This is a genomic window from Alteraurantiacibacter buctensis (assembly GCF_009827655.1).
GTDB lineage: Bacteria > Pseudomonadota > Alphaproteobacteria > Sphingomonadales > Sphingomonadaceae > Alteraurantiacibacter > Alteraurantiacibacter buctensis.
Genome location: NZ_WTYV01000004.1, coordinates 1 through 57,671, shown reverse-complemented (window position 1 = coordinate 57,671; position 57,671 = coordinate 1). Strand labels below are relative to the sequence as shown.

48 protein-coding genes and 6 pseudogenes (1 of these 54 running past the window's edge) are annotated in these 57,671 nt (G+C 61.3%); 32 read left to right on the top strand and 22 right to left on the bottom strand.

Annotated elements, in window-relative coordinates:
- Positions 1-190, top strand: the 3' end of a protein-coding gene (locus GRI99_RS10775; protein WP_160772056.1) for a hypothetical protein. It extends 1,730 nt beyond the left edge of the window; the window shows 190 of its 1,920 coding nt (coding positions 1,731-1,920); its start codon lies off the left edge, out of view; it ends in the stop codon at positions 188-190.
- Between the two features lie 57 nt (positions 191-247).
- On the opposite strand, the gene GRI99_RS10770 is transcribed toward GRI99_RS10775, so the two are convergent.
- Genes GRI99_RS10770 through GRI99_RS10760 form a run of 3 tightly spaced genes read right to left on the bottom strand, consistent with a single transcriptional unit; the run spans position 248 to position 2,921 of the window.
- Positions 248-1,129 carry an NAD(P)H-hydrate dehydratase gene (locus GRI99_RS10770; protein ID WP_337192904.1) on the bottom strand — a complete coding sequence of 294 codons (882 nt, stop codon included), beginning with the start codon at positions 1,127-1,129 and terminating at the stop codon, positions 248-250.
- Complete coding sequence (locus tag GRI99_RS10765; protein ID WP_237438297.1) at positions 1,122-1,916, bottom strand: histidine phosphatase family protein; 795 nt, start codon at positions 1,914-1,916, stop codon at positions 1,122-1,124. Before GRI99_RS10765 ends, GRI99_RS10770 begins: the two co-directional genes overlap by 8 nt.
- A gap of 48 nt (positions 1,917-1,964) precedes the next feature.
- Positions 1,965-2,921, bottom strand: coding sequence for an NAD(P)/FAD-dependent oxidoreductase (locus GRI99_RS10760; RefSeq protein ID WP_337192918.1), 957 nt, complete (start codon positions 2,919-2,921; stop codon positions 1,965-1,967).
- Positions 2,922-3,060: 139 nt separating this feature from the next.
- On the opposite strand from GRI99_RS10760, the gene GRI99_RS18730 reads away from it, so the two are divergent.
- From GRI99_RS18730 to GRI99_RS10745, 4 genes are read left to right on the top strand one after another with little or no spacing between them, the layout of a single operon-like run.
- Positions 3,061-3,228, top strand: a complete 168-nt coding sequence (locus tag GRI99_RS18730) for a hypothetical protein (protein ID WP_237438295.1) — start codon at positions 3,061-3,063, stop codon at positions 3,226-3,228.
- 46 nt (positions 3,229-3,274) lie between these two features.
- Entirely contained in the window at positions 3,275-3,922 is a 648-nt protein-coding gene (locus GRI99_RS10755) for a PRC-barrel domain-containing protein (RefSeq protein WP_237438294.1), read from the top strand.
- Positions 3,909-6,086: a catalase gene (locus GRI99_RS10750; RefSeq protein ID WP_160772055.1), complete on the top strand. Its 2,178-nt coding sequence runs from the start codon at positions 3,909-3,911 to the stop codon at positions 6,084-6,086. Before GRI99_RS10755 ends, GRI99_RS10750 begins: the two co-directional genes overlap by 14 nt.
- Before the next feature lie 5 nt (positions 6,087-6,091).
- Positions 6,092-9,268, top strand: a complete 3,177-nt coding sequence (locus GRI99_RS10745; RefSeq protein WP_160772054.1) for a helicase-related protein — start codon at positions 6,092-6,094, stop codon at positions 9,266-9,268.
- Here the strand turns inward: GRI99_RS10745 and GRI99_RS10740 are convergent.
- Together GRI99_RS10740 and GRI99_RS10735 are read right to left on the bottom strand one after the other, a co-directional pair.
- Positions 9,265-9,816, bottom strand: coding sequence for an alpha-ketoglutarate-dependent dioxygenase AlkB (locus GRI99_RS10740; RefSeq protein WP_160772053.1), 552 nt, complete (start codon positions 9,814-9,816; stop codon positions 9,265-9,267). The two genes, GRI99_RS10745 and GRI99_RS10740, sit on opposite strands and share 4 nt — an antisense overlap.
- A gap of 12 nt (positions 9,817-9,828) precedes the next feature.
- Entirely contained in the window at positions 9,829-10,353 is a 525-nt protein-coding gene (locus GRI99_RS10735; RefSeq protein WP_160772052.1) for a hemerythrin domain-containing protein, read from the bottom strand.
- A gap of 233 nt (positions 10,354-10,586) precedes the next feature.
- Here GRI99_RS10735 and GRI99_RS10730 point away from each other — a divergent pair, with 233 nt between their 5' ends.
- From GRI99_RS10730 to GRI99_RS10720, 3 genes and pseudogenes are all read left to right on the top strand, one after another.
- Positions 10,587-11,093 carry a PAS domain-containing protein gene (locus GRI99_RS10730; RefSeq protein ID WP_202393055.1) on the top strand — a complete coding sequence of 169 codons (507 nt, stop codon included), beginning with the start codon at positions 10,587-10,589 and terminating at the stop codon, positions 11,091-11,093.
- Between the two features lie 60 nt (positions 11,094-11,153).
- A pseudogene (locus GRI99_RS10725) lies at positions 11,154-11,765 on the top strand (zinc-binding dehydrogenase); the annotation flags it as partial.
- Positions 11,766-11,978: 213 nt separating this feature from the next.
- Positions 11,979-14,639 (top strand): excinuclease ABC subunit UvrA, encoded by a 2,661-nt coding sequence (locus tag GRI99_RS10720; protein WP_202393054.1) that lies wholly within the window; start codon positions 11,979-11,981, stop codon positions 14,637-14,639.
- 424 nt (positions 14,640-15,063) lie between these two features.
- On the opposite strand, the pseudogene GRI99_RS10715 reads toward GRI99_RS10720, so the two are convergent.
- Positions 15,064-15,174 (bottom strand): annotated as a pseudogene (locus tag GRI99_RS10715) (transposase); the annotation flags it as partial.
- A gap of 300 nt (positions 15,175-15,474) precedes the next feature.
- Between GRI99_RS10715 and GRI99_RS10710 the strand changes: the two are divergent.
- Both GRI99_RS10710 and GRI99_RS10705 read left to right on the top strand, forming a co-directional pair.
- Positions 15,475-15,810 (top strand): annotated as a pseudogene (locus GRI99_RS10710) (transposase); the annotation flags it as partial.
- A 75-nt stretch (positions 15,811-15,885) separates the two neighbouring features.
- Entirely contained in the window at positions 15,886-17,061 is a 1,176-nt protein-coding gene (locus GRI99_RS10705; protein WP_160772286.1) for a zinc-dependent alcohol dehydrogenase, read from the top strand.
- Positions 17,062-17,105: 44 nt separating this feature from the next.
- Here GRI99_RS10705 and GRI99_RS18725 read toward each other — a convergent pair.
- Positions 17,106-17,207 (bottom strand): annotated as a pseudogene (locus tag GRI99_RS18725) (integrase catalytic subunit); the annotation flags it as partial.
- Positions 17,208-17,258: 51 nt separating this feature from the next.
- On the opposite strand from GRI99_RS18725, the pseudogene GRI99_RS10700 reads away from it, so the two are divergent.
- Positions 17,259-17,743, top strand: a pseudogene (locus tag GRI99_RS10700) (IS5 family transposase); the annotation flags it as partial.
- Positions 17,744-17,775: 32 nt separating this feature from the next.
- Here the strand turns inward: GRI99_RS10700 and GRI99_RS10695 are convergent.
- The 3 genes from GRI99_RS10695 to GRI99_RS10680 form a co-directional block, all read right to left on the bottom strand.
- Positions 17,776-18,707 (bottom strand): IS630 family transposase gene (locus GRI99_RS10695; protein WP_439098433.1). Its coding sequence is split into 2 segments (ribosomal slippage): positions 17,776-18,374 and positions 18,374-18,707, totalling 933 coding nucleotides; the frame shifts between segments, so codons are not numbered across the junction.
- Positions 18,708-19,000: 293 nt separating this feature from the next.
- On the bottom strand, positions 19,001-19,240 hold the full coding sequence (locus tag GRI99_RS10685; protein ID WP_202393053.1) for an AlpA family transcriptional regulator: 240 nt from the start codon (positions 19,238-19,240) through the stop codon (positions 19,001-19,003).
- A 46-nt stretch (positions 19,241-19,286) separates the two neighbouring features.
- Entirely contained in the window at positions 19,287-19,748 is a 462-nt protein-coding gene (locus GRI99_RS10680) for a transcriptional regulator (protein WP_160772050.1), read from the bottom strand.
- Between the two features lie 351 nt (positions 19,749-20,099).
- Here GRI99_RS10680 and GRI99_RS10675 point away from each other — a divergent pair, with 351 nt between their 5' ends.
- The 14 genes and pseudogenes from GRI99_RS10675 to GRI99_RS10610 all read left to right on the top strand — a co-directional run bounded on the left by GRI99_RS10675 (position 20,100) and on the right by GRI99_RS10610 (position 35,889).
- Positions 20,100-20,429: a TrbC/VirB2 family protein gene (locus tag GRI99_RS10675; RefSeq protein WP_160772049.1), complete on the top strand. Its 330-nt coding sequence runs from the start codon at positions 20,100-20,102 to the stop codon at positions 20,427-20,429.
- Between the two features lie 27 nt (positions 20,430-20,456).
- Positions 20,457-20,744, top strand: a complete 288-nt coding sequence (traL, locus tag GRI99_RS10670) for a type IV conjugative transfer system protein TraL (protein ID WP_020819170.1) — start codon at positions 20,457-20,459, stop codon at positions 20,742-20,744.
- Between the two features lie 10 nt (positions 20,745-20,754).
- Positions 20,755-21,327: a type IV conjugative transfer system protein TraE gene (locus tag GRI99_RS10665; RefSeq protein WP_160772048.1), complete on the top strand. Its 573-nt coding sequence runs from the start codon at positions 20,755-20,757 to the stop codon at positions 21,325-21,327.
- Complete coding sequence (locus tag GRI99_RS10660; RefSeq protein WP_160772047.1) at positions 21,327-22,085, top strand: type-F conjugative transfer system secretin TraK; 759 nt, start codon at positions 21,327-21,329, stop codon at positions 22,083-22,085. The genes GRI99_RS10665 and GRI99_RS10660 overlap by 1 nt, the downstream gene beginning before the upstream one ends.
- On the top strand, positions 22,078-23,418 hold the full coding sequence (locus tag GRI99_RS10655) for a TrbI/VirB10 family protein (protein WP_160772046.1): 1,341 nt from the start codon (positions 22,078-22,080) through the stop codon (positions 23,416-23,418). Before GRI99_RS10660 ends, GRI99_RS10655 begins: the two co-directional genes overlap by 8 nt.
- Positions 23,415-24,317, top strand: a complete 903-nt coding sequence (locus GRI99_RS10650) for a DsbC family protein (protein WP_160772045.1) — start codon at positions 23,415-23,417, stop codon at positions 24,315-24,317. Before GRI99_RS10655 ends, GRI99_RS10650 begins: the two co-directional genes overlap by 4 nt.
- 4 nt (positions 24,318-24,321) lie before the next feature.
- Positions 24,322-25,131 carry a TraV family lipoprotein gene (locus tag GRI99_RS10645; protein WP_160772044.1) on the top strand — a complete coding sequence of 270 codons (810 nt, stop codon included), beginning with the start codon at positions 24,322-24,324 and terminating at the stop codon, positions 25,129-25,131.
- The gene (gene traC, locus GRI99_RS10640; RefSeq protein WP_160772043.1) at positions 25,131-27,674 is read left to right on the top strand and encodes a type IV secretion system protein TraC; all 2,544 of its coding nucleotides are present in this window, start codon (positions 25,131-25,133) and stop codon (positions 27,672-27,674) included. The genes GRI99_RS10645 and traC overlap by 1 nt, the downstream gene beginning before the upstream one ends.
- 124 nt (positions 27,675-27,798) lie before the next feature.
- A pseudogene (locus GRI99_RS10635) lies at positions 27,799-28,398 on the top strand (TraU family protein); the annotation flags it as partial.
- Positions 28,395-29,159 (top strand): type-F conjugative transfer system pilin assembly protein TrbC, encoded by a 765-nt coding sequence (gene trbC / locus GRI99_RS10630; protein WP_160772042.1) that lies wholly within the window; start codon positions 28,395-28,397, stop codon positions 29,157-29,159. The pseudogene GRI99_RS10635 and the gene trbC, both read left to right, overlap by 4 nt.
- On the top strand, positions 29,156-30,883 hold the full coding sequence (locus tag GRI99_RS10625) for a conjugal transfer protein TraN (RefSeq protein ID WP_160772041.1): 1,728 nt from the start codon (positions 29,156-29,158) through the stop codon (positions 30,881-30,883). The genes trbC and GRI99_RS10625 overlap by 4 nt, the downstream gene beginning before the upstream one ends.
- Positions 30,864-31,715 (top strand): conjugal transfer protein TraF, encoded by an 852-nt coding sequence (locus GRI99_RS10620; RefSeq protein WP_160772040.1) that lies wholly within the window; start codon positions 30,864-30,866, stop codon positions 31,713-31,715. The genes GRI99_RS10625 and GRI99_RS10620 overlap by 20 nt, the downstream gene beginning before the upstream one ends.
- A 1-nt stretch (position 31,716) precedes the next feature.
- Entirely contained in the window at positions 31,717-33,153 is a 1,437-nt protein-coding gene (locus GRI99_RS10615) for a conjugal transfer protein TraH (RefSeq protein ID WP_160772039.1), read from the top strand.
- A gap of 33 nt (positions 33,154-33,186) precedes the next feature.
- Positions 33,187-35,889 (top strand): conjugal transfer protein TraG N-terminal domain-containing protein, encoded by a 2,703-nt coding sequence (locus GRI99_RS10610; protein WP_160772038.1) that lies wholly within the window; start codon positions 33,187-33,189, stop codon positions 35,887-35,889.
- Positions 35,890-36,220: 331 nt separating this feature from the next.
- Here the strand turns inward: GRI99_RS10610 and GRI99_RS10605 are convergent, their stop codons facing one another.
- The 5 genes from GRI99_RS10605 to GRI99_RS10585 are packed head-to-tail and all read right to left on the bottom strand — an operon-like array spanning position 36,221 to position 42,566.
- Positions 36,221-37,504, bottom strand: coding sequence for a 5-methylcytosine restriction system specificity protein McrC (locus tag GRI99_RS10605; RefSeq protein ID WP_237438293.1), 1,284 nt, complete (start codon positions 37,502-37,504; stop codon positions 36,221-36,223).
- A 24-nt stretch (positions 37,505-37,528) separates the two neighbouring features.
- The gene (locus GRI99_RS10600; RefSeq protein ID WP_237438292.1) at positions 37,529-38,683 is read right to left on the bottom strand and encodes an AAA family ATPase; all 1,155 of its coding nucleotides are present in this window, start codon (positions 38,681-38,683) and stop codon (positions 37,529-37,531) included.
- Positions 38,655-39,251 (bottom strand): hypothetical protein, encoded by a 597-nt coding sequence (locus tag GRI99_RS10595; protein ID WP_160772036.1) that lies wholly within the window; start codon positions 39,249-39,251, stop codon positions 38,655-38,657. Before GRI99_RS10595 ends, GRI99_RS10600 begins: the two co-directional genes overlap by 29 nt.
- On the bottom strand, positions 39,244-41,475 hold the full coding sequence (locus tag GRI99_RS10590; RefSeq protein WP_160772035.1) for an Eco57I restriction-modification methylase domain-containing protein: 2,232 nt from the start codon (positions 41,473-41,475) through the stop codon (positions 39,244-39,246). Before GRI99_RS10590 ends, GRI99_RS10595 begins: the two co-directional genes overlap by 8 nt.
- Positions 41,472-42,566: a DNA adenine methylase gene (locus tag GRI99_RS10585; RefSeq protein ID WP_160772034.1), complete on the bottom strand. Its 1,095-nt coding sequence runs from the start codon at positions 42,564-42,566 to the stop codon at positions 41,472-41,474. Before GRI99_RS10585 ends, GRI99_RS10590 begins: the two co-directional genes overlap by 4 nt.
- Positions 42,567-43,292: 726 nt before the next feature.
- Between GRI99_RS10585 and GRI99_RS10580 the strand changes: the two genes are divergently transcribed.
- Genes GRI99_RS10580 through GRI99_RS18710 form a run of 4 tightly spaced genes read left to right on the top strand, consistent with a single transcriptional unit; the run spans position 43,293 to position 44,871 of the window.
- Entirely contained in the window at positions 43,293-43,934 is a 642-nt protein-coding gene (locus GRI99_RS10580; RefSeq protein ID WP_096614344.1) for a S24 family peptidase, read from the top strand.
- Positions 43,935-43,946: 12 nt separating this feature from the next.
- Complete coding sequence (locus GRI99_RS10575) at positions 43,947-44,372, top strand: thermonuclease family protein (RefSeq protein ID WP_337192917.1); 426 nt, start codon at positions 43,947-43,949, stop codon at positions 44,370-44,372.
- Positions 44,369-44,674: a DUF5818 domain-containing protein gene (locus GRI99_RS10570; RefSeq protein ID WP_160772032.1), complete on the top strand. Its 306-nt coding sequence runs from the start codon at positions 44,369-44,371 to the stop codon at positions 44,672-44,674. Before GRI99_RS10575 ends, GRI99_RS10570 begins: the two co-directional genes overlap by 4 nt.
- Complete coding sequence (locus GRI99_RS18710; RefSeq protein WP_147161124.1) at positions 44,674-44,871, top strand: DUF6961 family protein; 198 nt, start codon at positions 44,674-44,676, stop codon at positions 44,869-44,871. The genes GRI99_RS10570 and GRI99_RS18710 overlap by 1 nt, the downstream gene beginning before the upstream one ends.
- Positions 44,872-44,894: 23 nt before the next feature.
- On the opposite strand, the gene GRI99_RS10560 is transcribed toward GRI99_RS18710, so the two are convergent.
- The 4 genes from GRI99_RS10560 to GRI99_RS10545 all read right to left on the bottom strand — a co-directional run bounded on the left by GRI99_RS10560 (position 44,895) and on the right by GRI99_RS10545 (position 51,365).
- Entirely contained in the window at positions 44,895-45,134 is a 240-nt protein-coding gene (locus GRI99_RS10560) for a hypothetical protein (RefSeq protein ID WP_160772031.1), read from the bottom strand.
- 70 nt (positions 45,135-45,204) lie between these two features.
- Entirely contained in the window at positions 45,205-48,132 is a 2,928-nt protein-coding gene (mobF, locus tag GRI99_RS10555) for a MobF family relaxase (protein ID WP_160772030.1), read from the bottom strand.
- A 37-nt stretch (positions 48,133-48,169) separates the two neighbouring features.
- Positions 48,170-50,395 (bottom strand): type IV secretion system DNA-binding domain-containing protein, encoded by a 2,226-nt coding sequence (locus GRI99_RS18705; RefSeq protein WP_160772029.1) that lies wholly within the window; start codon positions 50,393-50,395, stop codon positions 48,170-48,172.
- A 40-nt stretch (positions 50,396-50,435) separates the two neighbouring features.
- Positions 50,436-51,365, bottom strand: coding sequence for a DUF7146 domain-containing protein (locus GRI99_RS10545; protein WP_160772028.1), 930 nt, complete (start codon positions 51,363-51,365; stop codon positions 50,436-50,438).
- Between the two features lie 124 nt (positions 51,366-51,489).
- On the opposite strand from GRI99_RS10545, the gene GRI99_RS10540 reads away from it, so the two are divergent.
- The gene (locus tag GRI99_RS10540; RefSeq protein WP_160772027.1) at positions 51,490-52,146 is read left to right on the top strand and encodes a lytic transglycosylase domain-containing protein; all 657 of its coding nucleotides are present in this window, start codon (positions 51,490-51,492) and stop codon (positions 52,144-52,146) included.
- 87 nt (positions 52,147-52,233) lie between these two features.
- Here GRI99_RS10540 and GRI99_RS10535 read toward each other — a convergent pair whose 3' ends face one another.
- Together GRI99_RS10535 and GRI99_RS10530 are read right to left on the bottom strand one after the other, a co-directional pair.
- On the bottom strand, positions 52,234-53,505 hold the full coding sequence (locus GRI99_RS10535; protein ID WP_067112283.1) for a tyrosine-type recombinase/integrase: 1,272 nt from the start codon (positions 53,503-53,505) through the stop codon (positions 52,234-52,236).
- A 278-nt stretch (positions 53,506-53,783) separates the two neighbouring features.
- Complete coding sequence (locus GRI99_RS10530) at positions 53,784-54,377, bottom strand: hypothetical protein (protein WP_160772026.1); 594 nt, start codon at positions 54,375-54,377, stop codon at positions 53,784-53,786.
- Positions 54,378-54,601: 224 nt separating this feature from the next.
- Here GRI99_RS10530 and GRI99_RS10525 point away from each other — a divergent pair, with 224 nt between their 5' ends.
- A complete protein-coding gene (locus GRI99_RS10525; protein WP_160772025.1) occupies positions 54,602-55,543 on the top strand; it encodes a GAF domain-containing protein in 942 nt (313 codons plus the stop codon).
- 43 nt (positions 55,544-55,586) lie between these two features.
- The gene (locus GRI99_RS10520; protein ID WP_160772024.1) at positions 55,587-55,790 is read left to right on the top strand and encodes a hypothetical protein; all 204 of its coding nucleotides are present in this window, start codon (positions 55,587-55,589) and stop codon (positions 55,788-55,790) included.
- A 7-nt stretch (positions 55,791-55,797) separates the two neighbouring features.
- Here the strand turns inward: GRI99_RS10520 and GRI99_RS10515 are convergent, their stop codons facing one another.
- Positions 55,798-57,594 (bottom strand): type 2 periplasmic-binding domain-containing protein, encoded by a 1,797-nt coding sequence (locus GRI99_RS10515; protein ID WP_160772023.1) that lies wholly within the window; start codon positions 57,592-57,594, stop codon positions 55,798-55,800.
- Between the last annotated feature and the right edge of the window lie 77 nt (positions 57,595-57,671).

Genomic DNA, 57,671 nt, shown 5'->3' with positions numbered 1-57,671 from the left:
GCCTCGTTCGATCATCCTCCATCTGTCCGGCGGTGAGACGTGCGAGGCATTGCTCGCCATCATACCCGACGGTTCCGCCCGCCAGCGCATACAGGTTCATTCGGGTGCTACCGAACTGGTTGGCCGCTCACAGGCAGGCAGGCGTGAATTCCTGGTTCCGGCGCGAGGCTCCCTGCGCGTGACCTGGTAGGAGATGACAATTGCCTGCTGCACAGGCATTTTAGGCTGCGAATTACGGTCCGCACTCCTACAGAGCGCGCATGAGGCCCGGAAGGTGGGCAAGCAATTCGCGGGCAAGGAAGCCGATCGGTCCGATCTGCTCCGCGCAGCGTCGTCCTGCTTCTCCATGCAGCCAAACTGCCCACAGCGTAGCTTCGAGCTGGGGCGTTCCCCGGGCGCAAAGGCCTGCCACAATTCCTGCAAGGACATCGCCTGAGCCGCCGGTGGCAAGCCCGACCCCACCTCCGGCATAAGCGAACACGTCTGCGCCGGGTTCGGCAATAAGACTTGTGGAACCTTTGAGGACACAGACGGCGCCGAACCGATCACTGGCCTCCTTGACGGCCGCAATGCGATCTTTCTCGATGTCAGCCGCTGCGCAGCCCAGAATGGCCGCCAGTTCGCCGATGTGCGGCGTCAAGACCGCCGGGCGCGGAAGTGCACTTAAACGGTCCGTATGATCGGAAAGGTTCATGAGCACCGCTGCATCGAGAATCATTTGCGCTTCACACAGGGTCAGCAAGTGGCCGGTCAGTCCTGAGGCCGCTTTGGCGTCGGACATTGCCGGGCCAGCCACGACGGCGTCGCACCGTCCTACCAGGTCGCTTAGCGCGCCTGCACTCGTCAAGGCAATTTCGCCGGTATCTGTCTCAGGTAACGAGAACACCGCGATTTCCGGCATGGCGACCCCGAGCGCGAGCGCCGCGCTTTCAATTGTGGCAACTTGGATCTTTCCCGCCCCTGCGCGGAGCGCAGCCTCGACGGTCAGCTGGATACCGCCTGGGACCGTTGCACATCCGCCAATCGCCAGAACCCGTCCACGACTGTTTTTGTCGGCCGCGATATCGGGCACGGGCAGCGGGTGCGCCCGCAACCAGTCGCTATCCAGCGAGAGGACCTTGCTAGCCACGTGCAGCTACCATTTGGTCGCGCGCGGATGTGATCGGCGTTGCCTGCTCAGTCAGCGGAGCGGTGACATTGTAACGAACAAGAACCAGTTTGCCGTCGCGGCCCTGCTCCGGGTCAAGCCGATATTCGGTAATCGCGCAATTGGCGACGTCGCCCTCCTTGTCGATGGCAAGAACTTGCGCTTCCGACAGGTTTTCCAGAACATAGCGAAGACACAAGACCACGACCTGATGAGCGACAATCAGCACCCGCCGCCCGCCATGATGGAGCGAAACAGTGTCCATCAGCGCGCGCAGCCGAAAGATGACATCGATCCAGGATTCGCCGCCGGGAGGACGATGATAGAATTTGCCCAGCAATTGGCGGAACGCCGCCTGCTCTGGCTGCAGCTGCCCCACCCCCGCCGTCGTCAAGCCGTCGAGGATGCCGAATTCCTTCTCGCGAAGCCGCTCGTCAATACAGATCGGTTCATCGCGGTTGCACCCTCCCGCAGCCCGGAACAGTTCGGCGGTCTCGACCGCGCGGATATAGGGCGAAGAGAGCAATACGTCCGGCATGTCGCTTGGATGGAACGCGGCGAACCAATTACCAAGCGCAGTCGCCTGTTCGCGCCCCAGATCGGATAGCGGCACATCCACATCGCGGTGAGTGAGCGTTATGGACGCCAATCCTTCGGCATGAGCGAGATCGCGTGCGACGTTGCCGGCGCTTTGTCCGTGGCGGACGATCCATAAAGTCGAGGGCCAGCGCAACGTCATGTGATGTGCACTGCCGTCGCTGGTTCGCATAACGAGGGGTAATTGCCTGGATACGGCAGCGTCGCTTTGATTACGCGGCTATTCATCGCCGTCCCCCCTACCATGGTCAAGCACTGCTTCTGCCGTATCTCCGTCGCGCTCGCGTAACCAGTTATGCGCCTTGGTTGCGGCAACCGCTCCGTGTCCCATCGCAACGCTGATCTGATCAAGCCCGTCCACCACATCGCCGGCGCAGAACAAGCCCGGCACATCCGTGCCAAACGGCGCTGTTGCGGCAACCTTGCCCAATTTGTCGAGAGGAAGGCCTAGTTGAGCGGCGAGACGGCTCCGCGGGCGACAACCGAGCGCGGGATATAACACGTCGAATGCAAGAGGATTGTTATTGCTACCAAAGTGAAGGACCATCTCGTTCGTTGTCGGTTCATACCGTGACACCGACTCTGTGATGAGACTGATGCCAGCCCGTTCGAGATTGCCTAGCTCCGCATCAGTCAGTTCGACATCACGGCGCGGAAGGAGCGTCACATCTCTCGAATAGCCTGACAAAACCAGAGCCTCCGCCGCACCTGAGAGGTCACAGCCAAGGACAGCAATTCGGGAGTCCTTATGTTCGAACGCGTCGCACACCGGGCAATAGCGCAGCACTCCATGCGCGATGGCTGCCTCATGTACATCGCCCTCAAGCGGGATCTGATTAAGCTTGAGACCGGTAGCAAGGATGACGGACCTCGCGGCCCACTTCACCCCTTGGACGTCGACCAATGTAAAATAACCGTCGGCCTTGGCGACAAGGTCCACATGCGCCTCTACCAAAGTCGCTCCGAACTTTTCGGCATGGCGGGTCATAAGCGCGAGCAGGTCGGGTCCCGCGATTCCGGCGTCGAAGCCGGGCACATTGTGTGTAAGCGGTATTCGCGCGGCGCGCGAAGCCCAATCATGCAGCACGATCGTAGAGCGACAGTATCGCGCAGCGTACAAGGCTGCACTCAGGCCGGCAGGGCCGGCTCCGACATTGGCAACGTCATATGTGTGGATGACCCAAGCCCTCCGCGTGCACGAACAGTCGCAGGAAAGAACGATGTCGCTGTACTATTAGTTCCACGTGACGGTTGCACACGCATTATAATCCGCACATTCGTTGGAACTGTCGTTGCTGCCAGTTGTTACAGTGGGCATGTCTGACGAAGCTCAAACCCATGCCCACGATGACGCACCAATTGCGACGTCAAAGGACGCCAAGGGTTCCCGCCGGTTGCTAGCCAGCAGCGTAACCATCAATCGTCCCGCGAGCGAGGTCTATACCTTTTTCCATGTCGACAGCGACTTAAGTCGGCCCATTTGATGGTTCCCGTGCCTTACCGTGGGCGCGACTAGGGAGTTGTACCGCAATGTCTGATGTCGCCGCCTGGATTGCTTCGGCTGCGACCATGATTGCGGCGATGATGACAGCCGCCAATCTGGGAACGAAAATCACGGGATGGGGATTTGTCGTCTTTACCATCGGATCGATCGCCTGGGCTGGAGTGGGCCTGACCACCGGACAGCCAAGCCTGGCGATCACCAACGGTTTTCTGTTGCTTGTCAATTTGTTCGGAGTTTGGCGCTGGCTCGGGCGGCAGGCCCGGCACGAAACTGGTAGCGAAAACGCGGAGCAGCGCAGCCGGGCGCGCGCCCATGTGCCTTCGCTTTATTCAGGTGCGTCCGCAATCGGCGCAAATGTCTTTGACAGCAGCGGTGAAAAGGTCGGGACAGTAGTCGATACCATGCACGACTGCGAAAGCCGCGCATTAAGTTATGTCGTTATATCCCAAGGCGGGGTGGGCGGTGCCGGCGAAACCTTGCGTGCGATAGCACCTGCCGATCTCGCGTTCGATAGTGATGGCCTCCACTGTGATCTGAGCCCCGAGCAAATCACGGCCATTCCGCCAATCGACGAGAAAGCCTGGCCTGCCGTTGCGCCTCCGGCGCTCGCGTCAAACTCCAATGATCTCTCGTTCGCCTCTACTGCCAAAGGATTGTTCCATGCCGAAGCCTGACAAAACCCCCCGTTCTGACAAATCGAAGCAAAAGGGCGAGACGCCGAAGAAGGCACCCAAACTGCCGCCGCAGTCAGACGTGCCGACCAGTTATGCTGAGGCCCAGGGCAACGGCGGCGAGACCCATCAGACTACCGGCGATCCTGCCACAACCATGACCTCACAGCAGGGTATCCCTGTCAGCGATGGGCAGAATAGTCTGCGCGCCGGACCACGCGGCCCGACTTTGCTTGAGGACTTTCAGCTCCGTGAGAAAATCTTCCATTTTGACCACGAACGCATTCCCGAGCGCGTTGTCCATGCGCGCGGCACCGGTGCCCACGGCGTGTTCGAACTGACCGACAGCCTCGCCGAATTTACCACTGCAGACGTGCTGTCGAAGGTCGGTCAGCAAACTGAGACTTTTGTCCGCTTCTCAACCGTTGCCGGCCGGGCCGGTTCATTTGATCTCGCGCGCGATGTGCGCGGGTTCGCGGTCAAGCTCTACACGGCGCAGGGCAACTGGGATCTCGTGGGCAACAACATCCCGGTTTTCTTCATTCAGGATTCAATCAAGTTTCCTGACCTAGTCCACGCAGTCAAGGAGGAGCCCGACCGCGGCTTCCCGCAAGCGCAGTCCGCACATGACAACTTCTGGGATTTTGCCAGCCTCATGCCCGAGGCTTGGCACATGGTAATGTGGCAGATGTCCGACCGGACCATTCCGCGGTCATATCGCACGATCGAAGGCTTCGGCGTCCACAGTTTCCGTCTCATCAATGCCGAAGGCAAGTCCACCTTCGTCAAGTTTCACTGGAAGCCGCGCCAGGGCCTGCAATCGGTGGTGTGGAATGAGGCCGTCAAGGTCAATGGAGCCGATCCCGACTTCCACCGGCGCGACCTGTGGGAAGCAATCGACAGCGGCGACTTTCCGCAATGGGACCTCGGCGTCCAACTCTTCGACCAGGCTACCGCCGATGCGCTGCCGTTCGATCATCTCGATGCGACCAAACTGATCCCTGAGGAAGACGTCCCCGTCCGGCTGATCGGTACCCTCACGCTCAATCGCAATGTCGACAACTTCTTTGCTGAGACCGAACAAGTCGCGTTCTGCACGGCCAACGTACCCCCCGGCATCGACTTCAGCGACGATCCGCTGCTGCACGGGCGCAACTTCTCGTACCTCGACACACAGCTCAAGCGCCTCGGCGGGCCGAACTTCACCCACATCCCGGTCAACGCTCCGCGCTGCCCGGTAATGCATTTCCAGCAGGACGGCCATATGGCCATGATCAATCCCAAGGGGCGAGCCAACTACGAGCCAAACTCGTGGGGACCCGAAGGCGGTCCGCGTGAAAATCCGGAACTCGGCTTCAAGAGTTTCACCGCTGACGTCGAAAGCCCGAAAGCCCGTCTCCGGTCGGAGACCTTCGCCGATCACTACAGCCAGGCGCGAATGTTCTATCTCAGCCAGCAGCCGATCGAACAGAAGCACCTCGGCGATGCACTGGTGTTCGAATTGAGCAAAGTGACCCGCGTCGACATCCGTGCGCGCGCTGTCTCGCACTTGCGCAACATCGACGACAATCTGGCGGCCACGGTGGCCAATGGCCTTGGAATGGCACTGCCCGATCCCGCAAAAGCTGCAAAGCCCACGCTTGACCTGCCCACTTCGGACAAGCTCAGCATTCTCGCTAACGGTCCGGACAGCTTCAAGGGCCGCAAGCTTGGCATCCTGCTGACCGATGGGTCGGACGGAGCTCTGCTCGAGGCGCTGACTGGCGCAGTCGAAGCCGCAGGCGCGGTATGGGAAGTGATCGCGCCCAAGATCGGCGGTGTCGTCCTCGACAACGGCGATGCTGTCGCGGCAAAGCAGAAGATCGATGGCGGTCCATCGGTGCTCTACGATGCGGTGGCGGTGCTGCCGTCGGCGGAGGGTGCGGCCCTGTTGGCGCAGGATGCCGCAGCCAAGGATTTTGTGTCCGACGCCTTTGCGCATTGCAAGTTCATCGGAGTCGGCGCGGATGCCGAGCCGCTGTTTGCCGCCGCACGCATTCCGCCCGAGCTCGACGAGGGTTGTCTTGCGCTGGGATCGGGCAAGGATGCCAAGGCCTTTGTTGTCGCTTGCGCACCCCTGCGGTTCTGGCCGCGAGAAGCGACGGTTGACCTGGATGCCATGGCCTGAGTGCCGTGAGCCAGGCAGCGATTGCCACATGGATCGCCGAGCATTTGCAGCACGGCGATCTGGTTTACATTGCCGATAGCGAACAGACGGCGGTGGCTTTGGCCGCCGCCGTCAAGGCGGCTGCCCCCCAAGCTGCGGTCGTGCTGGTCCCCGCCAGTGACGCCTTACCCGGCGAAGAGGCTCCCGCATCGCCGGGAAATGCCGGTGCGCGCGTCGCAGCTTTGCGGCAAATCCGCGGCACGGTTCAGGGTTCGTGCCAGAAGCCGTGCGTCGTGCTGGCTAGTGCCGAAGCCATTGCGCGCCGTTACGCTGCGCCCGAGGCGTTCGACCCCGCTCCGCCGGTCCTCGGTGTGGGCGATCTGCTCGATCTCGAAAGCTTTGAAAGCGATTGCGAAGCACTGGGGTATATCGTCGATGACCGGGTGGACGAACCCGGTGAAGTCGCGGTGCGGGGTAATGTTGCCGATGTCTTTCCGGCCGATCGTACGCTGCCGGTTCGCAGCGAAGCAGCCGATGGACGGATTGTCAGCCTGCGTAGCTTCGATCCGGTTGACCAGCGCAGCCTGGACGATCTGACTGCCGTCGAAATCGGCCGTGTGGCTGAGCCAAGCGCAGTGGGCGGGGTAACGCTCCTCGCTCATTGCCCAGCAGGCGCGGCCCTGGTCCTCGACAACAAGGTTGCGTCGCGCCATCGCGGGCTGCTGGCCCTTGCCGCGGATGTGACACGGCATGGCCGAGTCCCCGCCGACATGATCGGCGAGGAGGAATGGCGTGCGGCAACGACCGGCCACGACCGGCTCGACTGGGCCACCGACGACATTGGGGCCATTTCGCGGTTCGTCGAGGAGCGCGCTCCACTGGGTGCCCTGTCCCGGTTCGTAGTGCCCCTGCTGGAGAGGGATGCCCGCCTCATCTTGCTGGGCAGCGACCGCGATCTGCGGTTCCTGCGTCCGCGTATTGCCAAAAAATTGAAGCGCGACTGCATCATGCTCGCCAGTTGGGCAGACGTCGCAGCGCTCCCATCAGGTGCGTTCGCGGCACTTGAAATGCCGTGCGACAGAGGCTTTGTACGGGACAAGATCATCGCCGTTACCGCAGCTGATTTGCTCGGTAGCCGTGCGGAAGCTGAAGCTGGGTCGGTTGATCAAGAAAACGGGTTCGATGGATTGGGCGACCTTCGCTGCGGCGACGTTGTCGTCCATGAGGATCACGGCATTGCGGTAATCAGCGGGATCGAACCTTTGCCCCTGCTGGAGGGCAGCGCGCAGGACGCCATCGCGCTTGAATTTGCTGGCGCAGCTCGCCGACTGGTACCGGTCAGCGATGCCGGTCGCATCTGGCGTTACGGTGCCGACCCCGAGGCGGTGGCTCTTGACAAGCTGGACGGGTCGAGTTGGATCAAACGCCGCGAGACGCTTGACGGCGAGCTTGCTGAGACAGCCAAAGCGCTAATTGCGCTGGCCCATCAGCGTGCGGCACGAACTGTACCGGCAATCGCGGCCGACCCGGATGTCTACGAACGGTTCGTGGCTGGTTTCCCCTATTCGGAAACGGCAGACCAAACCCGCGCCATCGACGCCATCCGCTCCGACCTCGCTTCCGGCACCGCGATGGACCGGCTCGTCATCGGCGATGTCGGTTACGGCAAGACCGAGGTTGCGCTGCGCGCTGCGGCGTTTGCCGCGCTGGCCGGCGGGCAGGTCGTGCTGGCCGCGCCGACGACTGTGCTTGTGCGCCAACACTACGAACTGTTCCGGGCCCGGTTCGAGGGGACCGGCGTGACTGTCGCAATGCTGTCAAGCTCATCGACGCCCGCCGAAAAGCGCGCAGCGCTGGCCGGTCTTGCCGACGGGTCGATCGGGATCGTCGTCGGCACAAGCGCCGTCGCTGGCAAGAGCGTCAGGTTTCGCAGCCTGCAGCTGGTCATTCTCGATGAAGAGCAACGCTTCGGTGCGGCCCACAAGGCAAGACTGCGTGCGCTGCATAGCGGCCATTTCCTGGCGCTCAGCGCCACACCGATTCCCCGGACGCTCCAGAACGCGCTGGTGGGCTTACAACAGCTATCGGTTATCGCAACTCCGCCTGCGCGGCGGCACCCAATCCGCACGGTGGTGGGCGAGTGGGACGATACACGCGTCCGGGCCGCGCTGCTGCGGGAACGGGCCCGGCGGGGGCAAAGCTTTGTCGTGGTGCCAAGGATCGCGGACATGGCGGCGATCGAAGCCAAGCTTGGCCAGCTGACGCCTGAACTCACGGTGGTCTGCGCGCACGGCAAGCTGCCCGCAGCAGAACTCGATACCGTAATGACCGAGTTCGCAGACGGTCGAGGCGACGTGCTGCTTGCCACCAACATTATCGAGGCAGGGCTCGACATCCGCCGCGCAAACACAATGATCGTTTGGCGTGCGGACCGGTTCGGTCTGTCGCAGCTCCATCAGCTTCGAGGCAGGGTCGGACGTGGCAGTCGGCGCGGGCAGATCATGCTGCTCACGGACACCGGTCATCCGATCAGCGAGGCGACTGCGAAGCGCTTGCGGACACTCGAAGCGCTGGATCGCCTTGGTGCCGGGTTTGCAATCAGCGCGCGCGACCTCGATCTGCGCGGCGGCGGAGATCTGCTGGGCGACAGCCAGACCGGGCACATGAAACTGGTCGGCGTCGAGCTTTACCAGCACATGCTGGAAGCGGCTCTCCGCGAGGCTCGCGGCGAGACCAGCGCGCTCCCCGCGCCTGACTTGAGACTAGGAGCCCATGGCGCCTTGCCCGAAAGCTGGATCCCGGAAGTGGATCTGCGGCTGCAGCTTTATGTCAAATTGGCGCGGCTGACAGATCTCGCCGTTCTGGATAACTTCGAGGAGGAGTTGGAAGACCGCTTCGGCGCTATGCCGGCGGAGACGCAAGTGTTGCTGTCTGTAGCAAGGGTACGCCTTCTTGCGCAAATGCTTGGTTTCGAAAGGATTGACGCCGGGCGCGCTGCCATCGCGTTAAACCCGCGCGGTGCACCGCCAAAGTCATCGCCCCACCCCAGCGCCCAATTGGTGGACGGCCGTTTCCTGGTCCGCGAGAAGATGAGCGATCCGCACGCGCGATTGGCCAGGGTAGAGGAAATTCTGCTGGAGATGGTAGAGTTTGACACGGTACCAGACTCGGAAGCGGTCGGAAGGAAGCGAGTGATGGCCTAAGCGAGCGTCCGCAGCGTTATCGACCAACGGAGCTGTGTGAGCGGGACAATGCTGTGTTCCCACTCGTTTCTGGCCTCACCGCTCAACCTGTAAAGCGAGCCGGGCCGAAGAGGCAGAGAATAGCGTGAGAACCCGGCCGGATGTCGCCTGCGCAATCGGAGGATGGCCTCGGTGCCAAGCGAGATGCCGAACACTTCTCCGAAAATTGGACGATCACGGTGCCAACCTATCGCCGCGCCCACCGGATAGCGGGTCAGCAAGGCATGAACAATGGATCGGCACCGCAGTTCACATTTCGCCTCGACCATCCTTGCCAGCTTGTCGAGCCAAGGAGGGAAAGCTTCGGCTTCACTTAACGTAGACGCGGTGAAATCGTAGTGAAGCCCGTAAGAGGCCGTCTCGCGCCTTCCAGTCCATTGCTGGAACCTGAAAGGCGCAAGCGACGTTCCCTCGATCTCGGTGATAAGGCTCGGCTGAGCGGCCTCATCAACGAGATCTTCAATCAGGAACAGGCCAGGAATGGCCGGGCCGAAGAGATCATCATTCACCTTGGCCTGACATCAGCCTTGGGCAGCCATCAACTCCGCCTTGCGCGCCGCGAGCTGCTCGCCGAGTGCTTTGAGGTCCATGTCACTGGCGCGGCATTCGGGGAAGAGTTCCTTTTCCTCCTCCTGGACGTGATGATCGATATATTCGCCCAACACCGTCACCTTGGCGTCGAACAGCGGTTCACCTACTTGGCTGCCCTGGATTTCGGCAATCAGCGCCTTAGCGCTTGCGTGTTCGACCTCGGCTTCATCAAGCAGATCATCATCGTCGAGCGCCTCGTATGCTGCCGGATAAAAAATCTCTTCCTCGATCGTCGCGTGGACCGTCAACGCCATGCAGATTTTGTCTGCCAGTTCCTGCTTGCGCGCATCATCGTCGGTTTTGTCGAATTCCTCGAACCAGCCCTTGACCTCCTTATGGTCGTCCTTGAGCAGCTTGATCGCGTCAGCCGGTCGCTTCTGCGCCGTGCTCGCCTTTCGCGTGGCACGCGCGCCGGTTTTGGGCTTTGCTTTGGAAGACGATTTTGTGGTGGCCATGGGAAGCTCCTTCGACGGTTAAACTTTTTAGACACGCTGGAGTTCCCGAAGCGTAGGGCCAGTAGAGATAAAATCGCAAGTGCTCGTTGACCTGCAGAGGCCGGCGCTGGTCCACGCGATCCAAGAGTTACTCTGTTCTTGAAGGAATTGGGTGCGTGCAGCGTTGGTGCCATCATTGCTCTTGAGGCTCGCGCGTTCTATAGCACGGCGTTGGTGCCACGAGATCAGACCCTATGCCGCAGCGGGACGAAATTGGCGCGGATCGGCTAGGCCGTATCGTCGAGGATGCGGCGAGCGAGGTCTATCTGTTCTCGGCGGATAGCTTTCAATTCGTTCTGGTAAATCGGGGTGCGCGCGAAAACCTCGGTTACAGCATGGCGGAGATTTCGGCCCTGACACCGTGGGATCTGAAACCCGACATACCGCGTGAGCAGTTCCTCAAACTCATTCGACCATTGCTGACCAAGGAATGCGAACGGCTGGACTTCGAGACACGCCATCGAAGGAAGGACGGCACGCACTACGATGTCGCCGTAACGCTCCAGCTTATCGATTCCGACGGAATCGGACTGTTTTACGCTACAATTCAAGACATCACGTCGCAGAAATTCACCGAGCGTTCCCTGATTGAAGTATCGTGCCGCCTCGACGCCATCCTTGGCAATACCACCATGGCAATATTCATGATGGAGGCTTCGCAGCAGTGCGTTTTCATGAATTCCGCCGCCGAGGACCCCTGACTGGCTACACATTGGCCGAAACGCAGGGACGACCACTGCACGATGTAATCCATCATACATATCGGCTGCGGCGTGACGACCGGCATCGGCGCAGTCCACAATACCGCAAAGGTCCAGCCCGGAGACTCGGTCGCCGTGTTCGGCCTGGGCGGGATCGGCCTCGCGGCGATTCAGGGTGCGCGCCAGGCGAAGGCGGGTCGCATCATCGCCATCGACACCAACCCGTCCAAGTTCGAGCTGGCACGCCAGTTCGGTGCGACCGAGTGCATCAACCCCAAGGACCATGACAAGCCCATCCAGCAAGTGCTGATCGAGATGACGGGCTGGGGCATCGATCATACCTTCGAGTGCATCGGCAACGTCCACGTCATGCGCGCCGCGCTTGAATCAGCGCATCGTGGCTGGGGTCAGTCGATCGTGATTGGCGTTGCCGGCGCGGGCGAAGAAATCTCCACCCGTCCATTTCAGCTCGTTACGGGCCGCGTCTGGAAGGGGTCCGCTTTCGGCGGCGTCAAGGGTCGGACACAGCTCCCGGGCATGGTCGAGGACGCGATGAAGGGCGATATCGATCTGGCCCCGTTCGTTACCCACACGATGGGTTTGGAGGAGATCAACGAGGCCTTCGAACTGATGCACGAAGGCAAGTCGATCCGCACGGTCATTCACTACTGACCCGCCGATCCGAAGCGGCGCGATGCGCCCGGATCGACAACCCGGCCTTCATCATGGCCCGATCCCGGCCATGATGAAGCGCGCCATGGCAACTGGGCAAGGCGCCGCGATGCGGTAACAACCGTTGGATGTATCGCGTCGGAAAAGCATTCATCTGCTACCCCGACCGTAATGAACACGGGCCGCACGGGCGGATATGGCAGGAAGACTGAATTGAAGAACAAGGATATACACGCGACGACGCCGGCCACCGATCATGGGCATGCGGGGCCGCCCGCTTGCGTGCAGGTTCGCGGCGCGCGCCAGAACAACCTCAAAAATGTTGACGTCGACGTACCGCGCGACGCCTTCGTGGTGTTCACCGGCATATCGGGGTCGGGCAAATCATCGCTCGCGTTCGGCACCATTTATGCCGAAGCACAGCGGCGTTATCTGGAATCGGTTGCGCCCTATGCCCGCCGCCTTATCGACCAGGCCGGCGTGCCGGAGGTCGACGCGATCGACGGATTGCCGCCTGCGGTCGCGTTGCAGCAACAGCGCGGCTCGGCCAACGCGCGCTCCTCGGTCGGCAGCATGACGACGCTCTCCAGCCTGGTGCGGATGCTCTATTCGCGCGTTGGAGAATATCCGCGCCATCAACCCATGCTCTATGCGGAGGATTTCTCCCCCAACACGGTCACGGGGGCCTGCGCGACCTGCCACGGCATCGGCCGCGTCTATGACGCGACCGAAGAGACCATGGTTCCTGACGCCAGCCTCACCATTCGCGACCGGGCGATCGCCGCCTGGCCAACGGCGTGGCATGGGCAAAACCTGCGCGATATCCTCGTTTCGCTCGGCTATGACGTCGATACGCCGTGGCGCGAGCTGCCGAAAAAGGATCGCGACTGGATCCTTTTCACCGAAGAGGCGCCGACGGTGCCGGTCTATGCGGGCCTGACGCCCGAACAGACCCGGGCGGCGCTCAAGCGCCGCATGGAGCCGAGCTACCAGGGCACCTTCACCGGCGCGCGCCGCTATGTGCTGGAAACCTTCGCCAACACGAAAAGCGCGCTGATGAAGAAGCGCGTCTCGCAATATATCATCGGCCGCGATTGCCCGACCTGCGACGGCAAGCGCCTGAAGCGCGAAGCCCTATCCGTGAAGTTCGCGGGCCTCGACATCGCCGAGTTCGGCGACCTGACGGTGCTCAAGCTGAAGGACTTGCTGATGCCCGTCGCGCAAGGCGCGTATGGGGCGGTCTCCGCCCCCTCGAAGGGCCATGTTCTGGAGAAAGCGGCCCGCGATGCAGCGGTCGAGCAACGGGTTGCCGCGGGCGGCTCTGCGCACAGGGGCGCGCCCGACGTGCGCCGCACGCCCAATCTCTCCGACGAGAAGCGGATCGCCGCCCAACGCCTTGCCTGCGAATTGATCGAGCGGCTCGAGCCGCTGATCGATCTTGGCCTTGGCTACATATCGCTCGACCGCAGCACGCCGACGCTGTCCTCCGGAGAGCTGCAGCGCTTGCGGCTCGCCACGCAATTGTCGTCACAGCTTTTCGGCGTGGTCTATGTGCTTGACGAGCCTTCGGCAGGGTTGCACCCGGCAGATGGCGAAGCCTTGCTCACCATCCTCGAGCGTCTCAAGGCGGCGGGCAACTCCCTGTTCGTCGTCGAACATGATCTCGACGTGATCCGCCGCGCGGAATGGCTCGTCGATGTCGGGCCAGGAGCCGGGGAAAAGGGCGGAGAAGTCCTCTACAGCGGGCCGATAGAGGGGCTTGCCGACGTCGAGACTTCGATCACCCGCCGCTACCTGTTCGCAGAGCCGCTGCGCAGTGAGCGCACACCGCGCGATCCCAAGGCATGGCTACGCCTTGAAGGGATCAGGCGTAACAATCTTCAAGGTCTCGACGTCGAGTTTCCCATCGGCTGCTTCACCGCTGTCACCGGCGTTTCGGGATCGGGCAAATCCAGTCTCGTCAGTCAGGCGCTGCCCGAACTCGTCACGGAATACCTCGGCAACTCCCCGGTCGCCGAGGAGCAGGTTATCGATCCGCTGCTCGATGTTGCGCAGAACGACACTGAAGGACGCCTTGTCGCAGGCATGGAGCATGTTCGCAGGCTGGTGCGGGTCGATCAGAAACCGATCGGCCGCACGCCGCGCTCGAACCTGTCCACCTACAGCGGCATGTTCGACCATGTGCGACGGATCTTCGCTGAGACGCCGCTCGCCCGCCGGCGGCACTACAGCCCGGGAAGGTTCTCGTTCAACGTCGCGCAAGGCCGCTGCCCTGTGTGCGAGGGCGAGGGATACGTCATGGTGGAGCTGCTGTTTCTGCCGAGCGTTTTTGCCCCGTGCTCGACCTGTCATGGCTCTCGCTACAACCCGCAAACGCTCGAAGTCGAATGGAACGGGCGCAATATCGCCCAGGTGCTCGAACTGACGGTCGACGATGCGTGCGATTTCTTCGCTGGCGAGGCATCGGTGATGCGCTCCCTCGACGTGTTGCGGGAGATCGGTCTTGGCTATTTGAGGCTTGGTCAGCCGGCGACCGAGCTGTCTGGCGGGGAGGCGCAGCGCATCAAGCTGGCGACTGAACTGCAACGCGCTCAACGCGGTAACACGATCTACATCCTCGACGAGCCAACATCGGGGCTTCACCCCTCCGATGGCGACCGGTTGATGCAACACCTGCAGGGCCTCGTAGACGCCGGCAATACCGTCGTAGTCGTCGAACATGACATGCGCGCCATCGCACAGGTGGACTGGATCATCGACCTGGGACCGGGGGCCGGTGAAGATGGGGGCCGTATCGTTGCTAGCGGCGTCCCTGGCGTCGTTGCGGAAGCGGAAGGCAGTCTCACCGCCCGCTATCTCAAGGCGGCACTATAGGTCGTAAATCTGGCCGAACGCACGTTCCATAAGGTGCATCTCAACCACACGCTGGAATGGGTCGAATCTGGAAGCGGGAGCCGGCGATGTGTCACCGCGGTTGACGCGGCTCAGGGTTTGAGTGCCCGTCAGATGCGCCGTGTTCGTGTGATACGCGGCGTGGCGGACGGCCAATCGCTGACCATCCGCCACGCTTACTCGTGAACACCGAACCGCTGCCCGCCGTTAGTGCCCCAATCTCAGTGGGCTTTTTCGTGGCTACAGCGTACCCGATTTGATGAAGGCAACGAGGCTGAGCACGGGGCTGCCCTGCAAGGTCGGTCGGGACGGCGCATACCTTGTCTGAGCGTCAATGCGCTGAACCGCCGTTAAGCCGTTCCGGCCATTGGTCTGGATTAAGTACGGGCAGCGCAGCCAATTCATCCGTCTGCTCCGAAATCCCCATCCGGCGGATCACCTCCGCCACCGGCGTGCCCGTCTCAGCCTGCTTCAGCGCGAACGCAATCTGCTCTTCTGTGTACTTCGACTTCTTCATGTCCCAGCTCCTTGCCCGAAGGCTCTAAAGGGCCGGAAAACTCTCGCTCAAACCGGATGAAAAAACAGGGGGGACGTCACCGCCAATCGCTACTGTACTGCTGAATGACGGGTTTCGCTGAATCTGGTCATTCGTGATTAGCAGAAATGGGGCCGACCATAACGGCAAATGGGCGGTAACGTGATACCCGCTTTCGATTGCGCGCGTTACGAAAATCGCTCTAGGGTCCAAACCCAATCAGAAGCTTGATTCTGCAACGGCGTGCTGATTCAGGAGTCTCCAGTTGAGGAGGGTCTGGGCATGGCGGGATCGTTGTTTTGGTTGTCGGATGCGGCGTGGGCGGCGATCGAGCCGTACTTGCCGAAGAACCAGCCGGGGGCCTGGCGGGTCGATGATCGGCGGGTGATATCGGGTATCGTGCACATGCTGAAGTGCGGCGGTCGCTGGGCCGATTGCCCGAGCGACTATGGTCCCTCGACGACCATCTACAATCGCTGGACCCGCTGGAGCCGACGCGGCGTGTGGAACTGTATCCTGGCGGCGCTGACCGAGGAAGGGTGGATCGCCGAGACCGGCCAGATCGACAGCAGCTATGTGAAAGCGCACCGCTGCTCTGGCGGCGCAAAAAGGCGGGACCCGATCACGTCCAAGCGCGTTAAGGTCTTCGGACTGGTTTGACGGTCGGACCGGTTCTTCTGAATGGAGAAGATTATGCGCGCACTATGTTGGCACGGTAAGGGTGACGTCCGCGTCGACACCGTCGCAGATCCCGAGATCAAGCATCCCCGTGATGCCATCATCAAGGTGACGGCATGCGCCATTTGCGGGTCCGACCTTCACCTGCTCGATGGTTACCAGCCTACGATGGAGGCAGGTGATATCCTCGGCCACGAGAATATGGGCGAGGTCGTGGCGCTCGGTTCCGAAGTGACGAACCTGAAGATCGGCGATCGTGTCGTCGTACCCTTCACGATCAGCTGCGGCGATTGCTGGTTCTGCAAGAAAGGCCTGTTTGCAGCTTGCGACCGGACGAATCCGAACGCCGAGATGGCAGCAAAGGCTATGGGCCATTCGCCCGCAGGGTTGTTCGGCTTCAGCCACATGATGGGCGGCTACTGCGGCGGTCAGGCGGAATATCTGCGCGTGCCGATGGCCGACGTCGGTCCGATCAAAATCCCCGACAACATTACGGATGAGCAGGCGCTGTTTCTGTCCGACATCTTTCCCACAGGCTACATGGCCGCCGAGAACGCGCAGATCGAGCCCGGCGACACCGTCGCGATCTGGGGTTGCGGCCCAGTCGGTCAGTTCGCCATCCGATCGGCCCTGATGATGGGCGCGGGCCGGGTGATCGCGATCGACGAGGTGTCCGAGCGGCTCGCCATGGCCGAGGCGGGCGGCGCCGAAACGATCAACTTCGCCGAGACCGATGTTTATGACGAATTGCAGGCGCGGACCAAGGGACGTGGCCCGGACAGCTGCATCGATGCGGTCGGCTGCGAGGCCGCAGCTCACGGCGCAGCCGATGCGGTGATGGACAAGGTCAAGGCGAGCTTGATGCTCGCCACTGATCGGGTGCATGTGCTGCGCCAAGCCATCATGAATTGTCGCAAGGGAGGCACGGTGTCCGTCCCCGGCGTATATGTCGGCGTGGCCGACAAGCTGCCACTTGGGGCGGCAATGAACAAGGGATTGACGATCAAACTCGGTCAGACTCACGTCCAGCGCTACACCAAGCCGTTGCTGGAAAAGATCGTAGCCGGTGCAATCGATCCCAGTTTCGTGATTACCCACCCGGCAAGCCTCGAGGACGCGCCGGAAATGTACGCCAAGTTTCGGGACAAGGAAGAAGGCGTCATTAAGGTGGTTATGCGCCCGCACGGCTGACGTGCGGATCTGATCTGCCCCCACGGAGCGGACCGAGCGGTTTGTTAGTACAATAAGCTCGTCGCCGTCATGTCCGGACGGAGGTGGAGCGAAGCGGAACCGGAGGCCGGAGATGGCGGTGGAACCATCTCCGGTGCCGGCGGTCGGCAGGCAGGCTGCCATGGGGCCCTATAGACCAGAAAGCCGACCCGCAGGCCGACATGATCGACGCAACCTATCTCAAGGCCGGCCGCACGCCTTCCAGCCTTGGGGTAAACAGGGATCTCGGGCCCCTGATTGGACGGACCAAGGGCGGCATCAACACGAAGCTGCACGCCGCGACTGATGCAAACGGCCGCCCTTTAAGCTTCTTCATCACGGCTGGCCAGATCAGCGATTACACCGGTGCAGCTGCCTTGCTTGACGATCTGCCCAAGGCCAAGTGGATGCTCGCCGACCGCGGCTATGACGCTGACTGGTTCAGAGATACGCTGGAGCAAAAGGGCATCAAACCGTGCCTTCCGGGCCGCAAATCCCGATCTCTGCCTGTCAAATACGACAAGCCGCGGTACGAACGGCGTAACCGCATCGAGATCATGTTCGGCCGCCTGAAGGACTGGCGCCGCGTGGCAACGCGATATGACCGCCAACCGTCGGCTTCTCCGCACTAGCACTGGCCGCCACCGTGCTCTTCTGGCTGTGATCAGTGAGTCCTAAGCCTAGAGCGGTTTTCGATCAGTCCAGATCATAACCGCACGATGTGAAGTAGTTGGCGCATTCGATTGGTTGGAAGATATCGACGAGCCTGCCGATGAGGTTCCAGAGGCCGTTCACAGTCCGCTCGCCGATCTTTCTGAGCATGGCCTTGAGCTTGGAGAAGGCCTTTTCGATGGGGTTGAAGTCGGGGCTGTAGGGCGGGAGGAAGCGCAGCGTTGCGCCAGCCTTCTCGATCAGATCGCGAACCGATGCCCGCTTGTGGCTGGACAGGTTGTCCATGATGACAACGTCACCGGGCCGCAGCTCGGACACGAGCACCTGGGTGACATAGGCTTCGAACCAGTCGCCGTTGATCGGGCCGTCCAGCACCATTGGCGCGACCATGCCGGTCATGCGCAGCCCGGCCCCCAGCGTGGTGGTTTTTCGGTGCCCGTGCGGGAAGCCCATGCGCAGCCGCTCGCCTCTGGCGCAGCGGCCATGACTGCGGGTCATGTTGGTCGCGGTCCAGGTCTCATCGATGAACACGAGCCGTTCGGGATCGAGGTCGAGCTGGCCATCGAACCACGACTGCCGCTGGCTCAGGACGTCGGGCCGGTCCTGCTCAATGGCATGGCTCGTCTTTTTTTGCGCGTCATGCCGCGACGAGCGAAGAAGCGGTGAAGCCCGGCCACAGAGACGTTCAGGCCGATCTCGATCAGACCCGCGCGCAACTCCTCAAGCGAGATGTCCTTGCGCGCTTCCCAGAGCGCGAGAATGTCCTCCCGCCGCGCTTCGACATGGCGTGATCGCATGTCGGCACTTTGGGGCTTTGGGGCAATGTTTCCGGTCGTGCGCCGCTGATCATGCCAGCGGATCGCCGTCGAGGGCGCCACCCCAAAGCGAGCCGCAGCATCGTAGACCCGGTGGCGTGCGTCGAACTTCACCAAGGTTGAGAAGAATGCCTGAAACAGGCCGCGTTCGCCTTCCGGTGCAGAGCTGCTGGCTGACGCATCGACATAGGCCGCGTTGTATCCGATCCAGAGAAGGATGAAGCGGACGTCATAGTCTTGATCCTCTGCTTCCGCACGTCGAAGCCATGATAGCGCCCGGTGAACGCGAAGTGCTAAGGGCGTCTGGAAGCCTCGCGCAATGAGCGCTGCTTCTCTTTCAGGGCTTCGGGATGGAGAGAATTGTCAAGGGGGTAACGGTAAACCATTGGCACAGCTTAGCGCGAGGAATCCTAACCGAATAGATCATTGCGTTATCAGTTTGGAATTCGCGATACAGCGCGGATCCACTCGTCAATTTCTGCCTCAACCCAAACTGCGCATTTGGGGCCGAGCGATCGCGACCTTGGGAAGCGCCCTTCGCTCATACGCTGGTAGATGGCGGAGCGCCGTAGTCCGACGCGGGCGATAACCTCCGGCAGGCGCAAAAGCCGTGCCGGCGGCAATACTTCGGGCGGTTGAGGCGTCTGCGTTTCATCTTGTGTTGCATGCGGCATTGCTGGTCTCATTCGCGTGGGTTCGGTCCCCTCCGAACTCAAGGATTTACCGGGACAGCGACATTGCGATGTCGCGGCCCACAAAATCATCGATGTGCTTTGCCAGCATTCGCGCCACGAGCTGTGAGGTGCCGTTAGCCCACCGCGGCCGCAGATCCTCAATCCGGCGTCCCAGGGTCCGCTGCAGATGAAGGGGCAGGCTGGTGAAGAACTCTTCGAGAAATTCGCCCATCTCGCCATGCATCCACTCGCAAGCGAGATCTTCCTGCCCGGCGAGCGCGAGAATCATGGATGCGCGAGGTTGCGCTCCACAGGCGGAGAGCACACGTGCTGCTTCGTCGAGCCCGATAGGCCGCTCGCCGCGCGCAAGGCGAAGCAGGGTCTCGCGATGCATGCCGCATTCATTGGCAATCCTGTGGCGGGGTTTGCCGGCGGCTTCGATCGCATGGGCAAGAACGCGGGCCAGGCTTTCATTGGCTGGTCTGGCGGCAGCGGTTGGATGGTACATGGTTGTCTCCTAGCTTTGCGCACTGGTGCGACTCGCAGGCATAACGCGAAGCATCCCATGTAGGAAAATGAAAAGAACATACACGGAACATCTCGTTTAGAGGCGACTCAGGTCCTCTACCCGAGTCGTCGCCAAATCCCGTCAATTGCGGCGGTTTTTACCGACATAAAATAACTGGTTTAGCGTCGTTATCGCTGGTTTGGGGCGTCGGACTGCAAAAGATGCGTCCGCATTCTTCCACCTCCAGGCGGGATTCCCGCTCGACACTTTCCTACGAACATTTCCTAGATGCATGTGGAACACACAGCGAACGCAAGAACGCTGTGACCACCCCTCCAACCGGAGCTTCACATGCAGTCTCTCACCCTTCCCCGGCGCGCCAGCGCCAATGGTCTTGGCAAGGCCATCAACTTTGCCATCCCGGTCGCCGTCGCGGCGCTTGCGGCGAGCGCCGCCTATGCTGGCGCTGACACGACCTTCACTCCTGCCCTCACCAAGTTCACCGACTTTCTGGAAGGCTCCGGGGGTAAGATCATCACGGTTCTCAGCCTCGCTGGCGGCCTGATCGGTCTGGCGTCCGGGCGCTTTTCGCTCGGCCAGGTCGCCGTTCCGGTGGGTGTCGGCATCGGCGTCGGCACCGGTGTTCCGATCGTCACCTCGGTCGTGACCGCGGTCATCTGAACGGTCGGACGGGAAGGCGGCGTCGCCATGGCAGACCCTTACATCATTCCCCGGCGTCTCGATGACCCGGAGCTTATCGGCTTCTGGACCATCGACGAGTTCGCGGGAATGCTGGCCCCCTTCACCTGGGGGATCCTCACCCAGCATATCTTTATCGGCATCATAGTCGCCTTCGGCGCCTGGTTCGCATTGCGAAAGGCAAAAGCAGGACGCGCCAGCTCCTGGGTAGCCCATGCAGCATACTGGTATCTGCCTGCAGGATTTCTGGGTCTCAAGGCAACGCCGCCTTCTCACTGCCGACTGCTTGCCGGTTGAGGGGAAGCCCATGTTTTCCGACATATCCCATGAACGTCAGCAATCGCTGCTGCGCCAGCGAAACCTCTTTGCGCTGACCAGCGCCGGCCTTGGCCTCGCATTGGTCATCGCCGGGAGCCTTGCCGCTACCCGGGATCGCGAAGTGGTGCTGGTGCCGACCGTCCCCAAAACGCTCACCGTGAGCAGTGCCGGGGTCGATGCCGATTATCTCGAGCTCGTCACCCGCGATGCGGCCCTTGTTCTCCTCAATCGCAGCCCCGAGGGTCTCGATTACTGGATGAACGAGATCCTGAAGCTTGCTGATCCAGCAAGCTATGGCCGCCTCAAGGCCGAGCTGGTGCGGATAGTCGAAGAGCAACGGGGATCGGACGTCACTCAGGCTTTCGTGATCCGGTCGATGACTGTCGATCCCAAGGGCCTCACCTCGGATGTTACGGGCACGCTCAAGACGTTTGTCGGCGCGCAGGTGATTGCGAGTGACGAGCGCCGCTTCCGCTTCAGCTGGACTTATCGCGGCCTGCGCCTGGCGCTGGCTGGCTTCGCCCAGCTCCCCCCACAGGACAAATCGAAGGAGGCCCAGTGATGGCTTACCAAACAGGGGCCCAGGCACGGGTCTCACTTCTGAGCGCGGCAGCGCTGCTGGCCGTAGCATCCACCCCCGCCCATGCGGCCGACCAATTCAAACAGGCCGCAGATGGCGCTGGACTCGAATGCAGCGTTTCGGCGCGCGAACTCACCCGCTTCGCATTGGTCGACGACCAGTTCGCCAGCGTCTCCAAGATCTCGACCGGCACGCCGTACAACGACTTTGCCGTGACCAACGAGCCGGTGCGCGGCGACATTTACGTGTCGGTGCCGGAAACTTACGCGGCACGGTCCATCAGCTTCTTCGCCACCACCAAGAAGGGCTTTGTGTACAAGATCGCGTGCCGGGTCGAGCAGATCCCGGCGGCGCAGATCTTCGTGACCAACCCGGCGATCGCGAAGAACCGCGCCGCGGATTGGGAAAACCAGACGCCGCTCGAAACAAGCGCCGTCAGGCTCATCCAGGCGATGGCCAATGACCGGACTGTCGACGGCTTTGAGGTCCGGCAAAGGGCGGCCATGCCTGCACGGGTCGGCGATCTCGAGATCCAGCTCATCGCCGATTATCGCGGTGCCAGCCTCACCGGGAAGGTCGTCCGCATCCACAATCGCGGATCGAAACCCGTGACGCTCGCCGAGCGCGATCTCGCACCCCGCGACACGCTCGCGCTTTCGATCGCCGAACCGAAGCTCGAACCCGGGGCCAGCACCACGGCCTTTGTTGTCGGCGCAAGCGGAGAGACCGGTCATGACTGATGCAGCCAATACGCCAAGCACGGCCCCTCTGCAGGCCGAGAGCGCCGCGCCGTCCGAACTTTCCGGACTCAACGCCCGCACTGCGCGCCGACAGAAGCTGCTGCTGGGGTCGCTGGGAGCACTCGCACTGCTTGGCGGAAGCTGGTTCATTCTTGGCGGCGAGAACAAGCCCACGACCGGCGATCCCAATGCGGCGCAGACGATCGACACGGCAGGCCTCGTCAACCGCGATCTGTCCCAGCGCGAATTCGTCGCGACCTACGGCAACCGGCTCGATGCCGTCACCCGCGAACAGAAAGCACTGAAGGATGGGAGCATCCCGCGGACGGAGATTGAAGCGCAGCTGGCGGCTCTCAAGACCGAAAACCAGGCCATGCGGGTCGACGGACAGGCCGCGATCGATGCCATTTCTGCAGAGAACGCTGAGCTGAAGACACGGCTTGCCGCGCAGCCCGCAACGACGGCATCCGCTGTACCGCCACCGGCCTATGGGCCACAGGCGGGCGGCTATGACGCGCGAGCCCGTTCGTCCCAGCCAGGCGGTGTGCCCACAGCGGGCGAGCCGCAAGGCGGCATGATCCCTTCTCCGGGCGAGGTGAAGCTGATGAGCTTCAGCTCCGACAAGGCAGGCACCAACGGTCTCAGAGTGGGCCGCCCCGACGCGCCCCCGGTCGTCGTCGAAGATTCGCCGGATTACCTGCCCCCAAATTCCTACGCTTCGGCCCGGGTGATTGTCGGCGTCGATGCCTCGGCAGGCGTCGTCAGCCAGACCGATCCGCTGCCCGTGGTCCTCAGGATCACCGGTCCAGCCCGGTCGGTCATTCAGAACGGGAAGGTTCTCACCACCCGGATCCAGGGCTGCGTGGTGAACGGCGCGGCGCGCGGCGATCTCAGCAGCGAGAAGGTCTATGTGAAACTCGCCCGCATGACCTGCGATCAGCCCGGCGGCCGGGTCGCGGTGAGTGAGGTCAAAGGCTTCATCAGCTTCGCCGGCAAGTCCGGGGTCCGCGGCCGCGTCGTGAGCCGCGAAGGCAGCCTCGTCAGCCAAGCGCTGCTGGCCGGGATCGTCGGCGGCTTCGGGCGCGGCTTCTCGGCCAATGCCAACAGCGTGTTCTCCGGCGCCACGACCAACCCCGACGGCAGTCGCTCCAAGCTCTCAGGCAGCGACATCCTGGGCGGCGGACTCGGCCAGGGCGCCGCCGATGCCGCCGACACGGTCAGCAAATACCTGATCGAGCGCGCCGAACAGTACCAACCCGTCGTGGAGATGCCGACCGGCATCGATGTCGAGATCGTGTTCCTCGACGGCGTCTACGTGAGGAACTCCCAATGATCGAAAATACTCTCCTCAAGCAGGACAACCGTCGGCGCCGCTGGTTGCGCGCCGGAGCTGGGCTGGCGGCAATCATCGCCGTGTCGGCTGCGACCGGATGGGGTGTGGCAAGCCTTGCAGCCCCTACTGCTGCTCCAGACACCGCGAAGGTGCGCGAAGCACTCAAGCTGCGCCTGCCCAAGACCCCGATCGACGCGATCAACTGCAAGGGCCTTGGCGGTCTGTGCGAAGTCGCGTCCAAATCGACGCTCTTCTACGTCGACCGGTCCGCCAAGTATCTGGTGATCGGCCGGGTCTACGACATGGAAGCCCGTCAGGATCTGACGGCTGCCCGGTTGCTCGCCCTCAATCCGGACCTGCTTGCGGCGGGGGCAGCGCGGCGCAGCAATCCCGAGACGCAAGCAGAAGGCGATCCACCCCCCACTGCGGCGTCTGCTCGAAACACCCCGCCGCGCCATGTCCCGCTCGGCGACCTTCCGGCCAAAGGCGCGATCACCTGGGGGCCTGCCAATGGTCCGCGCGTCGTTGTCTTCTCGGACTTCCACTGCGGCTACTGCAAGAAGCTCGAGGCAGAGCTGAAGGCGATCGGGGCACGGGTCGAAGAACGGCCGATCTCGATTTTCGGGGCGGACAGCCGGCGCGATGCCGAACGGGTGCTGTGCTCGCCGCGGCCTGAGCTGGCGCTGCACATGGCCTATTCGGGTCTGGCGCTCGCCAATCCCAAACCCTGCGACACGAGCGGGCTCGATGCCAACGAGGCCTTTGCCCGGGCACACGGCTTTGGCGGCACGCCTGTGATCGTACGCCCCGCCGACGGCGCTGTTCTCGAGGGCTTCCGGCCTGCCGCCGTGCTCCGGGAGTTCCTGCGCGCCGCCCCCACCCCTGCTCCCAAAGGATAGTCCCATGCGGTTTTCGACACGTCTCCTTGCCTGCGCCTGCCTGTCTGGGCTTGCCAGTGGCTGCGCCACGTTCGGCACCAATGTGGAGGGCGATTTCACCTGCCGCGCTCCGAAAGGCGGCTGCGCACCGACCCATGTGATCGATGCCAAGGCGACCGGTAATCGGTCAGCTGAAGTGCTCACGCAATCAGACGTGCGGCAGAGGGCTGGCGTCGTGGATGCCGACACTGCCCGCACGGCGGAACGCACCTTGCGCGTCGTCTTCCCCGCCCATGTCGATGAAGCTGGGACACTGCACGACGAAGCGGTCGCCTGGACGGTTGTCGAAAATCCGCGCTGGGCCGCCGAGCTGCGCCGCAAAGCGGGCGAGGATCAGGGCGGATCCCTGATGCGCCAGGTGCGTCGGCAACTGAAAGCTGCTCAGGCAGTCGCATCACAAGCTGACGCGGACGGACACACGGACGCCTCTGACGACCTGTCGCCCTTCTCGTCTGCTGGCACTGCCGAAACCAGGGCCGTCCAGCCCCTGGCCGCAGAAGCCCCCAATTTGCTCACTGAAACTTCGGATGCCTCGCCGCTGGTCCTCCCCTCCACGGCGCGCGAGGCCGTTGCCGGTGCCAAGGCACCGGCGGTCGAGGGGTTCGACACCTCGCCTCCCCCGCGTGATCGAGCCCCTCGGCCTGAGGCGGGGCAGAGCGCTCCGGTGTTCCCGAGCGCCGCGGCGATCGATGCCGCAAAGGCCGCAATCCGACCAGCGATCCGGAACGGCGCTCTGCCGACCGAAAGCACCTCGCAGCCCAAGGAGCCCAAGTGATGGCCGAGCAACTCAAGTCCGTCGTCGATCGGTTGCTCAGCGGACTGCTGGGGGATGCCGAGCACGCCGAGAAGGCCCGTCCGCAGCTCATGGTCGACATGCTTTCCGACTGGCTGCCCTACCGGGTCTATGATCCAGCGACCCGGCTGTACTTCAACGCACGCTCCAAGGGCTTTGTCCTCTCGGTCACGCCGCTGATCGGCGCTGACGAGCGCACCGGGGAAATCCTCGGGCAATTCTTTTCGGAAGGCCTGCCAGCAGGTGCCTGCCTTCAGGTGCTCCACCTTGCCAGTCCGCGCATCAGCAGGATCGTCGGCCCGTGGTTCGCGCCGCGCTACATGCAGGGCGGGGTTTACGAGGCGATTGCCCGACACCGGGCGCGGCGGCTCTATTCGCTCGTTTGGGAATCCGGCTCGCCGGACGCCCCCTTCCACGCGCGGCATCACCAGGTCATCGTCTCGGTCGGCGTGCCGACGACCAAGTCGGTCAGCAACGAGGATCTCAAGCAGACCCGCGAGGGCCTGATGGCGATGCTGAAGTCGCTCAACCTCGGCGTGGTCGAAGTCGGGCCGGAAGCGCTCATCGCTGTCATCGATGATCTGACCTCGCCAACCACCGCCCCGCAGGACGATGCGGTGCCTTACAATCCGAACGATCCAATCGCCTCCCAGGCGATCCGCCACGACATCGAACTGGTCGTGGCCGAAGACCGCATGCGGCTCGTGACCGAGCGCTTTCGTCCCACCGGCAAGGTCAACGACGGAGTACCCGAGATCGGGACGGTCTATCCCGATGCCTTCGACGTCCGGCATTTTGCCGTGCGCAACATGCCATCGCGTTGGGCCCCGTGGGAATGCGCGCGGCTGATCGGCGACCTTTTCACCGACAAGCTGCGCTTCCCCTGCCCGGCCGCCACCATGCTCTGTCTCGTCTATCCGGACCAGGAAGCGGCATCGGCAAAGGCCGGCTTCAAGTTCATGCGGACGACCAGCCTAGCCGGGACCCGCAGCGCGCGGTTCCTGCCCCGGATCGGGGAACAGGCCGCCGAGTGGCAACACGTTCAGGCCGAGCTCCAAGAAGGCCGCCGCCTCGTGCGGGTGTTCTACGGCGTGACGACCTATTCGCCGGCAGGGCAAGGCGATCGCCACGAACGCGCGATCAAGTCGATCTACAAGGCGGCGGGCTGGGATCTCACCGACGAGCGCTATCTCCAGCTCCAAGGGCTTCTCGCGGCGATGCCGTTGACGCTAGCCGACGGGCTCGGGGCCGACATGGAGCGGCTGAAGCGGTTCAAGACCGTCCTGTCGACCACTGCCGCGAATATCGCACCGATGCAGGGTGAGTATCTTGGAAGCGCCCATCCTCACCTGCTGTTCGTCGGGCGGCGCGGCCAGCCCTTCTTCTGGTCGCCGTTCGAGAACGACGCGGGCAACCACAATGTCGCGATCTGCGGCAAGTCGGGATCGGGCAAATCGGTGCTGCTCCAGGAGATGTGCGCGGCCCTGCGCGGCGCCGGCGCGCAGGTGGTCGTGATCGACGACGGCCGCAGCTTCGAGCATTCGGTCAAGCTGCAGGGCGGCCGCTTTGTCGAGTTCACGATGAAAGCGGGCTTTTGTCTCAACCCGTTTTCGATGATCGATGGGACCCGCGCGGCCGAGGACGAAGACTACCGTCTCGACTGCTTCGGGATGATCAAGGCGATCGTCGGGCAAATGGCTCGCCACAGCGCGAAGCTGACCGATACCGAGCGCGGGCTTATCGACCGGGCGGTCAATCTCGTCTGGGCGGAACATGGTGCCGCTGCGACGGTCACCACAGTTGGCGAGACGCTGGCCAGTCTTGGGCATGACACCGCCTCAGACATTGCGACTGCGCTTGCCCCTTACATGGCGGGCGGGACCTACGGGGCCTTCTTCGAAGGCCAGGCAAGCCTCGACCTCGATGCCGACTTCACCGTCTTCGAGATGTCGGACCTCGCGAGCCGTGAGGATCTGCGCAGCGTGGTGCTCTCCGCGATCATGTTCATGACCAGCCAGGCGATGACGCGAAGCCCGCGGTCGCTGCGCAAGCTCCTGCTGATCGATGAAGCCTGGTCGATGCTGAAGGGCGGCTCGATGGGTGAATTCGTCGAAACCTACGCCCGCACCTGCCGCAAATATGGCGGTGCGCTGGCGACCGCAACCCAGTCGCTCAACGACTACTACAAGTCCGACGGGGCGACAGCGGCGCTCGAAAACAGCGACTGGATGCTGATCCTGCAGCAGAAGCCGGAGACTATCGCCGACTTCAAGGCGAGCAAGCGCCTCGACATGGATGATCGCACCGAGACGCTGATCCGCAGCCTCAAGCGCTCCGGGAGCGACTATTCCGAGGTGTTCATCAAGGGGCCGGAAACCGAGGCGATCGGGCGGCTCGTGCTCGATGACTATTCGGCAACGCTCTTCTCGAGTTCGCCCCAGACCTTCGCCGCCATCGATGCCGAGATCGCCCGCGGCCACCAGCTCGCCGATGCCATCGAGCGCATCGCCTTCGCCAACCGCTGACACCCCTTCATCAAAGGATTCCTATCTTCATGTCTCTCCACCTCGTCACCCCCTTCGACCGGACCGACCCGTCCGAAGACGAACAGCCCGTCAGCCAGCCGGTGCGGACATTGCGCTCGCGCGTGTCCATTGGTATGCTTATCCGCTGATCTACTGGATGGAGATCGTCGCCGATTTCCTGTGCCTCGAGTCCGGCTCGATCGACATCCTCTACATCACCGAGATCGATCCGCTTTGGCAGGACAGTGAGCTCACCGCGATCATCAATCCCGAGGCGGTGCTGTTCGCCAATCCGTTGGCACTTGCGGCCTGTGCAGCGGACTGCGTGGCAGCGACGGCCAAGCTGCCGACCGACGAGCTGTTCTGGTGCGCGGGCTGCCAGGGCACGATGTATCCGCTCAACGGCAATGTCTCGGCAACGATTGGCCATGTCCAGGCGTCGCGGCTCGCGCTCGCCCGCTTCTCCTACAAGCTCCACCGCGAGCTCGTCGCCTGGGGGACGATGGGCAGCAAAGGGCTTTGCGGCAAGTACCTGATGCCGGTGATGCGCAAGCAGCAATACCGCTTCCAGGCCACTAATCCCAATCCGCAGACCAAGGGCCGCTACGCCTGCGCGCCCATTGGTGCCTCCACCACCTTCATGTCGGCAGGCCAGGTCTATCCCGCCATTGGCGAGGACATGGGCTACCTGGTCTGGCGCAAGCGGAATTGCTGCGCGCTATGAAAAAGCTTCCTCATCTTCTTGTAGTTGCCTCGCTTTCGAGCCTTGCCGCTTTGGTGGGAGCATTTGCACAGACGGCCGAACCGGACCTCGATCTTGCCGCTATCCGGGCTCGGGCCAATGCGGGCGCTTCCGATGCCGACGCGCTGTCCGCCAATGCCCGCGCCAGAGCCGAAGCTCTGGCGCGCGAGGCGAGGACGAGCTCCGACGAGGCGGAGCTGCATGCTCGCCGATACGCCCGTGAGGCCGCCGCAAGTGCGAAGCCTGATCCTGCCATCACATTCGACTTTGACCGGATGGTTGCCGACGCCGGCACCATGACCAGCGAAGGCATGGGCGAAGCGCCAAGGTTCATCGCTTTTGCTTCGCTTTCGATGCCGCCGACCGCGCTGCGCGCGCTGATCGACGACGTTACCAAAGCTGGCGGTATCGTCGCCTTGCGCGGTCTGCCCGGCAACAGCGCCAAGGCCCTCACGGCCGCAGTGGCCAAAGTGGCAAAGCCCGGCGAGCAACTGGACGGCGTCGGCATCGACCCGCGGCTCTTCCGTGCTTTCGAAATCGAGGCCGTACCCACCTACGTGGTCACCAGCAGCGACTTCGATCTGTGCGACGGGTTCGATTGCCGAACGCAGGTCCCGCCGCACGACAGGATGAGCGGCAATGTCAGCGCTTCTTACGCGCTCGAGACTTTCGCGCGCGGCGGTGGCCCCGGTGCTTTGCTTGCGGCCCAGCACCTCGCCCACCTTGAAAGGCAGGTTCCATGAAACGGCAATCACTATCTGTCGCGTGCTTGAGTGCGCTCCTGGTCACCCTGACCGGGCCGCTTCACGCCCAGACCACAACCGATGCCGCCAAAGCCGACGGCAAGGCTTTTGGGCGGGACAAGGCTGCCTCGGCACAAAGCGCGGCAACGACCAACCCCGATGCAAACCGCATCCCCAATTTTGGCGGAACGCCAAGCCAATCGGGCTATTTTGATGATCCGGACCGGATGAGCCGCGAGGCGGCGAGCCAGACGACGACCAACACCGGCTACAAGGCCATGCGGGATTCGATGGACCGGCGTGCCCGGTTTGCGCCGCAGGATCTAGATGCAACGATCGCGCGCAGCAATGTGATCAGCGATGACCCGCTCGCCTATACGAGCGGAATGGCCATCGGCGGCTCGCAGGGACGCTGCGTGCCCTTGCCGCCGGCCAGCGGAACCACGGCGCGCTACATGGCGACCTGCAATGTCGGCTATACGGCGACACAGGGAACGCGGACCTGCCCCATGACGTTGACCGCGCGTGTCGAGCAGCGTCAGGTCTACGGCTACTATTGCGTTGGCGGCAGCGGGGTTGATCCGGCTTCGGTCTACAACTGCAACCGATACCCCGCGCCGCAGTGCACGGTCACGCAGTCCTACCCGATCAACCTGTGCAATCCTTATTTCGGGATCTACTGGGGCTGCAACTCCGGCGATCTGAGGGTCGATCTCGTCAGTTGCACCGCACCGGTCGAGGGCGCGACGCCCTATACGGTGACGGGCGAGAACGTCGTCACCACCAAGCGCGATGAAAGCCAGTGTGCTGGCCTCGCCGCCGACACCTCATGTCAGCAGGACACCGAGACGTGCACAGACAGCGATCCGGTCACCCGCATCATCGATGGCATTGCAGTGACGCAGCCTTGTTGGGCGTGGAGCCGCAGTTACAGCTGCGCACAGTTCATCGAGGCACAGGACTGCCAGACGCTTGAAGCCACTCCGGGCTGCAAGCTGGTGCGCGAAGACTGCCTCGCGGGCGAGCCCTGCCGCACCTGGGAGCGGGTCTATGATTGCCCGGTTCCGGACCAGCCTGCGAACACCAACCAGTTTATCTGCGACGGCGATGTCTACTGTATCGGTGGCTCATGCGAGACCATCCAGCGCGAGGCCAACGACGAGTTCAAGGACGCGGCCGTCGCCTTGAACGCGATGAACCAGGCGCGCCGCGAATTCGATCCGGACAATCTCACCTTGTTCAAAGGGACGCGCGAAAGCTGCTCGTCCAAGGTCTTTGGTATTCTCAACTGCTGCAAGGGCAAGGGCTTCCCGCTTATTCCGGGCATCCAGTTGCTCGTAGCGCTGGGCTGCAGCCGCGAAGAGATGCTGCTGCATCAGAAGGATGCCCAAGGTCTATGCGCCTACGTCGGCACCTATTGCTCATCCTCCTTTCTTGGCGTGTGCCTGACCAAGCGCAAGGTCTACTGCTGCTTTGAATCCAAGCTCTCGCGGATCCTGCAGGAACAGGGGCGCCTGCAGCTGAACAAGCCTTGGGGCAAGCCGAAGACCGAGCAATGCCAGGGCTTCACAATCGACGAATTTGCCCGGCTCGACCTCTCGAAAATGGATTTCAGCGAGGTCTATGCCGAGTTCACCGACGCCGCTCGCCTGCCTGACGAGCTGCAGGCCACCCAGGACATCCAACAGAAGATCGAGGACTACTATGCCCGCGCCCGCCAGTAAGGCCGCGTGGCGGCTGCTTGCCGCCTGTGCGATTGCCAACGCCGTTTCGCTGTCCTCCCCGGCGCTCGCCCAGAGTACCGCAACCCGAGCCGATGCGCCGCCCAGTGCGCTGTCGGCCGAGCGCCCGGACAGCTTCTACTGCGAGGAGCGGCGGCTCGGATACTGGTTCTACTGCGAACGCCCCAAGCCGCCGGAGCAGAACACACCCGCACCCGCGCCTGCGGCCAGCGCGACCAACCAACTTGACGCGATCACGGCGACCTTGCGGGAACTGAAGGCCAAGGCGATCCTCGAGCCGACGCCGGCGAATGTTACGGCCTATATCCGCTTCCAGCGCGCCCAGCTCGACCGGGCTTCACTCTTCAGCGACGTCTGGCAGCGGGCGATCTGGCAGGATCCCGAGCTCGACTACACGCTGCAGCGCCCGGTTTCGACGCTCGGCAAGCGTCAGTGGCAGGATTCTCGAACCGCGGAACGGAACGCTGCGATGGCCCAGCTCTCCGAGCGCTACGGGCTGTTCTACTTCTTCGCCCAGAGCTGCGGCGCCTGCGAAGTCATGTCACCGATCGTGCAAAGCGTTGCCTCGACCTGGCATATCGCGGTGCGCGCGATTTCCACCGATGGCGGCCCATCGCGGCATTTCCCTAACTACACGGTCGAGACCAACCAGCGCAGCCGCATGGGGCTCGAGCCCAAGGTCACGCCAGCGGTCGTCCTCTGGGACGCGGAGACCGGTCGCCCCATTCCGATCGGCTACGGCGTCATGAGCGCCGACGAGCTGCAGGACCGGATTTACCTCCTCACATCGAAGGAAGCTGGACGTGACTACTAAGATGAAAAGAGCCGTCGCTGCGCTCCTTGCCGCCGCCCTCCCCCTCACCCTTCCGCTTTCGGGCGCATCGGCCGATGTTGGCAGTTCGATGGACTCGTTTCTGAACGATGTCGGCGGCGCTGCCAACGTCAACGGAACGACCGCGTTCCAGGGGCAGTCGGCCGGCTATTACAGCCTCGGCAATGTCTGGACGCGCTTTCCGCAGAAGACGACCAACATCGCCAACCTCCAGCTGCCGCGCGCCCGCGCCGGTTGCGGCGGCATCGACATCTTCGCCGGGTCCTTCAGCTTCATCAACGCGAGCGAGATCGTCGCGATGCTGAAGGCAGTCGCGAACAATGCTGTCGGCTTCGCCTTCAGCCTGGCGATCGACACGGTCTGCCCGGAATGCTCGAAGATCATGCAGGAGTTCAGCCAGAAGGCTCAGCTCATGAACAACCTCAACATCAACTCCTGCGAGATGGCGCAGGGTCTGGTGGGCGGAATCTGGCCGAAGGGCGACCTTGCCGACAAGGCGATCTGCGAAGCGATCGGCAACTCCGAAGGGATCTTCACCGACTATGCCGCGGCCAAGCATGGGTGCGGCACCAGGGGGCAGCGCTCGAGCACGACCGCGCAAGGGTCGGGCAAATATGACGACGTTAATCCCGGCGTGCCGCGAAACTACACCTGGACGATCCTCAAGAAGTCGGCGTTCTTCTCGCCGGGCGGCCGGTTCGACGAAGAGCTCGCCGAATACGCCATGACGCTGCTGGGCACGATCATCTACGTGCCGCCCAAGGACGACGAGCCGGGCAAGTTCGTGCCGATCGTCGGTGAAGCCTCATCCACGCTCGTCACCTCGCTGCTGGATGGCACGACGAACGGCAACGTCCTCATTTTTGACTGCGACGAGACGGAGAAGTGCCTCAACCCGGACTTCAAGTCGCTCAGCTTGCCGGCATCGAAAGCGCTGCGGCCGCGCGTAGGGGCGCTCATTGGCGGCATGGTTCAGGCGATCCGAGACGATACCGCGATCAGCGAAGAGCAGAAGGAGCTGCTCCAGGTCGCGTCCATCCCGCTCTACAAGATCCTGACCGTCCAGGCGGCCTACGGCCGGGGCATGCCGACCGACGACCGGGAGACCCTGGCCGAGATCGCCAGTGTCGACCTGCTGTTTGCCGTGCTCGACAGGATCGTCAGCGAGGCGGGCCGCTCGATGTCGAGCTTCATCGGCGCCGACGAAGCCAAGATCGCGATGTGGCAGAACCAGGTCAATGTCGTGCGTCATGCGCTCGCAGACCGGCAGGCCAACACGCATCTCAAGGTCAATGCCGTGCTGCAGATCATCGAGAAGACGGCCTTCATCGAGAATGTGCTGGCCGCCTCGATGTCGCCCGGAATGGCCGCATCGCTGGACTGGTCGCGCGGCGTCCAGAGCCGCGCCCTCACCCACTGACCGGGCCAACCACAGCGAGGCGGGACAACAGACATGGTCGAGATTTTCACGGTCGGCGGCGGGGACTATCTGGTCAACGTCTTCCAGGCGGTTGCCGCCTGGACCGGCAACGGCGGCTACAAGAGCCTGCTCCAGGTGGTGATGGTGATGGGGCTTGGCCTGTCCGCCCTCACCCTTGCGTTCAATCAGGACTGGCGCGCCTGGATCAACTGGTTCCTGGGCGCAACGCTCATCTACTCCTGCCTCATGGTGCCGCGGCTCGATGTCCATGTGACCGATCGGCTCAACCCAAGCCTTGCCCCGGCCAATGTCAGCAACGTCCCGCTGGGCCTCGCCTTGATGGCGAGCTTCACCAGCCAGGTCGGCGACTATCTGACGGGCTCGGCCGAAGTGGTGTTCGGCCTGCCCGGAGATCTCAATTATTCGAAGAACGGGATGATCTACGGCGCTCGGCTCTACGATGCGACGCGGTCCTTGCGGATTTCCGATCCGGAGTTTGCTGCCAATCTCGACGAGCATTTTCGGCAATGCGTGTTCTACGACGTGCTGCTCGGCCGCTACTCGATGAAGGAGCTCGCGGAAACTGGGGACATCTGGGCGACGATCGCGCCGGGGAGCCAGGCGCGCGCGCAACGCTTCCTGACTCGGGATGCCACTTCAGGCCAGGTGAGCTCGAACATTGTCACCTGCCGCGAGGCCTACGACACGCTCAATGCGCAATGGACCGGGCTGGTCGACGCGATGGGATCTGTGTTCGGCCGTCAGCTTTACCCCAACCAGACAGCCGCGCTCGCCAAGGCGAAGCTCTTTGCTGACCTGCCGGTAGCCTATCAGTACCTGACCGGCGTCTCGGCCAACGCGACCGAGATTTTCAAGCAGACGCTGACCATCAACGCGATGAGCCAGGCCATGCACTCGATGTCCGGCAGCAGCGGCACGGGCAATGTCGACGTCTACGCCCAGACCCGCGCCGACATTCAGACCGAACGGACCTATGGCTCAATCGCGAGCAACGCGATGAAGTGGGTCCCACTCCTGAACGTCGTGCTGACGGTGCTTTTCTACGCGCTGTTTCCGGTGCTTTTCCCGCTGTTCCTGCTCCCCAAGACGGGACCCGTCGCACTCAAGGGCTATGTGACGGGCTTCTTCTACCTCGCGGCCTGGGGGCCGCTGTTTGTGATCCTCCACATGATGCTGATGTACAAGGGCGCGGCTGACATGAGCGCAGTCACGGGCAGTAACGGGCTCAGCCTGGCGAGCTTTACCGGCATGGCCGACGTCAACAGCGATATCGGTCTGCTGGCCGGCTATCTCATCGCATCGGTGCCGTTCCTGGCAGGCGGTGTGGCCAAGGGCGCCATGGCGATTTCCCACCACGCCACGAGCTACCTCAACCCGAGCCAGAACGCGGCCGAGGAAGCGGCCCGGGAGGCGAGTACCGGCAACGTCTCGCTCGGCAACACCAGCTTCGAAAACTCGAGCGTCCTCACCCGCCAGTTCGCACAAGGAACGATTGCGCCGAGCTTCACCTACGGTGCGCCGCAGACGCGGACATTCAGCGACACTGGGGCAATGACCACGAGCTTTCCGGACGGCAGCTACGACCAAATCCCGACATCCAGCTATCCTTTCACTCCGACGCTGGGCCAGGAGTTCACCGCACGCCTGTCGACGATGGCATCGCAGGCCCGCGCCAACAGCGAGACCTATGCCAATGTCGCCACGGAATCGACGGCCAGCGCTGTCACGAAGTTCCGCGAGCTAAGAGACCAGTTCAGCCGGGGCGCATCCTTCGAGAGTGCGAGCGGCACCTCGAACTCCGACAGCATCCAGACTGCATTCAGCGAGGTCGACCAGGCATCGACCAATCTGCAGCGGCAATTCGGGCTGTCGCGCAGGGCCGCCGATGACATCTCTACCGCTTGGTTCCTGGGTGGCGAGGCGGGCGCCAAAGCGGGAATTTCAAATGGAGTAGCTTCGGCCAACGTCGGCCTGAAGGGCAGTGGGACACGCACTTGGACAGACAGCGACATCGGCATCGCATCCGAAGACCGTTCCCGGATCTTTGGGAGCCTGTCCCAGATGTCTGACAGCCGCAATTGGTCGAGCACTCGCGACGGTTTCGTCCGATCGGTCAGCACCTCATCAAGCTCCTCAATCTCGAGCACCGCGAGCGGCATGAATGCTTCCCTGACAGAAGCCCAGAGCTTCACTATCGAGGCTCGCCGAGCCGAGGAGCTTGCCAATCGTCTCGAGAGCCAGGCGTCCTTCTTCGAGGGAAACAGCGCTGCAGGCAGCCTCAATTTGTCCCAAGCCTACCGCGAATGGGGTCTCGCCGAGATCGAAAGCAACCGCGATTTCTATGGCAATGCGCGGTTCGACGATGTCACTTTCCAGCTCAGCCCTGAAGGCCAGGCATTGCAGGCAAAGTTCATTGAAAGCTATGCAGAGCAGCTTCGCGACGGAATCGACGATCGTCTCGTACTCGCGCCCGGACTGCCCGTATCCCGAACGGCTATCTCAAGCGCAGGCTCAGTGCGCGGCCGGGCACAGACCGGCGGCGGGGGTTCCGGTTCAGTGCCCCGCGTAGGTGCCGGCGATCTTCATGAAGAGGTGCAAAGGGCTCGGGCGGCCGGTCGCCAGAAGATTACCGGCTCTAGGGGACGTCTGGACGCGATCACCGAGGGAGCCCAAGGTGCAAGTGCAGAAGCAGCGGATGATGTGAAGGAGTGGTGACCTGCAACGGTCACCACAGTCCGAAAGACGCGCCAGCCAAGTACGAAAAACCAGCCGCAATGACGACTAGGACCGCTATCGTCAGACTGCGCGCCCAGGGGTCGGCCCAAGACTTCTTGATCCGATACTCCATCAAGCGGTTGTCGCGGATTGCCTGATCAATCTCAGACAGTCCTTCCCACTTGGGAGATCCGGGCGTCTGGGCGCTTTCAGTATCTAGGTTCGCCATAATCGCATCCGTCACGTTTCTCATTGGAACATAGGGGAAACACACCAGTTGGGCTAGGACAATTTGATGGACGCCTGAAGACTCGTACTCATATACTTTGTTTTAAAGTATTAGTCCGGAAATGCCTGCAGACAAGTTAGCAGAGAACTCCCGTAGAGCTCCCTTTCTGGAGATAAATCTACCTTCGATCTCTATACCCACAATGTGCACGTCATCAACCAACGCCCGTTCGAAAACAACGCATGTGCCAACAGGTCGAGGTGGTTCGTTTGGCTGAGCGGGATAAGCGAGCACCACAAGGTTACAGCCAGTGGCTCGCGAGAACGCCAGAGATTCGTAGATATCAGCCTCGCTAATACGAAGCTGACTCTTTTCTACGTGACCTTTATATTTGGCGTCCAATAGCATGGTAGGCCTAGAACCATCAGCCAAAAGCACGCAGTCAGGATAAACTGATAGTTTGCCCACTTTGCCTGTGCTGAAATTGGTCTTAGTGCCCAGTTGGAAGCCCTTTTGCGGCATGACAGCTGAACGACCAAAGCCCATTCGCGTTGCCAGCGTCAACAGGTCCTCCCAAACACGCCAAGTGCTGACGAGATAGCCAGGGGCATGTGCGCTGCCTTGCTTGTAGCTAATTCCAAGGCCTCCAAGCACGTCGACTGAGAGCTCGTGCAGCGGCTTCCAGGCCCGGTGCCTTGCTGGAATCGGCTTTCGGCGATTGCTTGGAGTGTTCTGTGGGGATAAATCTTCAATCAGTCGCACCAAAGCGCTGACAACTGATGGGTCGCTCACCTCGGGCAGTAGCTCTCTAGCGGCGGCCACAATGTCGGCGTTCCACCCGTTGCGCCGATCAAAGCGGGTTAGCTCCTGTTCGAAACCATCAGGCGAAGGAAAAATGAGGTCCAATGGATCTGGATCCCCATCAATAAAGAAGTCAGCCTCCTTGACCCTGCGGTAACTGCGGAGAGGTCTTCGCTTCCGCGAATCGTACATGCTCGTGATCGATCTGGCCACCAAAGTGGAAAGGTCACGAGGTGCGCCACTTGCAGCTGACAAGCGCTCCGTGGCCAAGAGCCGGCCATGCCGGGAAAGTGTGGAGAGAAAGAAAAAGTCCTCTCGCCAAGCAGAGTCGGCTTCATCAAGCCCCAAGAATTTCGGTGCCACTTCCAATTCGACAGAGGGGGCCAAGCGGATGAGACCTGCAAAGTCGATGGCTCGCGCACCCTTACCATCCACACTGATTGGGTTGTAATTTAACCCAAGGCTTGAAGCAGCGCGGGCACCTGCGTCAGTCAGCAGGCTGTTCGCTTTGGCGCGATCCACGCCGACAGATGCTGCGATCTCATGACTCAGATCGACTGGTGAGCCATACTCTACAAGCGACAACCGAATGCGAGTGTGCGCCAAACGCTACCCCCTCGCAAAGGCCCTGAGGGCCGCATAGAGGTTTTCCTCGTTGAAGTTTGTAGGGCCTTCAAGCCGGAACCGCAGGTCGTCGGCAAAAGTTGTCTCGCTGAATTTAAAGGGATTGAAGAGCGGGCCATCCAACGCGTTGAGGGTGGCAGCAATTCCTCGGGTATCGCCGAAGAATACCTCTTCGATGTGGGCCCGCACTTTGGCCCATCCAACACAAAGCATCCCCAAAGCTTCGTTCAATGACAGTGCCTGAGGCTTCACGTCCGACATGAGTACGCCATGGCCGATCTGGAACTCAGGGCCTCTGCCGAGGGCGATTTGCTCGTTGACAGCGACCCACGCTCTTACTGAAGCTTCCAAAGCATCAGCCGAGTTGACAGGTTCCTCGGGCAGCGCATGTGCGCCCCTCGCTCCAAGGCCGTAGTAGGCTCTCAAGGTTTTTTCATCGGGTTCCAGCCGCAACGGCTCCCAACGGCGCAAAAACGCTACATCGAGAGGCTCAACAGAGGCATCTGCCTGGTTCATCGCTGCCAAGATGTATAGGTCGTGGGGCAAAGCGTACTCAATCACATCGCCGCTGACTGGATCAAGGATCTCAAAAAACTGGGTCTCGGCCCGCCTAGAGCCATCAGCGGCCAATCTTTTGTCAGATTCGATGGCCACAATGGCGCCACCAAATACTTGCACAGCAGGCCCTCGATTGATCTCATCGATGACTAAGAGCGCAGCCCCATTGGCAACCTTTGCATGTTCGCTAGCTCGATATAAAGTACCTTTAACGATTACGAAATCTGGACTCCCTGCAGTCTTATTAACTGCCGGCGTGATGCCAGAAACAAAATCGCGGTATTTAGAGTTCTGGTGAAATACTGTTCGAAAAACCTTTCGGTTCATCTTGGTGGGAGCCGGAATTTCATGGGCAGTCCCACCTGCCGCAGGTGGGATGGGGATGCCTCCAACAGGGTTGTGTTGAGGCGCCCCCCCTGCAGGGGCTAAGCCAAAGGCTGTCTCAAAAGCCAGCGCAACTTCTGCCAAGAGCCTCGATTTACCAGTTCCCGGCGCACCTGAAACCAGTACGTTTCGCGAGCGCGCGAGAAGCTTTAATGCCTGCCGGCAATCATCACTTGCCATTGCAGTAACGACCCGCATTAGTGAAATCCCTATATCCGATTACGGCACGGTTACTGGGACGCACGGCGTCCAAGCAGTCCAAGATTTCTTTAGCCACCACGGGGTCCCAAACCCCCGGCGTGCGGAGCGTCTTTTCCTCAGCATAATAAGGCCATACTGATCCGTCAGTTAGCTGGATCAACAACAGCAGAACCCGGTTGCCAGCGCCCCCACTGGGGACACGGCTGGTATCGAAGCAGCCATACTCATGTACTCGCGTGATGCGCCCTTCCGAGGGGCGCACATCGGTTGGCGGTTCAAAAAATGAGTCTTTGCTGACAACCTGGTTGCTAACATTATGCCAGAAGAACTTCCCCTGGAACACGTCAATCTGAATTACAGATCCATTACGTTTCCGATTTTCTTTGATCGTGTTTGGAAACATCTGCTTGATGACTGGCAAAAGCAAATCGTACGAGCCAAATCTAAAATCGCGAGCGCCGCCACCTGTATCGGCATCATTTGATTGAGCGAGGATCTTCCTGAGGTCTCCAGGAACAATTTCTTTGTACAGAATACGGGCCACTTGGCCGGCGTTGCTAGCCATGACTTTGGCTTCCCCCTTCTTCAATCTCTTCTCCGCCCAAGGCGATTTCCGATGGGACGTAAGCCAGGGCCCCAAGCGCTTTTGCCTCTGCCGCACGACGAGCCCAGACTGTAGACCTCCCCCCTGTGCGCTTTGCCATGGCTACCAACGCGCTGTCTCGTGTGATCGTCGATCTGGCTTCGCCCTTTAGTGGAATTTGGCCTCGATCCAAAATTGGAAAGTCTTGCAGTACCAATTCCATGTCCTTCACATCTAACCCATAGGCTACGGCCACTTCAGCATCAATTTCCCCGCGAAGCTGGGCCATGCGTTCATACGTCTCGCGCGAAGCTCCAGCGTTGTCGATCGTTCGCAGTTCGCGGGCTGCGCTTGCCAGCTTTTTCCACGGCAAGCCTTCTATGGCTAGCCTAGGCAGCGGCACACTTTGCAGCAGGAAGTAATTCACGGTGGTTGTGAGCACGCGCCTTAACATCCAATCGAAGACAAAGCTGTTGGCTATTGCTGTCCAGACCAACAGCCTATCTTCGGTAAGGTCATCAGGGAAAAGGATCGTGGGGACTTTGTTGCCGCAGACCACGCCGGGAGGAATCAGGGCGGCCATCAGCGAACGTTCATTGGTTTGACCCGCAACGTCGCAAAAGCCCACCCGCACCAAATCCGTCCTATACTGGCTTGCCTTGGGCATATCCGAGCGGCGAATCCAAAACTGTGGTGAGATCTGTGAGCCGCCAATGGGGTAGGCGTCCCACACAGCCCTACGGCCTGTGCCCGACACATGCCCTTTCACCCCAAATCGATGAGCCTGGACCATGCGCCCCTCAATCAGTGGCATGGCTCCAGAACCTGCATGATTCAGAAATTTCGATCGCTCTTTAGTCATATCGACTTCGCGGCAGAACTTTGGTGCCCAGCCAAAGCCCGGTTCATCCCACGGAATGCCTGCCTCTACGATCTTGCAGAAGAGCTTCCATTCGGCAACACTGCGCACCTCAGGCAAACTTAGATCAGCCCTTACAGAAGCCAAGGCAGTGCGGCCGATCGTTGCTGCTCCTGTCGTTTCCAAGCCCTTCGCTGTGCCGCGTTCGTGCAAGAGTTGGATAGGCTCACGCTTGCATTTTACTGAGCCAGCTTTGACCAGAGCGACCGCGAGAAACTTGAATCGTGTATCGATCGCAAAGAACCGAGCGCGATTGTCGATGATCGACATGGACACGCTCTGGCTCGCATTGATGATCTTCTGGCGTATGGCCTGGGTGCCTTGGGAGCGAATTAGACCACCGGGCACGAGCGCAGCTACGATCCCCTTCGGTTTGCAGAGCTCAAAAAAGAGGTCGGTGAAGGCAATATAAAGATCGGGTTCGCCGTTACCTAAATCGGGATAGCGCTCGAGCAGAACACGTGAATAACTCGCAACTTCGTCGCGGTTTTGGGCGAAGCGCTGTTCGTCGAGTCCATGAATTTGGGCTCCGTAGTGACGCTGGGTGCCTGAAGATTTTAGGAACTCATGCCGAGACAGTTTAACCTTCTCCCAAGGGGGATTGCCGATCACGGCATCGAAGCCATCAGGAGACATGGACGCCCAGATTTTGCGATCCGCAATTAGGCTGTCGCCGCAATGCCAACGTGCTCTCATGGCTTTGAGGACGGCGACATCATCGGTAAAGGACGCTAGGCTCAGTAGGGCGGCCCGCAACGAGTTGGCCGACAAGTCAGCTGCGTTGACGCCGCGGGCTAGCCACTCAGCCGCTTTAGCCCGATCTAGGCCGCACACCGCGTGGGTCAGAGCAGCCAACAGAATACCCGCGCCGCAGGCCGGATCGATCACCCGGCTTTCATGAGTCAGTTTTGGCGCTGCCAGCTGCGCCAGCCTCGTGGCTAGTCGGAAGTCTGTGTGATAGGCGCCGGTGTTTTTCCGGTTATGTTCATGCAAGGATTCCCTAGCAAGTGCGCTCAATGCAAGAGCGTGATGGATTGGCGATCGTTGGATTGCACTGGCGACCGGTGCGGCAAGCGCCATCAGCTCCCCAGGTCGCCTCTTGCTGCGAATGCCGAACGCCTCATGATACGATGCTAGGTCAAAGCCGCCAAAGCGAGCCGAAGCAGCTTCTAATACCTGCAGTCGGAGCTCAAAGCTGGCCGTCCCATGCGCGCCGCCACAAACTTCGGTAAGAGCTGCTTCTGCCAGAGCGAGGCACTCAGCTTCAAACGGCCGGGGAGCGCTCATACATAGTTCTCCACAAGAACGGATTTCGCGCCGGTAAAGGTTCCGACCTGAAAACTACCCGAAGAAACCTGAGGCTTCTCAATAATAACCAAAAACTCGTTTACATCCGATGCAGACTTGCTTGCCGCTTTATTGGGACGGTAACGACCTACTGATCCAAGTGGATGTATAGTTAACTTTCCAATTTTTGAGAGCTCCTCTTTCATACCATCCATGGATATGTGGCCTTCGCTACTATACGACAAAAGAACTTTCGAAGCCCTCAAGCTCTGCACCAAATGTGATAGAGTCTTAAGTGCACGGCTTTTGTAGCAGAAGTCTGATGCTCGATCTTTCCACGGCCGCAGACCTGCTACGCCCTCGACCTCTGGCTCGTCTCCCAAAGCCACGGTTTCAAGAATGTGATAGTAACTGGCGTACTGGCGCTTTGTGTATGGTGGGTCGAGGTACACTAAGTCTTGGACCTCATTGCCTACGTCGAAAACATCGCCAACCGAGGCATCCACGAGAACATTGTTAGATTTCAATTCCCGGCAGCGCATGTCGATCTTTCCTCGAGACTGACTCGTCCACTTGGAGAGAAAACACCCGAAGGTCCCAGCGATATTTGCTACGCGATTGAGGGCGCCAAAGAGGTCAGCAATTAGCAGCCGCTCTTCGACTTCATTAATGTCACCGGCAGCTCGCCAGCATGCGATCAGGGTCCGCATGGCGTCGATACGTGCAGCATTCTCTTCAGTGAAGTAACGCCGCTCGAGACCACAAAAGCCAAACGATGCCGGACTGTATGCATGCCACATGAAGCCAAACACAGGCTTTGCGGCATTGAGTTTAGCAATGGCACCCGAATAGCCGCCGAGTTTCTTGAACGTAGCTTGTTCACGGCTGATAAGTCGTGCCCCGGCGGAAATAACTGCCGAGTGCAAGCTGTCGTTTATCCGTACATTCCAACCTTGAGCAGATGCGGCCTCGGCTACTACACCGGTGCCGCAGAAGGCGTCTACAAAGAAGCCCCCAGGTTTAGGCTCCCCTATGTAATCGATGATTTGGTCGACCAGCCTCGATTTCGAGCCAATATAGCGAAAGGTCATTCTGCAGCCGCTCCAGCCTCTGACCTGCGGCTCGAACGCGTCGGTTTTGGTGCGGGGGTCATTGTGGTTGTCGATCCAGGGGGTACGATCCCCTTGCTATCGCAGTAGTCACCCAGCAACACCTCTAGCATGTTCACCATGCTGCGCTGCTCATGATCCGCGGCTTCTTTCAAGGCCTGCTTGAATGTCGGGGAAACCCGGAGATTCAGGGTTTCGCTCTTGGTGTCAGTGAAACGCATGGCCTGCCCCGCAAATGTCTGTGCATTTGCGTTATTACACAAAAGGTAGACCGCCGGAACCCTTATTAGCTCCGTGATTAGCGATGGAGCGCGGCCAAGCCTACCCGTGACGCGCTCACGAACACCTGTCCTCAACCTGTGTTGTGCTGACTTAACGCGAGCCTAACGGTTGCGAATGCATCGCACAGTCTGTCAGACTTCATCAACTGAGCCGATTGCGTTTAGATACCCCTGCAAGCGCTCTTCGGTGCGCCGGCGAGGCCGCCGACCCGACTTCAGATCGGACACCAGCCTTGGGTCCCCAACTGCCAACCTGCCGAAGGTGCTTGGCGACGTCTGGGTTCGCGCCAGATATGCCTCGATCTGCTCCAGTAGCTCCATCGCCCTCGACTCGCTTTAGGCTTGCGTTCTTGTTATGTTCTTACTAGGAAGGCTTCCTAGAGTCTAGGATCGATTTTCCTAGGTGCTTGCGATAGGACTGGCAGTCATGGACGACGCACGGAGAGCCCTGGACGAACTGATCCAGCAACGAGGAGTGAATTACTCCTCGGTTTCGCGCCTGCTGGGGCGCAATGCCGCTTACATCCAGCAGTACATTCGGCGCGGCAGCCCGAGGCAGCTGGACGAGCAGGATCGCTCGGTACTTGCGCGATTCTTCGGGGTCGATGAGAAAATTCTCGGTGCCCCTGCCCGTCGTTCAGGCCCAGTCGTCGAACTGGTCCATGTGCCTTTGCTCAATGTCGAGGCATCAGCCGGCCACGGCGCTCTCGCTGAGATGGAAGCCAAATCCGCGCAATTCGGCTTCGACGAAAAGTGGCTGCGCCGGCTGACAGCGAGCAAGGCATCGAGCCTGTCGATCATCGCCGTGCATGGCGACTCCATGGAGCCTACCCTTCATGATGGCGACGAAGTCATGGTCGATCTCGGGGACGGCCAGGCGCGCCTGAGAGACGGGATCTATGTCCTGCGGATGGACGACATGCTGAGCGTAAAGCGGATTGCCCTCGAACCGCAGGGCAAGCGCGCGTCGGTTCTGAGCGACAACCCAGCCTATCCAAGCTGGCGCGGTCTCGAGAAGCGGACGCTCAATATCGTCGGGCGGGTTCTCTGGTTCGGACGAGCACTCTAAGGGAGCCATATGATACTTGCCTTGCTTGCAGCATCCATCGTCGCCTCCGGTCAGACCTTCACCTGCACACCGACCCACGTCTGGGATGGTGACGGTCCGGTCTGGTGCGCGGAAGGCCCTCACCTTCGGATCGCCGGCATCGCTGCGCGAGAAATGGACGGCACCTGCCGCACCAACCAGCCCTGCCCCGATGCCACGGCGATTGAGGCGCGCGATGCGCTGGTACGGCTGATGGGCGGGGCGCGCGGAACGATCTCGACCGGTCACGTGGTAGTCAGAGGTCCGCGTCTCACATGCCGCTCCGAGGGATCCGCAGGCGGAAACAGGACCGCTGCCTGGTGCCGTCTGCCGTCAGGTGCCGATCTGTCATGCGCCATGATCAAGACCGGCACTGTCCTGCGCTGGGATCGCTACTGGAAAGGCCCGGCTTGCCGGTGAACAGCACCACGCATCTGACCGGCATCGTCGAATGGGCGGCCAACGGACCGGTGCTGCGAACTGACGGTGGCGGGACTTGGGAACTCGACAACACCCGCCAGGTACGCAAATTCATCGGCTCTCGTGTCGAAGTGGTCGGGGAGCGTTCGGGGTTCAACGGGTTTGCCTGCGACCGGATATGGCCCGCCGGACAGCCTCGTCCGACTGCATTCAAACTCCGCCTCGAATTCATTCTTGCCGCAGCCTTCGTCGCCTATGGTCTCTACGCGACGATTGGCGCGGCCATCAGCGCGCTCGGCTGATGCTCAGCGACTGGGAGCTCTGGGCCTGCGCCAACCATGTCCTGCGAGCCCATGGGGACAAGGCACCCTTGCACGTCGCCGAACAGATTGGGGCTCTCGCACTTGCTGGCGACGAGGCAGGCATTCGGACATGGCAGGCTATCGCCGAGCGAATTGGCCAGCTGAGCTCCAACGCCCCGGACCGGCCACTCCAGTAACCCTCCTCGACAAGACTACCAGTTCATCCGATCGGCGACAGATCGCCCGGAAATAGGCACGATTGCGCGCCTGGGCAGCCATGGCTGTCGCCTTCGATGGTGAAACCGCGCATGCGCTCGACAAGATGACGAGCCAGATCAACCCTGGCGCTGCGCTGGGCGCGTGGATCATCGGCATTGAGACGGACGAGCGTGTGCTCCGGCGCAACGGCCAGCGCGACTTCGAGATGGGTGAGGAGGATATCGTCGGAGATTCGGGGCATGGGCTAATGAGAACAAATAAAGAACTTATCGTCAACCGGCCATGTGCGGACGCGTGGGGACAGCAGGACGCTAGATGCCGATTTCGAAGGGCTTGGTGATCGACCGATCAAGCTCTGGCGGTTTACGTGTCTGCTCAGGAGCCACACGATCTTTGGCCTGCCCTTTGGATGCCGCATCGCGGAGGAGATCGACTGTTTCCAGCGCCGAGCGCTTCATGCCGGCATTGCGCTCGACCGCCGCCTCGAGCTTGCCAGCATTGTCGACATAGAGGGTGAAGCCATCGCGCAGCCGCGTGATTGTCACCAGGAATGTCTGCTGGTTGGCGAGATTGCGCTCGCGGCTATCCATTACCGCAATACCGCGATCCGATGTGAGCCCCTGAGCCATATGGGCATTGAGAGCATAGGCGAGATCGAGACGGCGGAGCATCGGGTCGCCCTGCTCCAGCCTGTGTTCTGCGCCGAAGGATGTCTTCACCACGACAGCCTCTTTGTCGACTGCAACAATCTGGGCCTGGTCGGCATTGAGCAGGCCCCGATGGTGATCGGTCTGGGTCCACCGGATCTTGTCCCCGGTGTAAATGTCGAGGGCGCGGACTTCAAAAAGGCGCAGCGGATCCTGCTCACCTTGCGGCCTGATCTGACCCGGACGAAACTCGAACTGGCGACCACGCTCGTTCTCCAGCGTGACTCGCTCGCGTGCCACATCGGTTCCAACCACCCGGTATTTACCTGCTGCAAGGCCCTGGCTGCGCTGACGCCGCGCGACATCGACCACCATGCCGGGCGCATAGGTGCTCGCATAGCGCAGCTCCTCGCGGGTCACATTGACGCGCGAAAGGGTCCGGAGCTGCATGGTTTCAGGACCAAGCTCGCCGCTCGCTTTAAGGCCGGTCTGCACCGCATCGTTCACGGCGCTGCGCAGGTTTCGGCCTGAGGCATAGATTGCGGTTGCCTCGCGCTCGGCTGTCGACAGGGACAGCCAGGCTGCAGCAGCTTCGACAACAGTATCATTCCCCGCCTCGATCACCTGGGGTGCCAAATGGCGCATGGCGTCTTCGATGCGCCCTTCTTGCGCTGCCAGTTGAGCTTGACGCAGGCCTTCGCTGCGTGCGCGAAGATTGGTACCCATCACCGCAGTCTCGATGCCGGCCTGCTGCATCACATCGAACGGCTTTCCAGCATCGACGGCACCCAGCTGCTTGCGGTCCCCGATGCTCGCAAAGCGGCCGAGTTCGAGCAGGTTGGCGAGGCGCACCAGCTTCTCCTTGTCGGCATTGCCGACCATCGAGGCCTCGTCGAGCAGCACGACGGTGCCGCGCATGTCGGCCCGCGCCTCGGCGAGACGGTCCGCATCGGCCCTTTCCAGGAGGTCGCGGTGCCGAGCGAGGAACCGCGACACCGTCATCGATGGAATACCCGTATCGCGCTCGAGCATCTGGACCAGCGTGTTCTGCACCGCGAGCCCGAGCACACCCCTGCCCTCCTCGCGCAGGATATCGGCGACAGGTTTGAGGACCGTGCTCTTGCCCGCTCCCGCAACGCCCTGAATTGCGACAATGCGGTTGTTTGAGGCAAGCAGCAGACGCCCTGCCCCTTCCTGTCCCGCGTTCAAGGTCAGGCCGTATTTGATCTGGGACAGGGCTTGCAGACGGGTCCCCGCAAGCTCAGGAGAGACAATCGCCGGCGCGGCGCCGCGCCCGTCTTCAACCCCGGCAATGATGCGCTGTTCGAGGCTGATAGCGTCGCGTGTCGTCAGCAGTTCCCGGTCGGCCCCCTTGCCCTTCTCCAGATGCCCCTGGCGGAGCAGCTGGTCCACGCGGTGCTCGATGTCTGCAAGCGAAGTCGGGAGCGCAAAACCAAGCGCTGCACGGTAGATGTCGGCCCGCGTGAAGGCCGCCTCCCGCTCGCCAAGGTGCCGGACAGCCGAGGCGACCGCATGAATTGCAGCGACCTGCTCGACGCTGCGATTGGTCAGCCGGGCAGGTATCAACGGGTCATTTTCGCGCAGGCCGAGCCGCTCAGCAAGGGAGGTTGCAAGGGCCTGAACATTGCGGGCAATCGCGCGGATCGTGGGCCTAACACCGATCACATTGCCAAGATCCTGCGTACTGCGAGCATTGGCTCTGGCAGTCACTGTGGCGGGATCAAAGCCCAGCCTTGCGGACGTTTCCTGCCACTGCTGCGTCAGCGCATCGCGGTCTTCGATCCGCCCCTTGTCGGCCCGGGTCATCAGGGTTGCTGCATCGAGAACGCCTGGCCCTGAGAAGTTCATCTGGGCGGCCGCTTCCAGGATTTCCGCTCGCCGGGAACTGAACGCATCGCGGACCGCCTTGGGCACCCCGACGGCCTCGAAATTGCCGTGCTTGCCGAACTCACCGACCTCGTAGCCGAGCTTTTCGACGCTCAAACGAAACCGCGCCATCGTCATGGCATTGAGCAAGGTATTGTGCTGCCAGAGCTTGTCGTTGCGCAGCGCCCGCCATTTGCCGTCGGTCCCTCTCGTCACATTGGCAATGACGGCATGGAAGTGGGCGTTGGGCTCCTGGTTGCGATTGGTGTCGTGCTGGAACAGCGCGATCGCAAGGTTGCCGGTCTGGACGGCACGTTCTTTGCCCCGCACCTCCATGCGGGTCTCGGCAAGGTTCTTCTCGGCCCAGCGCAGGGTTTCCCGGACGGCCGCGGCGTAGGCGTCGAGGATCCGTTTGTCGCCGCCCACCAGAGCGAGGACCGACCAGCTTTTCGGCATCGAAAAGGTGAGATCGGTCCCCGCCCGGTGCGCCCGGTTGTCACTGCCGACGCGGCTTCCGTCAGGCAACATCCCCTTGAGGATTGCCTCGAACTGCCGCGCGTCTACGGCCCCTTTGAGCCCGAGCGCCGCAGCGCCCTTCCCTAGCCATTCACCCGAGCGATCGGCATCAGCCCGCGTGTAGTAATTGTCGGCAGCGAAGTAGTTGGCCGCGCCGCCGGCGGTGCGGACATTGGCTACCGACAGCATGGGGCGGTCCCCCATGCCGAGGATCCCAGCGACATGCTCACATCTCCATGTCGCCAAGATCGGGACCAGTGATCGGCGGAGGCTCATGCTCCCGCAATCCATCCTCAAGCATCAGCTTGCGCGCAGCAGCATCGCTGGAACCTTGGCTCTTCGGGGTATCCGGCTTGCTCTCTTGCAGCGCCTTAGTGTCGGGCGCGCCGGGCCGGGCAGCACCCTTGGCAGAAGCTGACTGATCCGGAGTCGCTGAGGCTTCGCCCGTCGGGAGAAGCGGGCGGGCGGAAGGTCCAGCCTTTCGCGGCGGGGCATCGGTTCTGGTGTTCGACCGCTCCTTCCTGGCCTTGCCTGCCTTCTCCTGGCCGGAGCGAGTTGCCGGTTCCCGCTTCTTCGACGTCTTGCCGGGTGTGCGTTCCACTGCCCGTTCAAGGTCCTTGGCTGGCGCGTCAGGCTCTTGTCTCGGCGCGACTTTCGGTCCCTGATCCAGGGCAAGCTCTCCTTGCTTTGGGACGACCGGCTTGCCCGCTCCGTCATCGTTGGACGAGGGATGCTCGCTACCTGTCGGCGCTATCGGCTGCTCTGCCTGCTCCGCCCCCGGATGGGGCACCGTGCCCCTTGCCTTCGGGCTTTCCTTGACCCTGGCGATGAAGGTCTCCGCCCGCTTGGGTCGGTCGACGGGCTTCAGCTTGACCGGCGCAGCAGGAAAGCCGTCGGGGAACTTGATGTACCCTGACAGGCGCGGCAGGTTCATCAGCTGGTCGGGCAGCAGGAGCGGCTCGATGTGCTTGCGCGGGGTGAGGCTGACCGCATCACGGGCATTGTTGTAGCCGTAAGTGTAGCCCTCCTCCATGTCCCTGACCTGGCGATGGCCGATGAAGTCGGAGCACCAGGTGGCTGTCTCGCGGTCGGCGGTTCCAAGGATCAGTTTGGTTCGGGCGAGCGATGCCAGCGTCATCGCCATGTTCTCGCCGTAGACCTCCTTGAGCTTGGCATAGGCGTGCAGGCCAAGAACAATCGCGCCGCCAAAATTGCGCGCCGTCTGCAAGCCTTTCTCGAGGGCCGGCAGGCGGTGCAATGCGCCGAGCTCATCGACGAAGAACCAGCACTTGAGATCGCGGGTGCGGGGCATCGTCATCAGCGTGTTCATGGCCGTGTCGAGCCAGAGCGTGAGCAGCTGCGCGCAGACGCTCATGTCGACATAGCGAGCCGAGATGAACAGGATCGAGCCTTCGCTTCGGGCGCTATCGGCCCCGTCCTCGATCCACTGGCGGACCGAGAAACGAGGTCCGGCAGTCGGCAGCAGCTTGAGCGCCTTGGCGTTCACGTTGAAAACGGCCCGGATCGATTCCGCCATGCGGGCGGCTTCCGGCGCGGTCAGCGGATCGGCGATAGTACCGCGCATCATGGCATGCACGCGCGACAGGTCCGCAGTCATGAGCTCACGGGCCAGGGCGTCGTTGGTCGCCCCGACCGCGGCATTGAGCCGCAGAGCCACTGGCCCCTTCAGCCCCACCAGAAACCTGGTGCAATCGAACCATTCAGGCATGATCGCAACCAGCCGCCCGCCCGGGGCAAGCCTGTTCCAGGCCGAGCGCAGATGCCTCCCCCCGGTGCGACCATCGTGGCCCCGCTCGATCCCATGAGAATATGGCGGGTTCATCAGCACGACGCTGGGTGCGATTGCCGGATCGAGCAATTCGTCGATGAGCTCGGCATCATGCCGGGTCACGCGGGCAGCCGGAAACAGAGCGCTCAGGCAGTCGCGGCGCAGCGGCGAGATTTCGTTCAAGGCAAGGCGTGTGCCGGCCTTGGAGGCCCAGACCGCGAGCATCCCTGTTCCGGCCGACGGTTCTAGCACGAGCTCGTCTGCGACGAGCGCGCAAGCCCGGGCAGCAAGCCAGGCAACGCGGGGCGGTGTTGCAAACTGCTGCCATTCGATCTGCTCTTCACTGCGATTGGTCTGGGTCGAAATTCGGGCCTCGAGGGAACAGAAGAACCGGTCTGCTTCCTCGATCCGGGCCGAGAGTCGGATCGGATCCGATGCTTGCAGGTATTGAACTTGCGCAAGTTCGATCGCGGCGTGAGCATCGCGAACTGACCATCGCCCGAGAGCATCACTCCCTCCAAAGTGCGCAGTCATGATACGGCTGATGTCGCTGCGTGACAGCGCGCGGCCTGCTGCGAGCTCTGAAGCCATGGTCTGGGCCGCCATCGCAACAACGGGCGGTGATGGTTTATCGAAGGCAAAGGCAAGAGACGAATTGGACATGGGAACCTCCTGACGAGGTCCTGCGGCTGGCAGGCCTCAATCAGCCAAAGGCCCCCTCCCCTCTGCCCAACGAATCAGATTTACGGGCAAGCCGGGACTTCAACTCATCGTTCCAGTCAAAACCGGGCGACGCTGGTGCTCGTGAGTGGATGACACGATTAGGCGCAGCATATGCCCTCAGCGCTCGCTCCTCTGCGAGAGCGCCCCCGGCGTCATTGTCGATGAACAGATAGAGCTCACGCACGCTTTCCGGGATCGCAACAAGGCCGAAGCGCTCGTTTCCGAGTGTTGCCCAGCATGGGACCCCGAAGAGCTGCATTGCTGACAGGGCGCTCTCGATACCTTCGGCAAGGCCCAGGCGCCCCTGCTTTGCAGGCGCAAGCCTGACGGCACCGCAGCCGAGGCTGCCTAGTGCACGCTTGGGCCGCTCAAAGCCTGCCAATTTGCCGCTTCCGATGTCGAGAAAAGTCCTGTGTACTGCGATGATGCCAATGTCGGTTGTGACTGCGGCCAGCATCGCGGGGAGAAATTGGGCGGTGCCGCGCGGCCCGAGCGGCGTGCGCGCCAGGTAACGGAGTTGATCGGCTGCGGGGAGAAGACCGCGCTGCGCAAGGTATCGTGCGACAGGGCTGTCGGAGATCGCCGTAGCCGATTGCCACAAGCGCCGTGCATTGGGGCTGAAATCGCCATGACTTCGCCGCTCGATGCTCCTGGCGTCTGCGCCGTTGAAAAGGTCGCGGCTGCGAACGCCCTGGCGATCCAGTGCCGCAATGACATCCTCATTCGGACATCCCGCGAAGCAATGAAACAGGATGGCTTTGCGCCCCAGGGTCACACTCAGCGATGGAGTACGATCGTCGTGAGCGGGGCAGCAGCACATGCCTTTGCCCCTACGCCATGTACCGTGAAGGCTTTCGACGATGGTGCGGGCGCGGCGTTCGAGTTGATGAGCATTGTTTAACGGGGGCATCGTCCTACTCCGGTTGCGGTGCCCGCCCCGTGCAGCCTCCGCTCTGCACCAGCGCCAAACCATTTTCCTACGCCATATGTTCTTTATATGTTCTAACTCGATTCGGCTATACAAGGATCGAGAAATGAGAATGAAAGCTATCTTGATCGCAGGCATCGCGATCACCTCTGCTATCCCCGCCAGAGCCCAGGACTTGCCCACGCCAGCCATGATCGAAGCCCCCGCCAGCCACTCCGACGGCATCCGGATTGCTGCAGAATCAAACGGCTTCCAGCTGGTTGAGCATGGGCTCTGGCGATCCGCCCAAAGCGGCCCGGCACCTGCTATGACTATGCCACAAACTGGCCGCGTCAACTTGCCCTACAGATACGAGCCAAAGGCCCAACCTGGCCCATCCGGCTTCAGGCGAGCAAGCTACCTGCCCCACATCTATGCGGCGGAAGCTAAGTATTCACTGCCTGCCGGCCTGCTCGATGCACTCGTTTGGACGGAATCACGCTACAACCCTTTGGCCGTCAGTCCGGCGGGCGCTGCGGGGCTTGGGCAGCTGATGCCCGCAACGGCAAAAGAACTCGGGGTCTTCAATCGCTTCGATCCTATGGCTAACATCTTCGGCGCTGCACGGTATCTGCGGCAGATGCTCGACAAGTTCGGCGTGGTTCACCTCGCGGTGGCTGCCTACAATGCCGGTCCAGGGGCGGTAGAACGCGCAGGCGGCATTCCCCGCAATGGCGAGACGCCCGGATATGTCCGCGACGTCCTTCGCCATTGGCGCTTCTAGAGATCGGCTCGAAATGGCCGGAGCCGGGTCCATCGTCCTGCGGTTTGTGGCTGGGCGGTTTTGTAGTGGGTGAGATCCCCTTTGAGATTAGCCGTCTTTGGCCTCGGCTGGGTACTTGGCTGCGATCTGCATTACCTCCTTACCCCACAACGCCAACGCCTCGCGTTTCTCGTTGGTATACTGGTGACGGTGATAGACCCCAGCGACGCCAGCCATAGCTGATCCTGACTGGTGATTGAGGACCGCCTCAGAAACCACCAAGGGTATACCAAGACGCTGGAGACCGGTTGCCACCGTCCGTCGAATATCATGCATTGTGAAGTGACCGGCCTCATAGCCGAGCTTCTCGTCCACGCTTGCTCTAATCCGCTTCCAGGCCTTCGATAGTCCGCTGACGCTGTTCGTATTGGTGACCTTCGATGCCAACAGGATCTGGGATTGCTTGTGGGCCTCGTCGGGGTCGATGCCAGCCGCCATGAATATCTCGGTGATGACTGCCAGGGCCTGCGCGGATAGCGGCACCACATTCGCCTTGCCGTTTTTCGCTCGGTCACCCGGAACTGTCCAGACTTTCGCCTTGAAATCGAACTCGTCGCACGCGGCATCGAGCACCTCGCCCCGGCGCTGAGCCGTAAGGACAAGCATCTGCACAAGATGACCGAATGGATAGCCATCCTCGACAGCAGACTGCCATAGTGCCGCTAGCTCGCGGTCGCTCAGTACACGATCTCGAGGTTCATTCCGCTTCGGGCGCCACGCATCCCGGCAGGGGTTGGCTGGCATATGCTCAAGTCTGGTGAGCGCCCACGTGTAGAAGGTCGAAAGATGGCGATACACGATGCGCGCCATCGTCAGGGTTTCCTTGCCCCGCTCGAACGCAATCTTCTCAACGAAGCGGCTCACATCACTTCGGGTAATGGAGTCCGCGAGCCGGTCTCCAATCTCCGGTTCAATGTACTTTCGGAAGACCCGATCGAACTCCCTCGCGCTCCGTTTTTTGCCCTCGATCTGCTGAGCAAGGTACGTCTCGTAGAGCTCCGCGACTGTCCCGACGCCTTTTGATCCCTTTCTTTTTGCGCCCGCTTTTCTGGCGATGCTCTTGCCCTGCTCGACATCGACAAGCAGATCGCGCGCCTTCTTGCGGGCGTGGGCCAGGGTGAAACTCGGACCATGGCGTCCGATCGTCACATTCAACCACTTGCCCTGAACCCTCTTGCGCAGAATGTACGTCTTGATACCGCTGGCACCCATGCGGAGCCTAAGTCCGGGGACGATACCATCGGCGAGCTCAATCTGACCCGCAGCCGGCGCCTTCAGCCCTGCGATTTTAGCGTCCGTCAAACCTACTTTGTTCGCCATATGTACCTGCTACCTTAGGTAGCTTTTTGTAGTGGATACTGGCGAACATTTCAAGAACAATGCGGACTCTGAATCCCAGAATTCCGCCATTTTTGGACACATGCGGACGTGCTAGGACCCTCTGATCATGGCTCTTAATCAGCGGGTCCTAGGTTCGAGCCCTAGTGCGTCCACCACCCTGAAAACATTAGTTATTTTGCAATTTTGCAGGTGGCGTTCCGAGACTGCATATCGGCGCCAGCAATCACATAGAAATCACCACGGGATCCTTGATCGCACTAAAAGGCGTTCACGACAGCCGCTATTGCTCGCAAAAGTGGAACGTTGTGCTCGCCAAACGAGCTGCGATTGGGGTCTAGGCCGTCTGCCAACTCCATCTCGATCCTGTCTTCAAGGACAGCGCAAGAGGGGTTGCTTGCATTGGGGACCTTTTCTCGAACGGCGGTCACACGGCGCTGCGGGATATCGAGCCGAACAAGGTATCGCGCGCAATCAGGTCGATTGTTTTCATATGTGACTGCATCGGCCGAGAAACGAGCATCGAACCAGTCTATTTCCGGCGTCGAGACGTACTGATCCACGAAAGTCACCGACGCCTCTATGCACTTCCCCATCTCGGGAAGGCACTCAATTGTCACCGTCCCAGGCAATAAGCGCTCACCGCCATCCGAACGACGCCATGTTCCTTCCGCTCTGATATAGCCATCCAGATGAAAGAGGTCTGCATCACGAATTGCCTCAGCGCCGTTGGAAGAAGCCAAGACTGCAAACTCCCTCGCGAGTTCGAATGCGATGATGGCAACGAAGAACGCGTACTTCCACCAGTTTACTCCAGCACGAAGTTTCTCGCCCTCACGAGGTCGCTCCAGCATGTTCAGTCCCCTGCCGCCTCCGCAAAGGCTACATTGCAGCGCGGGGCCTCGCAACGCGATCCATTCTCAAGAATCATGATGGGCAGCCTGGCACGTTAGGCACAAAAGACACGAAAGCCCCCTCCGCCAGCCCCAATCAGCACCTCCGGGCAAGAGTCCGCTGCTTGTCGATTTGACTTGAACGCTTGCATTGGCATTCTGGGCAAATTGAACGGGGGGCAGGAATGACCGATTCTGAATTGGTCGAAGCAGAGGCCGCACTCTGGGGGCGTTTGGTTTCTTCACTTCGAAAATCGAGCTATTGGCAAGTCGCAATAAAAATTGGCTTGATCTTGGGCGGTGCATTTATCGGTGCTCTAGGCGGCGCGATGGAAGGCAAATTATTTGCCTCGTCAGGTGACGGCCTAGTCACCCTTAAAGGTTTGCTCGTCGTGGGTGGGGGCGCATCCGCCTTTTCAGGTGGCGTGCTGCTCCTCTTGGCCGATTGGGAGACACCGGACTTGTTACAAGACGCCCGAGCATACCTAACGGAGGTCAAGAGATATCTTGTTGAACGGGATGGCTTGCTTCGATTGGACGACAAAAGGCGTGCGCTTCTTGAGATGCAGTCCGATATCTATGAAGCGTGTGAAAGCTTGCCTAGGGAAACGCCGATAGACGACGTATTGAGAGCTATCTTAGCTGTTGGAAGCATAAATTTACACGCCGCAATCGGCTTCGATGTAGGAGAGCGCTGGGCGTTCTCAGTCTTCCGCTTAGCCACGGTTGATAGCGAAGAACAAATGCAGCGCGTTGCCGTCCATTGGGCGGAGCGAGGAGCGGAGCAACTCGAAGGGCGCAACTGGAAGATCAAAGAGGGTTTCACTGGTTGGGCGTGGGCCGACGCGGAGGAAGTAGTTGTTGCGAATGCATATGACGCGGAGTGGAACGGCAGGTTTTTGGCACCTAGCGGGAAGATCCTCGAAACTGACGTTCAAAAATACGTGTCAGCCGCCGCAATCCCCATCATAGTCGGCCTCGAAGATCGCGTTTGGGGGGTCGTGACAGCCACGTCGAATATTGCGGGTCGCTTTAAACGGAACCCTCAGGATGTCCGTTCTCAGAACGTGGATACCGTCCGGGTCCTAGCGCGCCTGATCGCCACGCAGGTCGCTTTGCGATCCTAGGACGATTTGCATTTTAGGCCCTTAGTAGGCATATTGAATGCTAATGGAGGCTGATATGACACTTGAGCGCGAAAATCAGCTAGTTTGCGAGTTGCAACGGATCGACAGTCGCAAACGAGAGTTGATCCGCCAGATCGTCGAGGCAACTTTGGCTGGGAAACCTGACAATCAGGCAGCGATGGAATTGGATCGCCTTTCCCGGCTCAAGGGGAACTTGACGCGCCCAAGCTTGTCAGTCGCTGCCTAATCCGCACTCACTCCACCGGCTCGAAATCTGCCCATTCGTCAGCCGCAGGCGATCCACCGAACAGTTGCGCCCGCGCATCGGCCCGCGCTTCCCGCACAATCCGTTGCGCCGCGTCTATCCGGTCATCGTCCGGCATGGCCCGCCATTCGGGCGAGCGCACCAGCCGCGCCAGTTCATCATGCGCGGCCTGCCCGGACTGTGCCAGGTATGCGTCATATTCTTCAGGCGACAGTTCCACCCCGCCAACCTTCCGCTGCGGATAGCCGGGGGCATAATCCAACTGCATCAGTTCGAGGTTGACCGGATCGCGGGCCGCTTCCGATTGCCAGATGGGCGAGACAATATCCGGCCCCAACCCGCCCTGATCGACAATCGGCGCGCCCCAGATATTACGGCGCGGCAGCAGGTTATCGGACAGGCCGGGAATGCGGTTCTGCACGGCATCGCGCACGCCGTCCGTTTCCCGCTGCGTGGGGTCCATGACGCGGGCCACCTGATTGACACCCGTGGGCACCGTGAAGGAGCCTGCCAGACGTTCCAGCAACCTTTCGGCATTGCGTTGCGGGTCCGACAGGGCTTCCAGCAGATCGGAGATCCCCGACAGCCACGTTTTGCTGGCGAGGTTGCCCATAATCGAAGCGGTCAGGATAACCGCCTCATTCTCCCGCTGGGTTTCGCTCATACCTTCCGGCATCAGGGCCATATCGGCACCCATGCCCAGCGTGGTCGAGAACGGGTCTAGGCGGCGATACGAATAGTATGTGTCACCAATGCGGATTGAGTAGGGCTTCCAGCCATCAGCGTAGAGCAGGCGGGCTTTCGCCTGATCGGTCGGCGGCGAGCCGGTGATGAAGCCCTGCAAAGCAGCCTCATAGGCCAGCATCCCCATGCCCGTCCCGATAGTGGCCCGCGCAATCGCCAAGTCCCGGCTTGCCCCACCGGCGGCAAAATCCTTCCGCCATTCACGCAGGATTGGCGCGGCAGGCGACCGCTCGACAGCAAACTTGAGCAGGTTAATCGGCGTTCGGACAAATGGCAGGAAAACCTTGGCGACCAGATTGCGGTTGGCAAAGTTCGAGATGTCCTGACCGGATGGCCCTAGCTTGCGCTGAAAAGTCAGATACCGCCCGTAGTCCAGCGCGCGGGCCAGCATGTCATCGGTGGGATTGGCCGACAGTTCCGCAATGCGCGCCCGCAGGGCATCGCCCGTCAACCCCTCGCCACGGGCCACCCGCACAGCTTGCGCGTTCAGTTCCATGCGACGGGCAACGCCCTTGAAAAATTCATCCTCAGCCGTGAGCAGGCGAGTGGGCACGCGGATAACTTCGCCCTTCAGGCCGGAAATGGCCCGGAATTGCTGGCCCTCCACCTTGCTAACGAAGTCCGCAGGCTCACCCGTGCGAAGGCCCTGGGCGAACATGCGCGCGCCCTCTCTGGCCCCCTGCAACAGCCCGAAGGCCCGCGCGCCCACTTCGCTACCCAGCACGCGATCGAGCGCTTGGCGAGTGAAGGCTTGCCGCGCCCGACCAATCAGGGCCGCGCCCGCAAACTCGGGGAGCTGGGCCATTGCCGTGAGGGTGTTCGACACGATGTTGACCGCGTGCGTCTGTGGCCCGCTCAGCAGCATGTTGATGTAGAGTTCTGCAATCTTGTCGCGCCAGCGGGGACGGTTGGCCTGTTCGGTCAGGGCATTGAACACACCCGGCCCCACTTCCGCCGCGTCCAGGATTGCGTCCGCAGCTTCGACAAGTCGTTCCTTCCCGCCACCGCCGGTCACAATGGCGGTCAAAACGTCATCGCGCACTGATCGGCCCCCACCGAGTGGTCCGTGTTGATTGTTAGTGCAAGATTGCCTCCGCCGCCATGGCTGGCCGCAGGTGG

Bases quoted from the DNA above. Each gene is read 5' to 3' on its own strand.
- GRI99_RS10765 (WP_237438297.1), bottom strand. From the start codon at position 1,916: ATGCGAACCAGCGACGGCAGTGCACATCACATGACGTTGCGCTGGCCC.
- GRI99_RS18730 (WP_237438295.1), top strand. From the start codon at position 3,061: ATGTCTGACGAAGCTCAAACCCATGCCCACGATGACGCACCAATTGCG.
- GRI99_RS10755 (WP_237438294.1), top strand. From the start codon at position 3,275: ATGTCTGATGTCGCCGCCTGGATTGCTTCGGCTGCGACCATGATTGCG.
- GRI99_RS10750 (WP_160772055.1), top strand. From the start codon at position 3,909: ATGCCGAAGCCTGACAAAACCCCCCGTTCTGACAAATCGAAGCAAAAG.
- GRI99_RS10735 (WP_160772052.1), bottom strand. From the start codon at position 10,353: ATGGCCACCACAAAATCGTCTTCCAAAGCAAAGCCCAAAACCGGCGCG.
- GRI99_RS10730 (WP_202393055.1), top strand. From the start codon at position 10,587: ATGCCGCAGCGGGACGAAATTGGCGCGGATCGGCTAGGCCGTATCGTC.
- GRI99_RS10705 (WP_160772286.1), top strand. From the start codon at position 15,886: ATGCGCGCACTATGTTGGCACGGTAAGGGTGACGTCCGCGTCGACACC.
- GRI99_RS10685 (WP_202393053.1), bottom strand. From the start codon at position 19,240: ATGCCGCATGCAACACAAGATGAAACGCAGACGCCTCAACCGCCCGAA.
- GRI99_RS10680 (WP_160772050.1), bottom strand. From the start codon at position 19,748: ATGTACCATCCAACCGCTGCCGCCAGACCAGCCAATGAAAGCCTGGCC.
- GRI99_RS10675 (WP_160772049.1), top strand. From the start codon at position 20,100: ATGCAGTCTCTCACCCTTCCCCGGCGCGCCAGCGCCAATGGTCTTGGC.
- traL (WP_020819170.1), top strand. From the start codon at position 20,457: ATGGCAGACCCTTACATCATTCCCCGGCGTCTCGATGACCCGGAGCTT.
- GRI99_RS10665 (WP_160772048.1), top strand. From the start codon at position 20,755: ATGTTTTCCGACATATCCCATGAACGTCAGCAATCGCTGCTGCGCCAG.
- GRI99_RS10660 (WP_160772047.1), top strand. From the start codon at position 21,327: ATGGCTTACCAAACAGGGGCCCAGGCACGGGTCTCACTTCTGAGCGCG.
- GRI99_RS10655 (WP_160772046.1), top strand. From the start codon at position 22,078: ATGACTGATGCAGCCAATACGCCAAGCACGGCCCCTCTGCAGGCCGAG.
- GRI99_RS10650 (WP_160772045.1), top strand. From the start codon at position 23,415: ATGATCGAAAATACTCTCCTCAAGCAGGACAACCGTCGGCGCCGCTGG.
- GRI99_RS10645 (WP_160772044.1), top strand. From the start codon at position 24,322: ATGCGGTTTTCGACACGTCTCCTTGCCTGCGCCTGCCTGTCTGGGCTT.
- traC (WP_160772043.1), top strand. From the start codon at position 25,131: ATGGCCGAGCAACTCAAGTCCGTCGTCGATCGGTTGCTCAGCGGACTG.
- trbC (WP_160772042.1), top strand. From the start codon at position 28,395: ATGAAAAAGCTTCCTCATCTTCTTGTAGTTGCCTCGCTTTCGAGCCTT.
- GRI99_RS10625 (WP_160772041.1), top strand. From the start codon at position 29,156: ATGAAACGGCAATCACTATCTGTCGCGTGCTTGAGTGCGCTCCTGGTC.
- GRI99_RS10620 (WP_160772040.1), top strand. From the start codon at position 30,864: ATGCCCGCGCCCGCCAGTAAGGCCGCGTGGCGGCTGCTTGCCGCCTGT.
- GRI99_RS10615 (WP_160772039.1), top strand. From the start codon at position 31,717: ATGAAAAGAGCCGTCGCTGCGCTCCTTGCCGCCGCCCTCCCCCTCACC.
- GRI99_RS10610 (WP_160772038.1), top strand. From the start codon at position 33,187: ATGGTCGAGATTTTCACGGTCGGCGGCGGGGACTATCTGGTCAACGTC.
- GRI99_RS10600 (WP_237438292.1), bottom strand. From the start codon at position 38,683: ATGCGGGTCGTTACTGCAATGGCAAGTGATGATTGCCGGCAGGCATTA.
- GRI99_RS10595 (WP_160772036.1), bottom strand. From the start codon at position 39,251: ATGGCTAGCAACGCCGGCCAAGTGGCCCGTATTCTGTACAAAGAAATT.
- GRI99_RS10590 (WP_160772035.1), bottom strand. From the start codon at position 41,475: ATGAGCGCTCCCCGGCCGTTTGAAGCTGAGTGCCTCGCTCTGGCAGAA.
- GRI99_RS10585 (WP_160772034.1), bottom strand. From the start codon at position 42,566: ATGACCTTTCGCTATATTGGCTCGAAATCGAGGCTGGTCGACCAAATC.
- GRI99_RS10580 (WP_096614344.1), top strand. From the start codon at position 43,293: ATGGACGACGCACGGAGAGCCCTGGACGAACTGATCCAGCAACGAGGA.
- GRI99_RS18710 (WP_147161124.1), top strand. From the start codon at position 44,674: ATGCTCAGCGACTGGGAGCTCTGGGCCTGCGCCAACCATGTCCTGCGA.
- GRI99_RS10560 (WP_160772031.1), bottom strand. From the start codon at position 45,134: ATGCCCCGAATCTCCGACGATATCCTCCTCACCCATCTCGAAGTCGCG.
- mobF (WP_160772030.1), bottom strand. From the start codon at position 48,132: ATGCTGTCGGTAGCCAATGTCCGCACCGCCGGCGGCGCGGCCAACTAC.
- GRI99_RS18705 (WP_160772029.1), bottom strand. From the start codon at position 50,395: ATGTCCAATTCGTCTCTTGCCTTTGCCTTCGATAAACCATCACCGCCC.
- GRI99_RS10545 (WP_160772028.1), bottom strand. From the start codon at position 51,365: ATGCCCCCGTTAAACAATGCTCATCAACTCGAACGCCGCGCCCGCACC.
- GRI99_RS10540 (WP_160772027.1), top strand. From the start codon at position 51,490: ATGAGAATGAAAGCTATCTTGATCGCAGGCATCGCGATCACCTCTGCT.
- GRI99_RS10535 (WP_067112283.1), bottom strand. From the start codon at position 53,505: ATGGCGAACAAAGTAGGTTTGACGGACGCTAAAATCGCAGGGCTGAAG.
- GRI99_RS10530 (WP_160772026.1), bottom strand. From the start codon at position 54,377: ATGCTGGAGCGACCTCGTGAGGGCGAGAAACTTCGTGCTGGAGTAAAC.
- GRI99_RS10525 (WP_160772025.1), top strand. From the start codon at position 54,602: ATGACCGATTCTGAATTGGTCGAAGCAGAGGCCGCACTCTGGGGGCGT.
- GRI99_RS10520 (WP_160772024.1), top strand. From the start codon at position 55,587: ATGGAGGCTGATATGACACTTGAGCGCGAAAATCAGCTAGTTTGCGAG.